We start from the raw sequence: 50,517 nt of genomic DNA, 5'->3' as shown, positions 1-50,517 counted from the left end.
AAAGTGAAACCGAAACAGAATTTGCTTGGCGACCATAGCATTTTGGACCCACCTGATTTCCATGCCGAACTCAGAAGTGAAACGAAATAGCGCCGATGGTAGTGTGGGGCTTCCCCATGTGAGAGTAGGACATCGCCAGGCTTTTAATTTAAGGTACTTGTTCTGAACGACAAGTATCGGATAAAACAAAAGTTTTATCTCCGTGTGGAGCGGTAGTTCAGTTGGTTAGAATACCGGCCTGTCACGCCGGGGGTCGCGGGTTCGAGTCCCGTCCGCTCCGCCATTTATTCAGACAAAGCCCTAGCAGTAATGCTAGGGCTTTTTCGTATGTGTAATATTTAACTAATACTAACCTGAGAAATTAACTGTTAAGGTTAATCTAGTTTCTCGTCTATCTTTTTGGTCACTCGGCTTTCTGAGCCAAATAAATACACGTATTTCAATAGTAGTTGTGTTACCCATTTTGGTTTTGCTCTTTGCTCAGTTCAGCGTTGAGTGGGGATATTTTGTTGAACAAAGTTTTCTTCATCTTAAAACCATACTCGAAGGCTCCAAATGGTAGTTCTAATTGGGGTGATAGTGCGCCACTACACGTCCAAGGCTAAGGCTAAATAAAATCATCACCTAGATTTAAATACGAAGTGGTTCTGTTGGTGTACTTTACAAAAGCCCTAAAATTTTGAATTTTAATGTTTTGGGGAGGGCTGGGAGGGGAGTTGATATAAATAAATTTATCGAGAGTTAAGATACTCGTTGTATTTTAAGGTTTGATGAATGTTGAATTTTCACATCGGGAATACCGTCATGGTGAAGTGTCACTTGATTACGGCCAGCATGTTTTGAATAGTACATAGCTTTGTCTGCACTGATCATTAATTTTTTTGTTGTTGGTACCTGTTTGTTATATTCAGCCACGCCAATACTAACCGTCGTATTGATTTCGATACCGTCTACACAGCAAGGAGCGCTTTCAATAGCTTGTCTGATGCGCTCTGCAACGTCGTAAGCTTGTATCGCACTGGTGTTTGATAGAATCACTGCAAACTCCTCTCCGCCAAGTCGACCAATAAAATCGCTACCACGAATTGCTGTTTGACAGATCTTTGCAACATGGCTGATCACGCGGTCACCAGAAAAGTGTCCAACCTGATCATTGATATCTTTAAAATGATCAATATCGATCATTAGACAGGATAGAGTATTGGCTTGGGTTAAATGCGCACTGAGCGCGTTTTCTAGATTGATTTGAAAAGCTCTTCTGTTCAGGACGCCTGTCAATTCATCTGTCTCAGAGAGGTATTTTAAGCGCTTTTCGAGTAGGTGGTTTTTGGTTACGTCACGAACAGACCAAATCACCCAGTTTGAATCATCTATGGCGTTATCGACTGGTTTGATAATTGCCTCAAACCAAGTCTCTTCTGGATTCTCAAGCGCTTCTAACTCTTCTATAGGCATAAGAAGATGATCTTGTAGGGCTATACTGTATTTAACGACTTTAGGCTCGTTAGAAGCAATGACGTCATCTATATAGCTTAAAAGCTCTGAAGCTTTGCTAGAGGAGAGGGCGTCACTGAGGTAGAGGTTGGTGTAACTCTCTGCATTGAAGTGTTTGGAATGGTAGGTGCCACCGAAGCTCTCGATATAGCGACCTTGTTTGTCTAGGATAAAGACATGATCAGGAAGAGAATTAAGGATGGCATGAAGCCAATCTTCCCTTTCTTTATAAATCATGTGTTTATTTCCTTATCTCGGTATAAGTCTTTGATTATATATATTTTATTTGTTATCTCAACCAGTACAGGTCACACTTCATTCTATCCGTATTGACTAATGTTTCGTTTAGACGCGCGAAATTTTAGCCTGCTCTATCTCTGTATTGGAGAAGTAATAAAAAAGGCTTAGTCATTATAAACTAAGCCTTTTTTACAAAATATGCGATGAACTTGAATTAGTTCATGCCATATTTTTTAAGTTTCTTGCGAAGAGTACCGCGGTTGATACCCATCATCGTTGCTGCGCGAGTTTGGTTGCCGCGAGTGTACTGCATGATAGTATCTAGTAGTGGCTGTTCAACTTCAGCTAGAACTAATTCGTATAGTTCTGTTACTTCCTGGCCGTTTAGCTGAGCTAGGTAGTTTTTAAGAGATGCTTTAACAGAGTCACGTAAAGGCTTTTGAGTAATCTGGTCTTGTGACGTTACTGTAGTTACTGTTAATGCTTCTGAAGTCAGATTTTGTTCGAACATATTCGGTCTAGCTCTTCTCTTAATTATGATGCAACGTTATCAAAATAACCTTCTAGCGCTTCAAGCTGCAGCGAAGCCGCGTCGATAGCGTTGAAGGTACGGCGAAACTCACTTGCCTGTTCATGCTCCTTTAGGTACCAGCCAACGTGCTTACGCGCGATACGTGGTCCTAAGAACTCACCATAGAATTCATGTAGAGCGTTAACATGACCAAGCATAATGGCTTTCACTTCCTCATTTGGAAGCTCATCCATTGTGGTGCCGTTTTCCAAATAGTGATGGATTTCTTGGAAAATCCAAGGGCGACCTTGGGCAGGGCGTCCTATCATTAAAGCGTCTGCACCGGTGTACTCCAGTACAAACTTAGCTTTCTCCGGGCTATCGATATCACCGTTTGCGATAACCGGAATGGATATAGCCTGTTTAACCGCTTTAATGCTGTCGTATTCGGCCTCACCTTTGTACATACATGCTTTCGTTCTGCCATGCAAAGCAAGAGCCTGTATGCCGCAGTCTTCGGCTAATTTAGCGATTTGGACACAGTTCTTGTTTTCTGTATCCCAGCCTGTTCGAGTCTTTAACGTTACTGGAACGTCCACTGCATCCACTACTGCAGTCAAAATCTGTTGGATGATGTCTGGGTACTGAAGCAGTGCAGAGCCCGCCAGCTTCTTGTTCACTTTCTTTGCTGGGCAGCCCATGTTGATGTCGATGATTTGTGCACCGTTTTCAACACTGAATTGAGCAGCATCAGCCATAAGCTGTGGATCGGAACCCGCAATTTGTACAGAGCGAATGCCCGATTCGCCCTCGTGTACCATGCGTTGTTTCGACTTCGACGTTCCCCATAGCTTAGGGTTAGCAGACATCATTTCACTGACGGCCATTCCCGCACCATAGCGAAGACACAACTCGCGAAACGGTCTATCCGTTACACCAGCCATAGGGGCTACGATTAGATTGTTCTTAAGTTGATAGTTTCCGATTTTCAAAACGTCATCACAGTTCTGTACCAGCAAGGGCGCGCATTTTACGCATTTTTTTACTGCGTGAAAAGACTAATATTTGAGCATTTACAAATTGTTTTTACAATTTGCATAAAATTCAGTCAATTAGCGTTAAAAACCATATCTAGCCTTGTTTTCGACCAGAGATGCGACACCATTCGCTTTGCTCTGCGATTGGGTCAATGTGAAGCTCGTCACGGTAATGGTTCGCTACGTCTTCTGCTTGAGTGTTTAAAACACCCGACATCGCAAGCTCACCATTTGGCTTCACTAGGCTTTTAATGATTGGAGCTAGTTCTCGCAGTGGACCAGCAAGAATGTTGGCAACAACCACGTCTGCAATTAGACCTTCTGGCTGGTTTTGAGGTAGGTACACTTCAAGTTGATCTGCTACACCATTACGTTCTGCGTTGTCGCGAGATGCTTGTAGCGCCTGAGGATCAATATCGATCCCGATGACTTTTTCTGCGCCTAGCTTGATCGCAGCGATCGCCAGGATGCCTGAGCCACAGCCGAAGTCGATAACTGTCTTACCAGACAGATCCAGACCTTCTAGCCATTCAAGACATAGCGCTGTCGTTGGATGAGTACCTGTACCGAATGCAAGGCCAGGATCTAACATTACGTTGACGGCGTCTGGTTCTGGGATTTCACGCCAGCTTGGGCAAATCCATAGACGTTCACCGAACTTCATTGGGTGGAAGTTATCCATCCACTCGCGTTCCCAGTCTTTGTCTTCTAGCTGTTCAACTTTGTAAGCAAAACCTTCTACCAACATGTCGCTTGCTTTGATTTGGTTGATGATGAAGTTGGTGTCAGCTTCTGCATCATACAGTGCCAGAATATCAGTATCGCCCCACAAGCGAGTTTCGCCTGGTAGAGGTTCGAATACAGGCGTATCCTGCGCGTCTAGGAAAGTTACAGACAGCGCACCAGTCTCTTCCATTAGCATGTCGCCGATTTGCTCAGCGTTTTCATTGGTCGCATTGAGTTTGATTTGAATCCAAGGCATTTGTTTTTGCTCTTAAAGTGAATGAAGTGGCGCAGAGTTTACCAGAACTCTACGGTTTGTTTGAGTATAGTCTTTATACAAAACAAAAATGCCCACAGATGTGGGCATTTATTATGAGGTTAGCAAAGGCTTATTGTAGGCCTAGCTTCTTCTCTAGGTAGTGAATGTTCGCACCACCGTGCTGGAAGTTCTCATCATTCATGATGGACTGCTGCAGAGAAATGTTAGTCTTGATGCCTTCAATGATCATCTCACCTAGAGCGTTCTTCATACGTGCAATTGCTACATCGCGGTTTTCACCGTAAGTGATCAATTTACCAATCATTGAGTCGTAATGAGGTGGCACGGTATAGCCAGTATAAATGTGAGATTCCCAACGCACACCCATGCCGCCTGGCGGGTGGAAGCGTTCAATCTTACCTGGAGAAGGTAGGAAGCGCTCTGGGTCTTCTGCATTGATACGACACTCAATTGCATGGCCGCGGATCTTGATGTCATCCTGAGTGAATGACAGAGGCTGACCCGCTGCTACGCGTAGCTGCTCTTTGATTAGGTCTACGCCCGTTACCATTTCAGTTACTGGGTGCTCAACTTGAATACGAGTATTCATTTCGATGAAGTAGAACTCACCGTTCTCGTATAGAAATTCGAACGTACCTGCGCCGCGGTAACCGATTTCTAGGCATGCGCGCGTACAACGTTCACCGATGTATTTACGCATTTCTTCGGTGATACCTGGAGCAGGTGCTTCTTCTACTACCTTCTGATGACGACGCTGCATAGAACAGTCACGTTCACCCAGGTGGATAGCGCCGCCTTGACCGTCAGCAATAACCTGTACTTCAACGTGACGTGGGTTCTCTAGGAATTTTTCCATGTAAACCATGTCGTTGTTGAATGCGGCTTTTGCTTCTGCACGCGTCATAGCGATAGCTTGAACAAGCTCAGTTTCAGAACGTACAACACGCATACCACGCCCACCGCCGCCACCAGATGCTTTGATGATGACTGGGTAGCCGATACGCTTAGCGTGAGCTTTGTTTTTGTCTTCATCGTTATCTAGTGGACCGTCAGAGCCTGGTACACAAGGAACGCCTGCTTTTTTCATTGCGTTGATAGCTGACACTTTGTCACCCATCATGCGGATGGTATCTGCTTTAGGGCCAACGAAGATGAAACCGCTACGCTCTACTTGCTCAGCAAAGTCTGCGTTCTCAGATAGGAAACCGTAACCTGGGTGAATCGCAATCGCACCTGTTACTTCTGCTGCAGAAATGATGCGAGGGATATTCAGGTAGCTGTCGATACCACGAGCAGGACCGATACATACTGTTTCGTCCGCAAGTAGTACGTGCTTAAGATCGCGATCAGCCGTTGAGTGTACTGCTACCGTCTTAATACCCAATTCTTTACAAGCGCGAAGAATACGAAGTGCTATTTCACCTCGGTTCGCGATGACTACTTTATCTAGCATAAGGCGAGCCCCGCTTATTCGATTACAACGAGTGGTTGGTCGAATTCAACTGGCTGGCCGTCTTCAACTAGGATTGCAGTAACAACACCTGATTTGTCCGCTTCGATTTGGTTCATCATCTTCATTGCTTCAACGATACATAGTGTATCGCCAGCCTTCACGCTCTGACCAATCTCAATGAATGATTTTGAATCTGGGCTTGGAGAGCGGTAGAAAGTACCAACCATTGGAGAAAGAACTTGGTGACCTGCAGGAACTGCCGCCGGTGCTTCTGCTGCCATTGCTGGAGCTTCTGCTACAGGCGCAGCTGCTGGAGCCTGCATTGCTACAGGAGCTGCTGCGTAATGAACTGGTGCTGGAGCTGCGACTGTGCCGTGACGACTGATTCGTACCGACTCTTCACCTTCAGAAATCTCTAGCTCTGCAATGCCAGACTCTTCAACTAATTCAATTAGTTTTTTGATTTTACGAATATCCATCTTTTCTTTCTCTTTTATCTTGTGATTAAGACAACCCTTAGGGCTGCAGAGTGTTTGGTCTACTTTGCCTGCAATTTTGCAATTGCTGCAGACAGAGCAAATTCATAACCTAGTGCACCTAAACCGCAAATTACCCCTTCTGCTTTATCAGATAGGTAAGAATGGTGACGGAACGGCTCACGTGCGTGAACGTTCGATAGATGCACTTCGATAAATGGGATGGCTACGCCAAGTAGTGCATCTCGCAGCGCGACACTGGTATGAGTGAAGGCCGCTGGATTGATAATGATGAAGTCCACTTTGCCGTATGCAGCATGAATGGCTTCTATCAGTTCGTACTCACGATTAGATTGCAGGTGCTCAAGTTCCACCCCAGAGTTGTGAGCCTGTTCAGTTAAAGCGTCAACAATCTGCGCTAGGGTGTTGTTACCATAGTGTGTCGGTTCACGCAGACCTAATAGGTTAAGATTTGGTCCGTTTAGAATGAGAATCCGTGACTTTGCTGGCATTATGTAGCTATCTTCCTTTATCGTGAGCAGAACGTTTATATTCCCAAATATACGATAATTCAGCACGATTTTTTTGTTAAAACCGAGCAAATTTTAAAAAATCGACCAAGATTATAGCTAATTCACAGCAATTAGCAGCAATTTACTGGTCTAATCTCCTAATCGCCCCCGCCGTTTCTGTTGCCGAGTTAACAAAAACAACATCATTGCCACGTGGTTTTTGTGGTTTATTTTGCGCCCACGCACAAAAAAGCCGCCATAGGTAATAGCGGCTTTTAGGTCTAGCGTTTAAAACAGTGGTTAGGTGTTATGCCAGTTCTGCTTTCTCTGCAATGAGTTTGTCTACTACGCTTGGGTCGGCCAGCGTAGAAGTATCGCCAAGATTGCTGGTATCACCCGTTGCAATCTTACGCAGAATACGACGCATGATCTTACCAGAGCGGGTTTTCGGTAGAGAGTCTGTCCAGTGCAGTACATCTGGCGTCGCGATTGGACCAATCTCTTTGCGTACCCAGTTTTTCACTTCTTTGTGTAGTTCTGCAGAAGGGAACTCGCCATCATTCAGTGTCACATAGGCATAGATAGCTTGACCTTTGATATCGTGAGGAATACCGACAATCGCCGCTTCTGCAATCTTGTCATGTGCAACCAGTGCCGATTCAATCTCAGCCGTACCCATACGGTGACCCGATACGTTCAGTACGTCATCAACACGACCTGTGATCCAGTAGTAACCGTCTTCGTCACGACGCGCACCATCACTAGTGAAGTACATGCCTTTGAAGGTAGAGAAGTACGTTTGTTCAAAGCGCTCATGGTCGCCGTAAACTGTACGCATCTGACCTGGCCATGAATCGAGGATCACTAAGTTACCTTCTGCCGCAGTCTCTTCGATGATGTTACCCATGTTATCCACTAGCGCAGGCTGTACGCCAAAGAATGGACGAGTTGCTGAGCCTGGTTTTAGATCTGTTGCGCCCGGTAGCGGTGCGATCAAGATACCGCCTGTCTCTGTTTGCCACCAAGTATCAACGATAGGCGAACTCTCGTTACCAATGGTCTTGTAATACCACTCCCATGCTTCAGGGTTGATTGGTTCACCTACTGAGCCCATCACACGCAAGCTTGAACGTGATGTGCCAGCGACCGCTTCGTTACCTTTTGCCATTAGGGCACGAATAGCCGTTGGTGCGGTATAGAGAATATTCACTTGGTGCTTATCAACCACTTCACTCATGCGAGCCGTGCTTGGGTAGTTTGGCACACCTTCGAACAGAATGGTTTTCGCACCGTTCGCCAGTGGACCATAAATTAGGTAAGTGTGACCAGTAATCCAACCCACATCCGCAGTACACCAGAACGTTTCGCCTTTTTGGTAATCGAATACGTATTTGAAGGTCATGGTTGCGTACACCAGGTAGCCGCCTGTCGTGTGCAGTACGCCTTTGGGCTTACCTGTTGAGCCTGAAGTGTAAAGGATGAACAGTGGATCTTCCGCTTTCATCTCTTCTGGTGGACAGTCGTCAGAAACGACGGCTGTTGCTTCGTGCCACCAAACGTCACGGTGCTCATGCCAATCAATATCGCCGCCAGTGCGTTTTAGCACGACAACCTTGTCGATGGTCTTCACTTCTGGGTTGGTTAGTGCTTCATCGACGTTCTTTTTGAGTGGGACTGCGCGACCACCACGAACGCCTTCATCTGCGGTGATAACGATTTTTGCGTCTGAGTCGATGATACGACCGGATAATGCTTCTGGTGAGAAACCACCAAATACTACGGTATGAACCGCACCAATTCGCGTACATGCCAACATCGCAATAGCGGCTTCTGGCACCATAGGCATGTAAAGGCAAACCACATCGCCTTTGTGTACGCCTTGCTCTTTTAGTGCGTTAGAGAACTTACACACTTCTTTATGCAGTTCATTGAATGTGAGGGTTTTGTCGTCGGCAGGATCGTCGCCTTCCCAGATGATCGCGACTTCATCGCCATGCTGGGCAAGGTGACGATCAATACAGTTTGCAGATACGTTCAGTGTGCCGTCTTCAAACCAACGAATGTCCACGTGGCCCGTATCGAAAGAAGTATTCTTTACTTGGGTGAACGGTTTAATCCAATCCACTACTTTGCCGTGTTCGTTCCAGAAGCCCTCAGGATCGGTGACCGACTGCTGATACATGGCTAGGTAAGTATCATTATCCGCATGCGTATGGTTCTTAATATTTTCTTTTACCGGATAAACGTGGGCTTCGCTCATGGCTGCTCTCCTTGTGCCTATATTTCTCGGCCTTAGATATTTATAAGGCTGTTTTTCGTTCTTAACGATGAGTCGTGGCTAGAACGAGGTTGTACATATAACTGTCAATCACAGCGCTTATTTCCACAATTAGACTTTAGGATGAGAGTGAAATATGTGTCATAAAATTCCGGACATAAATGCGAATTTGGGATGCGGATCGAAAGCTGATTATGGCGCTATTGCGTATAGGGAACGGTTAGGCTGGGCAAGTCGCCTTTGGTTAGCCTGACAAAAACTAATGCCGCGGCAATGGCGTCTTGCAGCGCGTCGTGTTTGTCTTGAATCGGCAGATCCAGATGTTTACAGATGGCATCAAGACTTAAGTCGAAATAGGCATTGGGCAAATGTCGTTCGAGTTTGTCATGGTAGATTTGGCTCACTTCAATTAGGGGGTTAGGGAGAGGAAAACCAAGGTGTCGCAGGCATGCAAGATCGAGAATTTTCTTATCATAGCGAATGTGATAGCCCACTAACGGCCGATTACCAATGAACGTCAGTAGCTTTAATAGGGCTTCATTCTCACTGATGCCATCGGCTAAGTCCTGATGACGGATTTGATGGATTTTCACCGAACCAGAATCGAGCGATTGTGGTGCTCTTAATCGTACTTCAAACGGTCTACTGGTGATAATACGGTTGTCGATAATTTTTGTTGCGGCGATGGTGACCAGTTCGGCACGCTTGGGGTCTAGGCTGGTGGTTTCACAGTCGAGAGAGACGAATTCGCCTTTACTTGGAGGACAAAACAGCGATCGATAAGGTGAGCCTTTTAATCGATAATACCAATATTTACGTTGCAGCCAATTCATCTCTGTTACCTCTCATGTGACTGGGTTCGAAGACTTTAGTCACGGATTTGATAGTGGAAGCCCAAAAATTGCTTAAACTTTTTCACTACATGCAGGCTGTGGCGTAGTAGATCACGCTCAGTTCGGTCCAACTGCTGGATGTCGATATTGTTGAGCGTCTCTTGCTTAGTCAATTGTTGGCTAAGTCGGAGTTTAAAAAACAGTTTGAGTGCTTCATTCAGGTTATCGGCCGTTTCAGGCTCCAAAATACGTTGGTTCCGCAATGCTTTAATTCGCTCAAAGGTGTTCTTCTCTTCAATCGCATATTCCAATGACAAGGTGCGAATGCCATGCACGATCGGGAAGATGCCACCACGCTTAATATCCAACCCGTCCTTAGCACTTTTTACGTTACCAAATAGAGTAAGAGGAACAGAAAATTGCAAAGCTGGGCGAGTGAAATCAGACAGAATCAACATGTGATCTTCCATGCTGTCTCTGAGGTGTACTGCAACGGGAGTGAGTAATTCTCGATTACCTGCAACGGCATGAGCGTCACTGAATATCGCTAAGTCCATGATTTGTTCTGGTTGTGCTTTGGTAATCCAACCATCGAGGGTATTGATCCATTCTTGCTGCGTTTTGACCCACTTAGGATTGTTCACCATCACTTTGCCCGGACAGAGTGGATAACCAAGTTGTTGCAAGGTGTGGGTGAGAGATTGCATGACCAGTTCGCACTGTGGCCATTCCAAGCCATCTTCAAGAATGAGGGCATTATCTTGGTCGGTTTTTAGAATTTGCTCTCCACGCCCTTCTGAGCCCAAGACAATCAAACAACAGTGATCATGCAAAGCGGGTGGCACGATAAGCTCAAAGGCTTTCTCAATGATCTGTTCATTGACGGCTGAGATTAACTCCATGATAAAGCGGGTGCGGATACCGTTTTTTAGCAAGCTATCCACTAGCTGACGTTGTCGATTGGAAGCCAAAGCAAGTTCTTCCACACTGCTGGATCTGGCGATGCTTAAAGTGAGTACGTGTGAATGGGTGGAGAAGGCGCTGAGGATCTGAGTCATATCCAGCATCCCCACTGCTTTATTGCCATCACATACCATTAAGCGTTTCATGCGATTACGCGTCATGGTGATCATGGCATTAAACAGAAAATCGCCATCGTCAACGTGATAGACCGGAAACGAAGCGATGTCACTGACCGGTGTATCGAGAGGGTGTCCCTCTAGCATGACTGCGTGGAGCATGTTGGTGCGGGTGATAATGGCGTATGGATGTTCAGAGGGGTGGCGCGTCAGTCGTGGGTCGTCTACGTTTAGCCCCACCAAGGCGGCATCAAGCCCATTCTCTTTGAGAGTTCTGGTGACCTCGCAGATAGGAGTATCGGGTGCTAGCAACATCGGTGGATGGTAAATGCTGCTATCGACTTTAGTCAGAATGAACTCCGCTAAATTCTGTTGTTGCTGCGCGGCTTCAATTAGGGCCTGTCGCTTGGAAAGGTTGTTATCGAAGTAAGCAGCGAATTGGCCATTCTCGTTGTAGAGTTCGAGAAATACGTCTTTGGGCAACAAGTAAGAAAGGGTGTCCTCCAGAGCGACATATTGATGGCGAACGCTTTCTTCGAATAATGAACGGACGTCAAACATGTCATCATTGGCGTAGTGAGCAAATACTTCGCTTTGGTCTTTTGAACGCTCTTCTACCGCTCCTTTAATTATGATGTGCAGATGGTTATTAGTTTGCCCACAAGCCAAAATTACATCTCGAGTTCGGTAATATGCGACATCCAACGATGAACGCAGTCGTGTTTGCTGGGCCTCAGTCAGACGGTTGAACGGTGGAGATTGAATATTGAATTTGTCAGGCATAGAAGTTCCAACGTTAGTTAGGAATACCTTCTAAGTCTGACAAATTTCTCCTTGGAAGCCAGACGACTTTGGTCTAAATCAGCACAAATATAAATCTATTTTAAAGGCGTTATCTCTGATTCTGTGTCATAGGGGAAACGACGAGTTGCTGATTCTTCCCTTTTTCTCTTACCCATTGCGATCCATAATTCGTCGTCCCAAACGTTTTCGTTTGGCTTGTTTCGTTTTTCTAGGATGTCGTGATGTTGAAACCTTCTCCTTATGGCTGGATTTCTCAGTATTTTCTCGGGTTCTTTTTTGCTTATGGTGTCTACTTACCATTTTGGTCGTTGTGGTTTAAAGAGCAAGGTGTCTCTGCGACGGATATCGGCCTGTTGGTTGGTCTTGGTTTGGCGACTCGCTGCGTGGCAAACATAGTGATCACACCGCGCGTACACAAAGTTGAGCGCATAATGCCTGCGTTACGCTGGCTCAGTTTTGCGGCGCTTATTTTTGTTGGTTTCCACTTTTTCAGCGGGGGGAGTTTTTGGTTAATGGCGCTAGTCACGGTGTTGTTTAACCTCTGCTGTGGTCCGATCGTTCCGCTGTCGGATGCGATGGCGAACTACTACGCACGTTTGAAAATGCTCGACTATGGTCGCACACGTTTGTGGGGCTCGATTGCGTTTATTGCGGGATCAACGGTTGTTGGCTATTTAGTCGCGGAATATGGCACCGACATGATTCTGTATACCGCAATGGCAGGCGTGTTTGTTTCTCTACTGCTGGTGATGCGTAATACGAATCCAATGCCAGTGACGCTTGGCGACCAACATGGAGAACGTCCTAAGTTGACCGCACTGCTCACCGATAAACCGGTAATGAAATTTTTGCTGTTGGTGGCGTTAATTCAGGGTAGTCATGCAGCGTACTACGGCTTTAGTGCCATTCACTGGAAAGCCGCCGGACATTCAGAAGACGTGATTGGTTATTTGTGGAGCCTAGGTGTCGCAGCAGAGGTTGCCGTGTTTGCATTGAGCAAGCGACTGTTTACCGGCTGGTCTTTACGCACTCTGTTTTTGCTGGCGGCGGGCGGTGTCATGCTACGCTGGGGGATGACGGCAACGACAACATCATTGGTTGCGCTTGTTGTGGTGCAGTTGCTCCATGGTGTGACGTTTGCTACGGCACATATTGCTGCTATTCAATATATCCAGAACTCGGCCGAAAATAAGATGGTCGCGTTGCAAGCACTGTACAATGCCATCCCGTTAGGCGGCGTGATTGCAACGATGACGGTTATTAGTGGTTGGGGGTATGAACACTGGGGCGCGAATGTGTTCTGGGCCATGGCTGCAATGGGCTTTTGGGCGCTGTTCATCAAGCTTGAGCCTCAAGAGGCTGAGTTGCATGTGATTGACTTATCAGCGAAAGTGCAAGATACACAGAATTAAGCTTCTGTGACAGAGATTAAAAACTAACCTTTGTCTCTGTTGAGAAAGCAGTGTTAAATAAAACCTCTCTTTAGTGGAGAGGTTTTTTTATGACAGTAAGAAAGGATATCGGATGCAAGGATGGCTAGTGATTCCCGTTTCTTTGGCGTATTTAGGAGTCCTATTTTTAATCGCTTGGTACGGTGACAAACAGAAGAGGTGGTTAGCGCGTTGGCGACCTTGGATCTACAGTTTGTCGATTGCGGTCTACTGCACATCATGGACCTTTTATGGCACTGTCGGGCAGGCGAGCACGAACCCTTGGTCTTTTTTACCGATCTACATCGCACCGATTTTGGTTTTTACCATTGGTTGGCGTGTGCTGGCGCGGTTGATCTTGATTGCTAAGCGTGAGCACATTACTTCTATTGCTGATTTTATCGCGGCTCGTTACGGCAAGTCCCAAGGGGTAGCTGTCGCGGTCACCTTGATTGCTGTGGCGGGTATTTTGCCTTATATCGCTTTGCAGTTGCGTGGCATCACGATGGGGCTAGAAATCATAGCCCCTGGCTTCGCCGCTAACTTAGATCATCAGAATTTCAGTGTCTCTTGGTTTGTCGTTGGGGCATTAGCAATCTTTACCATGTTATTTGGTACTCGCCATATTGATAATACTGAGCATCATCGCGGCATGATGATGGCGATTGCGTTTGAGTCGGTAATTAAGCTGGTGGCATTTCTTACGGTGGGCGTGTTTATTGTTTGGCTCGCATTGGACACGGAGAGTGTGAGTCTGACAGACATCGCTGCTCAGACGTATCAATCTCCCAATATTCCGACGCTGCTTATTCATACCGTATTAACCATGCTGGCTATTGTCTGCCTACCTCGCCAATTTCATACCATGGTGGTGGAAAATGAGCGCGCTCAAGACCTCCACGTCGCTCGTTGGCTGTTTCCTTTATATCTCGTTTTGATGGGCGCTTTTGTGCTGCCAATAGCATGGGTGGGGCAAGGGTTATTAAGCGGCAGTCCTGCAGATACCTATGTGATTAGTGTTCCCATGGCGGTAGGGGCAAGCGATATTGCCTTACTGGCTTTCTTAGGGGGAACCTCTGCTGCAAGTGGGATGGTGATTGTCTCGACTATTGCATTAGCGATCATGGTATCGAATGATCTCGTGATGCCGCTGATCTTGCGTCGCATGCGGCTAGCGCAGCGCAGCCATCATCACTTTTCTGAGCTGTTATTGCGAATTCGTCGTGCGCTAATTTTGCTCCTGTTGATTGGTGCATGGGGGTTTTACCAGGCGTTAGATAGTATCCACTCACTTTCCGCAATCGGCTTCCTCTCTTTTGCGGCTATCACTCAATTTGCTCCGTCACTGATTGGTGGTATGTATTGGCGTCAGGGAAACAAAAAAGGCGTCTATGTCGGACTTTTAGTGGGCTTCACCATTTGGTTGATCACGTTGATGAGCCAAACCGACATGTTGGCTGGGGACGCCAGTAATAATTTGTTGATTTGGCTTATCACACCGCCAGAGCTGTTGGCTGATTTTGATATTGCTGTGTCGGACTGGGGCATGATTCTTAGCGTGGTTGCGAATGCGGTGTGTTTTGTTGCCGTTTCACTGGCGACGCGGCCAAGCATAAGTGAACGCTTACAATCGGCATCGTTTGTGGGTACCCCGTTGCCGGAAAGTGAAAACATCAGTTTATATCAAAGCCGAGTGACGGTCAGTGAATTGGAGATGCTGGCTTCCCGCTTTGTTGGCCGAAAGCGAGTGAAATTAGCGTTTAAAGCTTATTGGGATCAGCAGCGAGAAGAATTGCTACCAAACCAGCAAGCTCCATCTTCCCTGATTCGTCATACTGAGCGCGTGCTTGCGGGCGTGTTCGGAGCCTCTTCTGCTAAGTTAGTACTTACTTCCGCCTTACAAGGCAGGAATATGCAGCTAGAAGAAGTGGCGACTATCGTTGATGAAGCGTCTGAGTTGTACGATTTCAGTCGTGGATTACTGCAAGGTGCGATTGAACATATTGGCCAGGGCATTGCGGTGGTTGATAAGCAATTACGGCTAGTGGCGTGGAATCAACGTTATTTAGAGTTGTTTGAGTTCCCTCCTGGATTGATTCAGGTTGGGCGTCCTATTGCCGATGTGATTCGCCACAATGCTGAGCAGGGTTTGTGTGGCCCCGGAGACCCTGAAGGGCATGTTCGGCGGCGTGTATATCACCTTGAGCAAGGAACGCGACATACTTCTTCTCGTGTCCGCCCTGATGGTCGAGTCATTGAAGTGCAAGGTAACCCGATGCCGGGGGGCGGTTTTGTGATGAGTTTTACTGACATCACCGTGTTTCGCGATGCTGAGCAGGCACTCAAAGACGCCAATGAAACCCTTGAAGAACGCGTTCGCGTACGTACCCGTGAGTTAGAGCAGTTGAACAAACAACTGGTGGCTGCAACACAACGCTCGGAGCATGAATCACAATCTAAGTCGCGCTTTTTAGCCGCGGTAAGCCACGACTTGATGCAGCCATTGAATGCGGCGCGTCTGTTTGCTTCTTCACTGTCGGAAGTTGCCAAAGACAGTGAAACCCAACAACTGTCTACTCATATCGAGAGTGCGTTGGAAGCAGCAGAGGACTTAATTGGTGATTTGCTCGATATTTCGCGCTTAGAATCGGGCAAATTGGATGTGAATGTGTATGGTTTCGCGGTCAATGATGTCTTAGCAAACCTAAATGCCGAGTTCAGTGCCCTTGCTAAACAGCAAGGCATTGAGTTCACCATGATCCCATCTTCCATGATGGTGAAATCAGACCCGAAATTGCTGCGTCGGGTGGTACAGAATTTTCTCACCAATGCGTTTCGTTATAGCCCAAATGGCAAAGTAGCACTCGGTGTACGTCGTGTCCAAGGGCGAGTGCGTATTGAGGTGTGGGACAACGGAATGGGTATTGAAGAAGAGAAGCAGCAAGAGATTTTTGAGGAGTTCAACCGAGGCACTCAGGTACGCTCTGATCAAGGTCTAGGGTTGGGATTGGCTATCTCAAAAGGTATCGCGCAAGTGCTTGGACATGAGATCTCAATGCGGTCTTGGTTTGGAAAAGGCAGTGTATTCTCCATTACTTTAGACAAGGCGGAGAAGGCGCACATTCAACCGGTTAAAGCGGTGAAGAGTGCACAGTCTGACTTGATCCATATCCGGGTTCTGTGTGTCGACAATGAGCCCGATATCTTGGTTGGTATGGAAAATTTGCTCTCGCGCTGGGGCTGTGACATTCGTATTGCGACTGATATCGTCGAGAGTCTTAAAGCTTTGGAAGATAATTGGGTACCTGATGTCATTTTCTCTGATTACCGTCTTGATAATGGACGTACAGGCTTGGAAGTATTACAGCAGTGTCGTTTGCGACTCGGTAATGGCTTTGAAGGGGTGATCATCAGCGCAGACTGCACGGACGATATGCTTGATGGCATCAAAGCCAATGGTTTTAGCTTTATGGCCAAACCTGTTAAGCCTCTGAAGTTGCGCTCAGTCTTAAACAGAATTACCTAATAAAAGACCTCCGTTCGGAGGTCTTTTATTGGTGTGAAGTTAGTCAGAGTTATTCCGTAAATAGGGTTTCGTACTTCACGAATGCGGTCTGAGTCTCTCCGTAATAGAGTGAGCCGTTAGCCTGAATTGCAACCCTGAGCCAACTTTCTGCAGAGGCTGGTGTTGGTAAAGTGATGTACCAATTCTGGCCTGCATTATCAGCACGTGTCATATCAATAGGTTGAGCATTCTGCTCTTGGCTATCGACCAGAGAAACTTTTACCCCTTCAAGCGGGTAGGCAGCATTAAGCGACAGTTCTAAGCCGTCTTGAGTGAACTTTTCAGAGCGAAACTTAACCTTGAAATCACCATTCACCATTTCGCACAATCCACTGGTATAGCGACAATTGGATTTACCCACCAGCTTGTAGCTCTGACCTTCTTCAGCGGCATGAGGCTTTTCACTCAACGCCATATCAGTACCGAAATAGGCGATCAGGGAAAGAATTGGCGCAATCAACAGGGCGAGAATAAAGTGCTTGTTCTTAAACATTTTGGCTTCCTTGCTACAACGTTATACCTAAGCAACCTCTAGGAGCTGAATAAAATGTTCTAAAGTTGCTTGGGTATACTTGGTTACGTTAACCTAATTTTGCGAATAAAAAAGCCCCAAAAGGGGCTTTTGGGATTTGAGTTAAGCTTTAGTGATCAACCGCACTACCAGCACCGACTGGTACACGTACGTGCTCGACCAGGTCTTTCACTTCTTGCGGTGTTTCTGCCGTCACTCTCGACACAGCGAATGCCACGATGAAGTTAAACATAGCCCCGATGGCGCCAAATGCATTAGGCTCAATACCGAAGAACCAGTTGCTGCCCCAGCTTTGTAGGTATTTCCACTCAGGGATAAACAGAATACCTTTGTGCTGGAATACGTAGAATAGCGTGATACTGATACCCGCAACCATACCTGCGATCGCGCCTTCTTTGTTGATGCCTTTGCTAAAGATACCCATCATCAATGCTGGGAAGATAGAGGAACCAGCCAGACCAAATGCTAGCGCAACAGTACCCGCAGCAAAGCCCGGTGGATTGAGGCCGAGATAGCCTGCGAACGCAATGGCCACGGCCATAGAGATTCGACTTGCAAGCAGTTCTTTCTTCTCGGAAATTCTTGGGTTAATCACGCCTTTGATTAAGTCATGAGAGATGGCGGACGAGATAGCCAACAATAGACCCGCTGCAGTAGACAGTGCTGCTGCCAGACCGCCCGCGGCAACCAGTGCGATAACCCAGTTAGGTAACTTCGCAATCTCAGGGTTCGCCAATACCATGATGTCACGGTCAACTTTCAGCTCGTTGGTAGCCGGGTTCGAGGTGTACTCAATCAGACCGTCACCATTCTTATCATCAAAGCCTAGCAGACCAGTTTTTTCCCAGTTCTTGAACCAGTCTGGACGCTCGTCATAAGCAAGGTGCTGACCTGGTGCAGGGTTAACCGTGTCCATTAGGTTTAGGCGTGCCATCGCTGAAACAGCTGGTGCTGTAGTGTACAGAATTGCGATGAAAAAGAGTGCCCAACCTGCTGACGTACGCGCATCTCGAACCTTAGGTACCGTAAAGAAGCGGATAATTACGTGTGGTAGACCTGCAGTACCAATCATTAGAGACATGGTGTACACAAACATGTTTAGCGTGTCACCGCGAACGGATGTGGTGTATTCACTAAAGCCGAGTTCGGTCACCACTTGGTCAAGCCTATCGAGTAGATAGACATCGGTGCCGGAGATGGTACTACCTAAACCGATTTGTGGTAGAGGGTGGCCAGTTAACTGCAGAGAGATAAAGATTGCAGGGATAGTGTAAGCTAAAATGAGTACGCAATACTGAGCAATCTGCGTGTAGGTGATGCCTTTCATCCCGCCCATTACCGCGTAGATGAATACGATACACATACCGATACCAAGGCCTGTCGCGTAGTCGACTTCGAGGAAACGACCGAATGCGACACCAACGCCTTTCATCTGACCGATAACGTAAGTCACTGATGCGATGATCAGACATATTACTGCCACAATACGTGCTGCGTTTGAGTAAAAGCGCTCACCGATAAACTCTGGTACGGTAAATTTGCCAAATTTACGTAGGTAAGGCGCAAGTAGCATCGCCAGCAAAACGTAACCGCCAGTCCAGCCCATCAAGAAGACGCTGCCGCCATACCCCATAAAGGCTATCAAACCCGCCATAGAGATAAACGATGCCGCTGACATCCAGTCGGCTGCGGTTGCCATGCCGTTAGCGACAGGGTTTACACCGCCACCTGCAACATAGAATTCTTTCGTTGAGCCAGCGCGCGCCCAAATGGCAATCCCGATGTAAAGGATGAAGGTCGCACCAACCACTAGGTAGGTAATAGTTTTCAAATCCATCTGAGTTACTCCTTACTCATCATCTACGCCGAATTCACGGTCAAGTTGGCGCATTCTCCACGCGTAGTAGAAAATAATACCTAGGAAGGTGTAGATGGAGCCTTGTTGAGCAAACCAGAAACCTAGCTTGTATCCACCTAATTGAAATTGATTAAGTACGTCGACAAATAAAATGCCGCAGCCAAAAGACACGACGAACCAGATAACCATTAGGCTTATCATGATTTTTACGTTCTTGTCCCAATAGGCTTTGGCTCGTTCTTCGCTTTCAAATGCCATTGCCGTCTCCTTACGATTGGTATTGTTGTTAATAAAATGTTTCAACATGTACATTAGCAAGGTGTTGGCAAGAACTCTTTTCAACTTTAGTCGCGACGATAAAAAGAAAAAACGCCCATATTTAGGGCGTTTGAGCGTATAGGCGGATAAAAGTGTGCTGTTAATGCGCTGTTAAATTAGCCAAAGGTCTAAGAGTTTGGCTCATCAGGTATAAAAATCTTTAACCCCTAGCCATAAATTGTTTAGCGCAGCCGCTAAGAGGATCAGTCCCATAACACGGCTGATGATGGCGGCGCCGACATTGGCAATGACTTTTTGAATGGTATTCGCACCTAATAGCAGAAGCAGAGTCACTAATAGCACCACCACAATCATGACACCTGCCGTCATGGCTTGATCGATAATAGCGTTGCGATTGTTGTCGGTCAGCATGACGATCGCCATCATTGCGCCAGGAGAAGCGATCGATGGGATCGCGAGTGGGTAAACCGCAAGATCCGCGAGATCGGAGTGAATGACGTCTTGAGACAGTTTGGTTTCTTGATCCGGCTTAGACTCACCAAAAATCATAGTGAGAGCAAACAGGAGTAACACTAATCCTCCGCCGCTTGGAATGCGGGAAGCGGAATTTGCATGGCTTCTAGCAATAACTGACCAGCAATGAGCAAGAATAGCAACACACCAGTTGAAATGGCGATGGCTTTAAGAGCGACCAATCGGCGCTACTTCACCGTTAGATGCTGAGTTTGGGATAGGTAGACAGGCACAGAGCCAATAGGATCGATGACGGCCCAGAGAACAACAAATTGCGTAATGAGAATACTTAGCAAAGTATGGCCTCCCAGAGTTAGGTGATTAACTGAGGGATGAAAAAACGGCTTGGTGCAGCCTTTATATTTTCCATTTTATGGTCTGCTGTTCTTTGTGCGTCATATTCATGTGAATTGGGTCTATTTTTACTGCTCAGGTTCCATTTGCTGCAGCAGGATGACCGCTTGAGTACGGTTCTTGACGCCCAGTTTGCGGAAAATCGCCGTCATATGTGCTTTGATCGTAGCCTCTGAGACATTGAGTTCATAGGCAATTTGCTTGTTAAGCAAGCCATCTGACAGCATGCCAAGCACCTTGTATTGTTGAGGTGTCAGGGCGGCAATTTTCTCGGCTAAATCATTACATGCGGCGTTGTTAGTGATGAGTCCTTCGGGGAAAAATGGGTCGCCATTTAGAACTTGGTTGAGCGCACTTACCAGTTCACGCATGTCACTCGACTTGGGAATAAAACCAAAAGCGCCATGGCTTTTCACTTGGGTTACTATTGCGGGTTCTTCGCTGGCAGACACGACAACGATAGGAAGATCTGGGTATTCTGCACGTAAGTGGATCAGGCCAGACATACCATTTGCTCCCGGCATCTTTAGATCTAGCAATACCAAATCAGGTTCTTCTTCTTTTTCCAACAATGCGAGTAACGCACTCAACGAGTCTGCCTCGAGAAGATTGGCACCACTCACTGCCATGTGCACGGATTGGAACAAGGCATTGCGGAACAGTGGGTGATCATCAGCGATGATAATGGTGTAGGTCGAATCCATGACGTTAAACACTTTTGCTAGTTTAGTTAAAAGAATTATTGTCCACCTTTAAGAGGGTGGACAATATTTATCCATTAAAAGTCTGAACTAAATCGACTTTTATTAGAAAATTCGCATATAAACGCCAGTTTCCCAATTTTATTTGGGTAATAAAAAACGCCAGTGAAAAAGTGGCTGGCGTTTGATGTGTCACGAACCGATTTGGTTGATGTGTTCTAAGAAGGGCTGTGCAGCCATAAAACCAGTCAGGCGTGCGTTTGAAATGTGTTTTCCGCTGGCATCCCAGAATTCAATGGTCGGCAAACCAAGCACATTCATACGTTTAAGTAGCTCAATATCCTGAATCTGGTTTTTGGTGACATCAGCTTGCAACAGAACAAAGCTTTTCAACTTGGGTTCGACACTTGGGTCGTGGAACGTGTATTTCTCAAATTCCTTGCATGCCACACACCAGTCGGCGTAGAAGTCGAGCATCACAGGTTTGCCTGCCTGTTTCGCCAGAGCAAGTTGTTCTTCCAATTCTGCTACGGTTGCGACACGAGTAAAGCTCACTGTCGCTTGGTGTGTTTGTGTGGCGGAGCCACCAAACCAGTAGCTCAATGCGGGTTGTGCGGAAGCAAACAAACCTAGTACGGCGATGATGCCCACGGCACTTTGCTTCCAGCCGCCAAATTCCAAGCTGTTCTTGATGTGGTAAAGCCAGCCAAAAGCCGCAATGCCCAATGCTGACCATAATGCGGTTGCCCATATCTCTGGCAAGATACGTTCAAGCAAGAAGATAGGCGCCGCTAGTAGAATGAATCCAAATAGTGTCTTAACGCGATTCATCCAACCGCCTGTTTTGGGGAGCAGCTTGTTGCCGAATACGGCCACTAAAATCAGTGGAATGCCCATCCCCATCGCCAGTGCGTAAAGTGCAATACCACCGGTGAGTAAGTCGCTGCTTTGTGCCACGTAAAGGAGCGCGCCAGACAGTGGCGCCGTGGTACAAGGTGAACATACCAGGCCTGAAATCGCACCCATCGCGAACACGCCTGCGCTGCTACCACCTTGTTGCTTGTTGCTTAGGTTGTTTAACCAAGTCTGCACGCCGCTTGGTAGTTGCAGGTTATATACCCCAAACATGGACAGAGCGAGCACCACGAATAACACACTCAAACCAATCAACACATAAGGGTGCTGCATCGCCGCTTGGAACTGCATGCCCGCAGATGCTACCACAAGGCCAAGTAGGGTGTAAGTCAGCGCCATGCCTTGCACGTAAACAAACGATAGACCAAGCGCGCGACGTTGGCTTAGCTTGCCGCTACCTAACACGATACTGGTGAGGATCGGGTACATAGGCAGTACGCAAGGTGTGAATGCCAAACCTACCCCTAACGCTAAAAACAGCATCGGTGTCCACCAGTTGTCCGCGAGATGTGCGGCTAGGTTATCTTGTTCGGTTACTGGTGTCGTTGATATTGTGACAGAAGTTGGCTGCTCAATTGCTGGTGGTGTTGCTGTAGGTGCTTGTTCAGTCGTCGATGCATTTGGATCCGAGCCTGATCCCGTTGAAGTAAACGCACTGATAGGAATCACGCGCGTTTCTGGTGGGTAACAAAAGCCAGCTTTCGCACAACCTTGGTATTGAACCACCACACGTGCACCTTCTTGCCAGTTTTGTAGGGGCACATTGACAAACAGTGGGTCAGTATAAATGTGAACATCACCGAAGAACTCATCTTTATGTGGTGTGCCGTTTTCTATTTTTAGTTTACCAAGAGAAACGTTCTCGCCCGCAATGGACAAACGCTCTTGATACAGGTAATAACCCTCGCGAACTTGCCAATCTAACAATAGTTTGTCGTTTTGCTGATAGAAGTTAAAAGGAAAAGCCTGATCAACGGAGACAAAGCTGTCGTTGCTGTTGCCAAAGGTGCTGTTTTGGCTACTCCCAAACTGATCGTTACCAAATAAGGCCAGTGATGGTGTGGAAAAAGTAATAAGCCCTATGAGTAAAACGGAAAGTAATACGCGCATAAAAAGTTTAATTCATCTTAGATAATTGCCGTTAGTGTAACTCAATCAGACCTGCTGACTAGTCATTAAGTTTCACGGAAATGAAGATTTATTAAGCGATAAGTGTAAATTCAAGGAAATGAAAAAAGGGAGCCGAAGCTCCCTGAGTAAGACTCTGTTTCTATTAGAGCAGTAGGCCACCAAATGCGAAGCCAAGCGCTACCGCTGACGCGATGGTTGCAACACCTGGCACGAAGAATGGGTGGTTGAATACGTACTTACCGATGCGAGTCGAGCCCGTGTCGTCCATCTCAACCGCGGCAAGTAGCGTTGGGTAAGTCGGTAGTACGAATAGCGCACTTACGGCTGCAAAAGACGCAACTGCGGTTAATGGCGCGACACCGATGGCTAGTGCTGCTGGCATTAGTGCAACCGTCGTTGCACCTTGAGAGTAAAGTAGCATCGATGCGAAGAATAGAACAAGTGCTAGCATCCATGGGTAGTCAGCCAGTAGAGCACCGGCGACTTCTTTGATGTCATCAACGTGCGCGTTAACGAACGTCGAACCTAGCCATGCCACACCAAGAACACACACACATGCAGTCATACCAGAGCGGAATGTTGCTGCCGATGGAATTTTGTCGGCATCAATCTTACAGCTCAATACGATCGCAGCCGCTGCCGCAAGCATCACGGTCATGATTGCTTCGTTACGACCTAGAGCAGGGTTCTCGATTAGGCCAATAGAGCCAGAGATTACTGCCGCATAGCACACGACTAGTGCGATTGCGCCAAGGAAGATGAATGTCGCCTTTTTCGCCGTCGGTAGGATTTCACGCTTAGCTTCAGTACTCAGCTTGATTAGCCCGCTTTCTAGACGATGTTGGTACTCAGGATCATCTTTAAGTTCACAGCCCATGAAGTTCGCGACGAATGCACCGATCATACAAGCGATAAACGTTGTTGGGATACAGATAGCCAGTAGTGTTAGGTAGTCTACGCCAAACGGATGCAGCATTGCTGCAAACGCAACAACGGCCGCTGAAATTGGCGACGCTGTGATCGCGATTTGCGACGCGACTACCGCGATAGATAGTGGACGAGAAGGACGAACGCCTTGGCCTTTTGCTACTTCTGCAATGACAGGCAGAGTAGAGAATGCCGTATGACCTGTACCGGCCATAAGTGTCATTAGGAATGTCACGATAGGTGCGTAAAAAGTGATGCGTTCTGGATGTTTACGCAAAAAGTCTTCCGCAACCTGTACCATCCAATCTAAACCACCAGCGACCTGCATTGCCGCAATGGCGGTAATGACAGACATGATGATCAGAATTACATCGACAGGGATGTAAGACTGGCTTGTCGGAACACCTAGGATTATAGACAACGCAATGACCCCGGCACCACCAGCAAAACCAATGCCGATACCACCGATCCTTGCCCCCAAATAAATGAAGAGCAGAACCACGAAGAGTTCGACCATTACCATATTGATACCTCTTTTTAGTTTTTTATTGATCCTGATTTTGTGAACACTTGAGCTGATGTAAGTGTTTAGAAAATCAGAATCGCCGTGGCTCACAGTAATAAAGCTTAGAAAAAGTGTGGCTAACCGTTTAGAAGCCTAAAAAAGGGTCCCGTATGGGACCCATTATTCAATAATATTACTCGTAGCGTTTCGCTTTATAAGTCGGATGCATGAAGTTTTCAACCGATAAGATGTCATCTAGCTCTTCCGCCGTTAATAAACCGCGTTCTAGAACCACATCACGTACGCTCTTACCTGTTTCTGCACAGATCTTACCTACCATATCGCCTTCGTGGTGGCCGATGTATGGGTTTAGGTAAGTCACGATTCCGATAGAATTGTAGACGTAGTTCTCACAAACTTCTTTGTTCACCGTGATGCCATCGATACATTTGTCACGTAGGTTCACACACGCGTTATGTAGCAGAGAGATAGACTCAAACACACTTTGTGCGATCACTGGCTCCATGACGTTTAGCTGTAGCTGGCCGCCTTCTGCTGCGAAAGAAACCGTGTTGTCGTTACCGAGAACTTTGAAGCAAACTTGGTTTACTACTTCTGGGATCACTGGGTTTACTTTCGCTGGCATGATTGAAGAACCAGCTTGCATTTCTGGTAGGTTCAGCTCGTTTAAACCTGAACGTGGACCAGAAGAAAGTAGACGAAGGTCGTTGCAGATCTTCGATAGTTTTACGGCTAGACGTTTTAGTGCACCGTGCGTCATTACGTAAGCACCGCAGTCAGACGTTGCTTCGATTAAGTCTTCTGCTGCAACCACTTCTAGGCCCGTTACTTCAGCTAGGTGTTTCACCGCTAGTGCTTGGTAACCTGTTGGTGCGTTTAGACCGGTACCGATCGCCGTTGCACCTAGGTTGATTTCTAGTAGTAGCTTAGACGTGTAATCTAGTGCACGAATCTCTTCGTTTAGTGTGACTGCCCATGCGTGGAACTCTTGACCCACCGTCATAGGAACCGCATCTTGAAGCTGAGTACGGCCCATCTTCAAGATATTTTTGAATTCTTGAGCTTTAAGTTCGAACGCGCCTTTTAGGTATTCGATCGCTTCCATCAACTGGTGAACACTGTTGTACACCGCGATACGGAAACCCGTTGGGTACGCACAGTTAGTTGATTGGCTCTTGTTTACGTGATCGTTCGGGTTGATGAACTGGTACTGGCCTTTTTCCTTGCCCATCAGTTCAAGCGCAACGTTGGCGATAACTTCGTTCGTGTTCATGTTCACTGACGTGCCCGCACCACCTTGGAATACGTCTGATGGGAACTGATCCATGCACTTACCTGTTTCAAGGATCAAATCACACGCTTCAAGGATGTAGTTTGCTACGTCTTTTGGAATCGCACCTAGCTCTTTGTTTGCTAATGCCGCCGCTTTCTTGGTCATCACCATGCCGCGAACAAATTCAGGCACGTCAGAAATGGTGCTGCTAGAGATATTAAAGTTTTCGATCGCGCGAAGCGTGTGGATGCCGTAGTAAGCATCAGCAGGGACGTGACGTTGACCTAATAGATCTTCTTCGATACGAGTGGCTTGGTTTGCTGTTTTTGGAGCATCAGATAGGGTAGCCATAACAGGATCCTTAGATGATAATTCTGACAATGAAGTTATTTATTAGCCATTTCTGCAGTATAGAGTCCATTCATCAGAGTTTTTGGCTGGAAAATCCGTCCTGACTTATGTTGAACATGATACTGTACCTAGCGCATAAAAATAGTAACTAGATCACCTTTTTCGTTTTTGACACGTCAATAATTTGCAAAGTATGAATGGGATGTTAATAACCATTTGTAGGTAGAGGTTTTATCTCGATAAGCTTGGACTTCAATAGTGTTAAGTTTTTAATTTTCAATAGCTTACATTAACATGTGCGCATCCATTCTTTCTCTTTGTTGCTGTGCATCAGCGCCTAATTCGATAGGGCGTATCTTTCAATTCATTCCCTTGAACATGAACACGCTTTTTTACAACGATTTGTTTGAGCTTAGTACGGCTTTGCCATTACACTGAATTCAACAAAGGAGGGCATGTGTTTCCTATCTTATTATTGGCGTTTATTTTCGTCCCGATCATTGAGATTGGCTTATTTATTCAGGTGGGAGGCTTTTTAGGTCTCTGGCCTACGATTGCATTGGTGCTCATCACGGCGTTTGTCGGCGCGTCATTAGTACGCAGCCAAGGCATTCAGACGATGATGTCGGTACAAGGGCGTCTAGAGAAAGGTGAGCTACCTGCACAGCAAATTTTTGAAGGTGTAATGCTGGCAGTGGCAGGTGTACTGCTATTAACCCCAGGTTTTATGACTGACGCGTTAGGTATGATTGTGCTATTACCTGCGCCGCGCGTGGCGCTGGCTAAGTACTTAATGAGTAAGATGGTGGTGAAGACCATGAATGGTGGTGGCTTCCACGCGAATTACTCAAATCAAGATCCATTTGAGCAAGACCCATTTCGTCGTGACCCGTTTGATTCCAAGTCGGATAACGGCAATACCTTTGAAGGTGAGTACGAACGCAAAGACGACGATGACCGCAATAAGCTAAATTGATAACGGTACAGCTCGTAGAAAAGTAAAAGGGCGCATGATGCGCCCTTTTTTGTATCTTCAGTTTGTGTTGCTTTATAGTGCGCCTTCAAAGCCCATTTGACGCCATGCTTCAAACGCAATGATCGCCACCGCGTTCGATAAGTTTAGGCTACGTGCATCTGGCATCATCGGAATGCGGATTCGTTGTTCCATCGGCAGACTATCAATCACTTCAGCAGGCAAGCCGCGAGTCTCTGGACCAAACATGAGTACGTCACCAGTTTGGTATTGTGGATCTACGTGATGACCGGTCGTTTTTGTAGTACAAGCGAATAGGCGGTAGTTACCTTGTTTCTCTTTGTCTAGGTATGCCAAGAATGCTTGATAGCTCTTATGGCGGGTTACTCGCGCCAAATCGTGGTAATCCAACCCTGCGCGGCGAACTTTCTTCTCTTCCAGATCGAAACCAAGTGGCTCAATCAGGTGAAGATTCGCACCACAGTTAGCACACAGGCGAATGATGTTGCCGGTGTTCGGCGCGATTTCTGGTTCGTATAGAGCGATATCAAACATGGTAATGAATTCGATTGGTTAAAAGAGAAGGGCAGTATATACCTAACTGCTATTGGTATGCATTAGAGAGATGAGCGACGAACGTATTCAGTCGCTCAAATTGTTAGTTGAATAACGGGAGCTCGATCGTGACTCGCAGACCGCCTAACGGACTGCGACTGGCCACGATCGAGCCACTGTGCTGACGAATCGCACTCTCGGTGATGGTTAAGCCTAGTCCCGTTCCTCCTGAGTGACGATCACGAGCAGTAGAGACGCGATAAAACGGGCGGAATATTGCATCCAATTCATCTTCAGGCACTCCATCACCATTATCATCGACGGTAATTTTTAGTGTATCAACGTGGTCTTGAATATCGACGTTTACTTGGTCTTTTCCATAATAAACCGCATTACGGATGATGTTCTCAACGGCGCTCATAAGCAGCTTTGGATTACCAGAAATGGTGCGGTCAGGTAAATCTGAATAGCTGAGCGTCTTGTCCATTTGCTCGGCTTCAAATTGAGCATCCTTGATGATCTCTTCCCATAAGCTGGCAATCGGCTGAGTCTCACGGTTCATATGACTGTTCACTTGCATGCGAGAGAGCTCGAGCAGCTCTGCGATCATCTGTTCAAGGCGCTGTGCTTCGGTGTCAATTCGGATTAACTCAGGGCTTTCACCTTGCTTTCTTGTAGCCAGTGCACTTGCCATTCGTAGGCGAGTCAGTGGTGAGCGTAATTCATGGGAAATATCAGACAACAAACGTTGCTGACCGGAAATCATCTGATTTACCGCTTCAACCATTTGATTAAAGCTCGCTCCTGCTTGACGAAATTCGGTGGTGCCTTTTTCAAGGTTTGGGTCGATAACAAACTCCCCTTTTGCCACACGCTGGGCGGCCGTTTCCAATCGACGTGCGGGCTGGCTTAATGCCCATGCTAGCCACAACAATAGTGGTGTACTCGCCGCCATCACCGCCAATAGTAGCTGCAATGGATGATCAAACAGACGCAACATGATTGGCGGTGGCTGATTCCACTTAAACCCAACGTACATCAAGAGGTCGGAGCCTGCGAGTTGAATCGGCATTGGCCCTGCAATCATATAGTGACCATAAAGTTTTTGCTTTGGCTGTTTTTGATCGTCAATGCTGGTGACAAAGTTTTGCATCGCACGCATGCGAAAATCGCTACTCTCTGCTGAGGTCAGCACGTTTCCATCGTAATCAGAAAAGAACACTTGTGGGCGAGGATCATGCTTGCTAGGGCGATGGCCTTCGACGCTAAATAGGATTTTTCCGAGATTCTTTTCTTTTTGGTACTTCTTTTCAATGCGATCGCGGATTTCAATCATGCGCAGATAGTGATCTTGTGGGATATCGCGAGCTTTACGTGGATCCAAATGGGGCAATGACAGTACGGCCATTAAAACCAAAAACATGGTGAACCAAAAGATGGCAAAGATGCGTCCATACAAGCTATTTATCTTCGGCAGTTTGAAGCGTGACGAGCGCATTAATCCTCCTCAATCAACATGTAACCACGCCCACGTAGGGTTTTAATCCTTGGTTTACCATTGCTTTTATCTGGCAATTTCTTACGTAGGTTAGATACGTGCATATCAATAGCGCGGTCGAAAGCTGCCAAGCGCTTACCAAGCACATCGAGACTCAGTGTCTCTTTGGTCAGTATTTGCCCTGGGTTTTGCACAAAGTGGGTTAGTAGAGCGAATTCTGTGGTGGTTAAGTCCATTAGTGCGTTGTCGCAGTACGCTTCTTGTTTGCCTGGGTAGAGTTTGATTTCTTGGTACTCAATGCAGTCACTATTTTTAGCGCTTTTTTGTGTGCTGCTGGTACGGCGTAAAATCGCACGGATACGCGCCAGCAATTCACGATCACTAAAAGGCTTAGGTAGGTAATCGTCCGCGCCAAGCTCTAGGCCGATCACACGATCAATTTCTTCGCCTTTCGCCGTTAACATCAATACCGGCGTTTCCCAGCTTTCACGTAAGCGTTTTAGGGTTTCCATTCCATTGAGTTTCGGCATCATGACGTCGAGTAAGATAAGATCGATCTCGCTACTCATGGCCATTAAACCTGCTTCGCCATCATTGGCTTCAGTGACGTCAAAACCTTCAAAGCTTAGCACTTCTTTTAGCAAGCTAGTTAGCTCGGTATCGTCATCAATCAAAAGAATGTTTGCCATTTAAGTACCTACTAATCATTCATAGTTGTTCTAATATTACATTGTTATGAGAGTCTGCGAAGCGCCTGAAAATGACTCTTTACGATTATTTACTCTGTTTATGTCTCTTTACTGCATGTACTCAAGATTATTGAGCATGTGGAGAGTTCATCAGTGAATAAAATAAGGAATGTACTTATGAAACGTCTTAAAAGCCGTACTATTGAGATGCTGATACTTCCCTTAGTATTTGCATCGACTAGTGCCATAGCCGATAGCCATGAGCAAGAGTATGATGAAAAATTCCATGACAAATGTGGTATTTCGATGAATTTGGATCGCGGAATGGTGCATCAACTCGATTTAACGGATGAACAAAAAGCGAAGCTAAAATCGATACGAGAAGCGCATAAGCAGGAGAAGAAGCAGACTAATGTTAATCGAAAGGTGGAGCAAAAGGAGCGACATCAGAGAATGCAAGCGATCGTATTAGAGAGTGAGTTTAACCACGCAAAAGCAAACGGGTTTGCTCAAGAGGTGGCCGCGATACAAGCTGAACGAAGTGTTCAAATGATGAAGAATAAACATGAGATGCTGAGCGTATTAACGACGGAACAAAAAGCGAAATTTGTGCAGCTTCAAGATGACCGCCAAAAAGAGTGCAGTAATAAAAGACACCAACGCAATGATTCGAATATGGCTGAATAATGCGTCAAAGCCTCTTTTATATTCTTAATGTACTGATGAGTGTCTGTCACTTACTTCTGGTTTGAACAGGTAACTGGAGCGACCAGGTATTTTCCTTTTATGACGAGAGAGGAAAAATTAATAAAATAGGCCTTTACGCTTATTTACGCTCCTTATACGTTGCTTTACCTGGCAGGTCGTATTCTACACTTAAGTGCTGTGAGAGCAGCTCAATAGAATGACTAACCTGTGTAAGGAATCAAATTATGAAATCTGCAAAAAAATTAGTACTAGCTGCTGTTATCCTACCACTTACTCTAGGTGCAGCGAGCGCATTTGCATTCGGTGGTAAAGATCATCACAAAGGCCCTCGCGGTGAGTGTGGCCAGGGTATGGATCGCGACTTTATGCGTCAACTAGACCTAACGGATGCACAAAAAGATAAGCTAAAAGAAATGCGTAAAGCAAACAAAGCGGACATGAAAGCCAACTATGCAGAGCATCACCAAGCTCGCACGGCAGAACGTCAAGCCCATCACGCGAAAATGCAAGCATTGCTGTTGGCTGATAACTTTGACGAGGCAGCTGCAAACGACCTAGCAAAAGAGATGGTTGAGAAGCAAACTGAGCGCCGCGTGAAGATGATGGAGAAAAAGCACCAGATGCTGAGCGTTCTGACACCTGAGCAAAAAGTGAAATTTGTTGAACTTCAAAAAGAGCGTCAACAAGAGTGTGGTGAAAAAATGCAAAAGCGCATGCAAAAACACCATAGCAGCTAATTGTGAGCTGAATGAATCCTAAGGGGCAGTCACCGTACTGCCCCTTTTTGATCCTGTAATGTCATACTCATTAATACCGTAACGAGGTATAATCAACACACGGCTTGAGTTAACTCCTTGATTATGAAATACCAATATGCACGACTCGTCACAACTGCGGCATGGGCTGCAACCATTGTGGCGACACTTCTTCTCATTATGAAAGTCATCACCTGGTGGGTGACCGGTTCTGTCAGTCTGTTGGCATCGTTAATTGACTCGATGCTGGACATTGCAGCTTCGGTAGTGAACCTCATCGTGGTTCGCTTCGCCTTACAACCTGCTGACCGAGAGCACACCTTTGGGCATGGTAAAGCGGAGTCGTTAGCGGCGTTAGCGCAAGCGATGTTTATTTCTGGTTCGGCGGTTTTCCTCATCTTAAATGGTATCGAGCGTTTCTTCCGTCCTCAGGATTTGCATGCCCCTGAATTGGGGGTTTACGTATCACTATTCGCCATTGTTGTGACCTTGGGGTTAGTGATGTTCCAAAAGCACGTCGTGCGCGTCACTGGCAGTCAGGCAATTGCGGCAGATTCTCTGCATTACCAAACTGACCTATATATGAATGCGGCCATTATGGTGGCATTGGGTCTTAGCTACTTTGGTGTGACGCAAGCCGATGCGGCGTTTGCGGTGGGAATCGGCATCTTTATTCTTTACAGCGCATTTAAGATGGTCACTGAGGCGATTCAAACCTTACTTGACCGACAGTTACCGGAAGAAGAGCTTGAGCAAATTCGTGCGGAATGTTTTGAAGTAGAGGGGGTGTTAGGTGTGCACCAACTGCGTACACGCATGTCCGGACCAACGCGTTTTATCCAGCTGCATTTGGAATTGGATGATAATTTACGCCTGATTGAAGCGCACCTTATTGCAGATAAGGTGGAAGATAAGTTATTGGCGCGATTCCCAGAGGCCGATGTTTTGATCCATCAAGACCCGATATCGGTGGTGTTTGGACCAGAGAAAGAGCAAAAAGCACAAGATTGGTAGTAATCCAAAAATCGGTAGCACTAACGACAAATAGGCGCTTATTGACTATCTTTCCATCAATACTTATTAAGAATCTTGATCCTGATGTGAATCAACAAAGTCACCAAGATAAACTGTAATACTCTTACATAAGTAGAAAAGTTACATAAAAATGTGTGTTTTCATTGGTATTCCTATTGAGGAAATGTAACATAACGCACAGTTCTGGATTATGCGGCTTGCTTGGTAACAAGAAGCCAAAAAGAAAATTAAATAATTGATTGCCAAAGTTCGAGGGTGAGCATGATTAAGAAGATCGGTGTTTTAACAAGTGGCGGTGACGCACCTGGTATGAACGCTGCAGTTCGCGGCGTAGTACGTACCGCACTATCTGAGGGATTGGAAGTTTTCGGTGTGTACGATGGCTACCTAGGTCTTTACGAAGGCCGCATCGAGCCACTAGATCGTTCTAGTGTTTCTGATGTGATCAACAAAGGTGGTACGTTCCTAGGTTCAGCTCGTTTCCCTGAGTTCAAGGAAGTGGCAGTACGCGAAAAAGCGATTGAGAACCTAAAAAAACACGGTATCGATGCACTGGTTGTGATCGGTGGTGACGGTTCTTACATGGGGGCGAAGAAACTGACAGAAATGGGTTACCCATGTATCGGTCTGCCAGGCACAATCGATAATGACATCGCAGGTACGGATTACACGATCGGTTACCTAACGGCACTAAACACCGTTATCGATGCAATTGACCGCCTGCGCGACACGTCTTCTTCCCACCAGCGTATTTCTATCGTAGAAATCATGGGTCGTCACTGTGGTGACTTGACTCTGATGTCTGCTATCGCAGGTGGCTGTGAGTACATCATTACTCCAGAAACGGGCCTAGATAAAGAGAAGCTGATCGGTAACATCCAAGACGGTATCGCAAAAGGCAAAAAACACGCCATCATTGCGCTTACTGAGCTGATGATGGATGCAAACGAATTGGCGAAAGAGATTGAAGCGGCAACGGGTCGTGAAACTCGTGCAACCGTTCTTGGTCACATCCAGCGTGGTGGTCGTCCAACAGCATTCGACCGTGTTCTTGCATCTCGCATGGGTAATTATGCGGTTCACCTACTAATAGAAGGCCACGGCGGCCGTTGTGTTGGTATCGTGAAAGAGCAGCTAGTTCACCACGACATCATCGATGCAATCGAGAACATGAAGCGTCCAGTACGCAGCGACCTTTACCAAGTTGCTGAAGAGTTATTCTAAGTTAGCTTGAATAAGTCAAAATATAAAAACCGCGATGATCCGCGGTTTTTTTTATCTGAGTTTTGTTACTCAGAAGCCACTTGATGTGTTGCCAAAGTGACGCGTCGTTCGCGCAGAGCAAACAAATAACCCAAGACCCCACCTAGCGTGTTACCAAGTGCAATGCCGATAAACAACCCTTCAATGCTGTACACCTGACTGCCAATCCATGCCGCTGGTAAGGTAAACACAAACAAACGCATAAAACTCCATTGGAAGGCGCGTAGGGGCTTGTGCATCGCGTTAAAACCGCTCACCAACATCATTACAATACCTTGGAATCCGTAACTGAACGGTACGACTAGAAGGTAATGCCACAATTGGTTTTCTACAGCTGCTTCCTGAGAGAACAGTGCGGCAAGAGGGATGCTCAGTGGAACCATCGCTAAGAATATAAAGCCTTGGAATATCACGGCAAATCGCATGCTGAGAAACCAGCCAGCAAAAGCACGAGCGGGATTTTTCGCGCCAAAGTTCTGTGCCATGAAGGGGGTTAGGGCAGAGGTGAGAGACATCAATACGAGAATCAAAATTGACTCAATACGTTGGGCTGCACCATAGGCCGCGACCGCAGCGGTACCGTGGCTTGATAGCATCATCATCAGAATCGCACCAGACAGAGGGGTCATCGCATTCGACAGTGCAGCAGGAGTGCCGATTTTGAGGGTTTGTTGCCAATCTTGCTTGATGAACGACCATTTAATGGAAGCCAGCAATTTTTCTCGTTTCACCAACACATAAAAAGAGCCCAATAAAGCCCCAAGCCAGCTTAACGCACTGGCAATCGCAGCACCTTGAATGCCTAATTTAGGAAATGGACCGTAGCCGAAAATAAGCAACGGATCGAGTAAGCCATTAATTAATCCTGCAAGCATCATGATTTTTGCGGGCGTTTTGGTATCTCCTGACGCACGGATGGCACTGTTACCTGCCATTGGAATCACCAACAAGGGTATGGTCAGATACCAAACCTGCATGTACTGTTCGATGAGAGGGATGGAGTCCTCTTTCGCACCCAATAGACGAAACAAGGGGTCAATGGTGAAGAAGCCCAGAGTTGAAGCTATCGTTACCAGCAATACGGCTAACAACAAACCGTGACTCGTGAAACGTGCCGCTTGTGGCGCATGCCCCTGCCCGAGTAAGTGGCCAATGTTAGTTGAAAGCCCCATTCCGATGCCCATGGTGATGCAGTTCACCGCAAAAGTGACAGGAAAGGTATAGCTGATGGCTGCCAGTGCTTGCGTACCCAGCAGAGAGATAAAGAAAGTGTCGACCAGGTTAAACATCAAAATGGCGATCATGCCCATGGTCATGGGAACAGTCATCTTGCGTAAGGTGTCGGGAATGGGCGCGGTCAACAAACCATGTTTATCGTCGGCCTGATTGTCCGGCTTATTCTTTTCCAGCATTTTTGACATCTAATCTGGTGAGGGAGCTGCAAGGATACAAGAAAGCAGGAAAGCGGGCGAGTGGGCATTTCGAACGCAAACCGTTGCTTAACTGTTCGATCTTTTAACTAAGTCACAAAAAACTCTCTTTCACCCCTTGGGATTCATAGTGTTGTCCCTAATATACTTAACGTGCCCTCTTCGCGGGCAATTATCAAATACACATGGAAATTTTCAGGAGAGACGACCAATGAACATTCGTCCATTACATGACCGAGTTATTGTTGAACGTAAAGAAGTTGAATCTAAGTCAGCTGGTGGCATTGTTTTAACTGGCTCTGCTGCGGAAAAATCGACTCGCGGTGTAGTTCTTGCTGTAGGCAAGGGCCGTATTCTAGAAAACGGCACAGTGCTACCACTGGACGTCAAAGTTGGTGATACTGTTATCTTCGCTGAAGGTTACGGCACTAAGACTGAAAAAATCGACGGTAAAGAAGTGCTTGTGATGTCTGAAAACGACATTATGGCGATCGTTGAGTAATAGCAATCGTTGAGTAATTTTTTGCTCTGATTTAAAAACGAACTCGAACTTAAAGAATTTAGAAAGGAAATCAAAGATGGCTGCTAAAGACGTTAAATTTGGTAATGATGCAAGAGTTAAAATGCTAGAAGGCGTAAACGTTCTAGCGGACGCAGTAAAAGTAACACTGGGTCCTAAAGGCCGTAATGTAGTTCTAGACAAATCTTTTGGTGCACCAACCATCACTAAAGATGGCGTATCAGTAGCGCGTGAAATTGAACTGGAAGACAAATTCCAGAACATGGGCGCACAAATGGTTAAAGAAGTGGCATCTAAAGCAAACGACGCAGCGGGTGACGGTACAACAACAGCAACAGTACTAGCGCAAGCAATCGTAAACGAAGGTCTAAAAGCAGTTGCGGCGGGTATGAACCCAATGGACCTTAAGCGTGGTATCGACAAGGCGGTTATCGCAGCGGTTGAGCAACTAAAAGAGCTGTCTGTTGAGTGTAACGACACCAAAGCTATTGCACAGGTTGGTACTATCTCTGCGAACTCTGACGTAAGCGTTGGTAACATCATTGCAGAAGCGATGGAAAAAGTAGGCCGCGACGGTGTTATCACGGTTGAAGAAGGTCAAGCGCTACAAGATGAACTAGACGTGGTTGAAGGTATGCAGTTTGACCGCGGTTACTTATCTCCTTACTTCATCAACAACCAAGAAGCGGGCTCTGTTGATCTAGAAAACCCATTCATCCTTCTAGTAGACAAGAAAATCTCGAACATTCGTGAACTTCTTCCTGCTCTAGAAGCGGTTGCTAAAGCGTCTCGTCCACTGCTTATCATCGCTGAAGATGTAGAAGGCGAAGCATTAGCAACGCTAGTTGTGAACAACATGCGTGGCATCGTGAAAGTAGCAGCGGTTAAAGCACCTGGTTTCGGTGACCGTCGTAAAGCAATGCTGCAAGACATCGCCATCCTAACTGGTGGTATCGTGATTTCTGAAGAAGTGGGTCTAGAGCTAGAAAAAGTAGCACTAGAAGACCTAGGCCAAGCGAAACGCGTTGCAATCACGAAAGAAAACACCACCATCATCGATGGCGCGGGTGAAGAAGCAATGATCCAAGGTCGTGTTGCTCAAATCCGTCAGCAAATTGAAGATGCAACTTCAGACTACGACAAAGAGAAACTACAAGAGCGTGTTGCTAAGTTAGCAGGCGGTGTTGCAGTCATCAAAGTTGGTGCAGCAACTGAAGTTGAAATGAAAGAGAAGAAAGACCGCGTAGAAGATGCACTACACGCGACTCGCGCAGCGGTTGAAGAAGGTGTGGTTGCTGGTGGTGGTGTTGCACTAATCCGTGCGGCATCTAAGATTGTTGACCTACAAGGCGACAACGAAGAGCAAAACGTTGGTATCCGCGTTGCACTACGAGCAATGGAAGCGCCACTTCGTCAAATCACGAAGAACGCAGGTGACGAAGAGTCAGTCGTTGCGAATAACGTGAAAGCGGGTGAGGGTTCTTATGGTTACAACGCAGCAACAGGCGAATACGGCGATATGCTTGAGATGGGTATCCTAGATCCAACTAAAGTAACTCGTTCAGCTCTACAATTCGCGGCATCAGTTGCCGGTCTAATGATCACAACAGAAGCGATGGTGACTGACCTACCACAAAAAGATGGCGGTATGCCTGATATGGGTGGTATGGGCGGTATGGGTGGTATGGGCGGCATGATGTAATAGCCAGCCTATCTCTTTGCTCTAAGGCTTAATTACCGTGTCGAGCATGCACATTTACTAGCGTAAACTGCGCGTGCTCTCCTTGTTCTAAAGTCATAGAGCGGTGAGCTAGACTACCGATAAAGTTCGATAAGCCGAGGTTTATGCCTCGGTTTTTTCGTTGCTGTCATGCGGAATCGTTCGGCTTTAGAGGGCGTCGCGCATTTTACTTAATGGGTCTTCATTCCAAATCTGAGGGCTACATGAAAAAACGAGAGCTTGCTGTCTAAACAAAACTTGCGGTAAAACGGCACTATTGTGCGGGATTGTGTGCTTAATGTCAGTAAATGTGTTTAAAATCAACACCGTAAATTAATTTTAAGGGTGGTAAGGCTTTTAAATATGACTTCCTGTTACCAAAAAACCAGTTAAAATAGCGCAAGTTCTGAACACTACACTGTGTTGTAAATGAAATACTTCCTCTGGAGATAAAAATGAAAAAGCTTATGACGTCATTGGCTGTTGCAGCCGTTATTGCCTCACCTGTTGCCCTTGCTGACAGTACGCCAGTTATGTTCTCTACGATTGATGACACTAACGTACCATCTAACTCTTCTGTTGGCGGTGTTCGTTTATCAGTTCTTCACGGTCAAGTGAACGAAGTGAAAGGTGTCGACTTCTCCCTACTTGGTATGTCTGAAACAGACCGCACAACAGGTGTTAACTTTGGTCTTTTCTTTGGTGCGTCTAAAGTAAACCAAGAAATGAAAGGTGTATCGCTAGGTTTATTCAACTGGAACCAAGGCCAAACAACCGGTCTTAACCTAGGTGCGGTAAACGTAACGAATAACGTTGAAGGTCTTAACTGGAGTGCGGTGAACTACTCTGAAGGCTACACAATGGCGGATATCGGTCTGGCAAGTATCTCTAAAAAATCGAACTTCCAACTTGGTTTCTTTAACATGACAAACCAAATCGACGGCGTTCAGATTGGTCTTCTAAATTGTGCGGACAACGGTTTCTTCAAGTGTTTCCCAATCGTGAACTTTGCTAAATAAGTTCAGTGAACACAGATACAAAAAGGCCCCGATACTATATCGGGGCCTTTTTTATTTTACGATGCGAGTGGACGTTTTTCGCTGTTGCATCTTTTGGTGTACCCCGCGACGCAAGGCTTTGATGCGGTTTTCTGCTTTGTCTACACCAAGCAGTACCGTTAGTGCTAATAAGGTAATAATGATGGATTGTGTCAGATAGCCAAGTCCTATCATCAAGCCTAATCCAGCCAGCATCCAAATGACCGCGGCTGAGGTCACTCCGTGGATCTTTCCGTCTTGAGCCATCATCACCCCTGCACCTAAGAAGCCAACGCCTGTGATGATCTGGCCAAGTACGCGAGCTTGGTCGAGCGTGTTTGGCGACAAAGAAACCGCCATCGACATAAACAAGTAAGTGCCTGAGATCACGAGAATTGCGGTACGAATACCTACGGGCTTACCACGAGTTTGGCGCTCTATACCGATCATCAAGCCATTGATAGCACAGCAAAGTAATGCCGCCCAACTGAATGGACCAAGATCGACATAGTGTTCAAAAGTTGCTTGCATCTTAACCTCCAAATTTGCGGAGTATGCATAGATAAGACCGCCTGAGCGAACAAAAGCTTTTATTTGTTACGACAAAATCCTATACGAGTAACACGCTACTCTAAGTGCAGATCCAGTGGCGTTTTACTTGGGCGGCCGCCGATTTCTCGGGCTAGCTTAGGCACCAGATAACCAGAAACTCGCGTAATGACACCGCGCATGATTGCTTTGGCTTCTTCGTCTGATACAAAGTAGTGCGCCGCACCTTGGACTTTATCTAAGACATGCAAGTAGTAAGGTAGAATGCCAGCATCAAACAGCGCTTCGTTTAGTGCCACTTGTGCTTCAACGCTGTTGTTGACGTCTTTAAGTAATACGGCTTGGTTTAGCAAGGTCACTCCGGCTTGCTTCAGCTTCGCCATTTGAGCGGCAAATTCAGCGTTGATCTCGTTAGCGTGGTTAATGTGCGTCACCAACACGATTTGTAGGCGAGAAGCGCGAAGTAGCTGGCATAGCTCATCAGTGATACGAGCAGGAATCACCACAGGCAAACGACTGTGAATACGCAGGCGTTTGATGTGTGGGATTTGTGCGATGTGCTCCAATAGCCAGTGGATCTCATCGTCTTTGGCCATTAACGGGTCGCCACCAGAGAAGATCACTTCGTTCAACTCGGGTTGCTTCGTCATGTATTCCAGACATTGAGCCCACACTTGTTTGCCGCTCTTATTCTCTTGATAAGGGAAGTGACGACGGAAACAGTAACGGCAGTTCACCGCACAGCCACCTTTTACGATCATCAACGCGCGGTTGCGATACTTGTGCAGTAACCCTGGGATCTCATTATCTTGCTCTTCGAGAGGATCGTCGGAATAGCCTGCATGCACTTCAAACTCTTCGCTCAAAGGCAATACTTGACGTAAAAGTGGATCGTAAGGATTGCCTTTTTCCATCCTTTCGACAAAACTTTGCGGTACACGCTGTACAAACAGCTTGCGCGCAGCAAACCCGTCTTGCCACGGAGAAGGATCTATTTCCAATATTTCCAGCAATTTTGCAGGATCTGAGATCCCATTCGCTAACTGTTTGAGCCAGTTTTGCTCAACAGATTCGACTTTTCGGGTTATTATGTGCGGCATTGAATTTAGCTCTAAGAATGTAAGAGGAAAAAATGGCTACAGTTAGCACCAATGAATTTAAAGGCGGCCTTAAGTTAATGCTTGATAACGAGCCTTGTGTAATTCTGGAAAACGAATATGTTAAACCAGGTAAAGGCCAAGCATTCAACCGCGTTAAAATTCGTAAACTTCTTTCTGGTAAAGTGCTAGAGAAAACATTCAAGTCTGGTGACACTTGTGAAGTGGCAGACGTAATGGATATCGACCTAGATTATCTATATTCAGACGGCGAATTCTACCACTTTATGAACAACGAAACTTTCGAGCAGATCGCTGCAGACGCGAAAGCGGTTGGCGATAACGCTAAGTGGTTGGTAGAAAACAACACTTGTATGATCACACTTTGGAACGGTAACCCAATTACTGTGACTCCACCAAACTTCGTTGAGCTAGAAGTGACGGATACCGATCCAGGTCTGAAAGGTGATACTCAAGGTACTGGTGGTAAACCAGCTACGCTATCAACTGGCGCTGTTGTACGTGTTCCACTATTCATCGCAATCGGTGAAGTGATCAAAGTTGACACTCGTACTGCTGAATACGTAGGTCGTGTGAAGTAATTCACGTTTCCCTGAAAAAGGTCGCTTTGGCGGCCTTTTTTGTTACTTGCGTGTCAATAAGCCAAAAGATCACGAGTGATCCAAAGCAATAAAAAAAGCTGGCTTAGAGCCAGCTTCTTTATTTTTATGCCATCTTTTAAATCATAAAGACAAAGATAACGGCGAGTGCAGAGATAAGACCAGCAAACGCGTAACATGCGATTTTACCTACCACACCGGTGTGGAATTTAAGGTCGTGCATGCCGTGGTGTAGACGGTGCATTGCATGCCACATTGGCAGTGCTAGCGTACCGATGATGAACAGTGCGCCAATGATGCTGGTTGCGAACTCAGACACGCGATCAAAGCTCATAGCTTCTGCATCAATGATGCCTAGTGGAACTAGGATACCCAGTACCAGTACCGTGATTGGTGTGATCATCGCAAACCAAGTACCACCGGCACCAAATAGACCCCACCAGATTGGCTCATCAGAACGTTTCGGCGCTGTATTAACACTATAATTCGGTTTCATTACTCAAGCTCCTTACACCACGATGAGAACGATCAGTGAGATGAACGCCACTGCTGCCCACTGAGTCAGAACGATGATTTTCTTATCCACTGGTTTGCCTTTCAAACGAATAGGCATTACCTGTGGCATCATGCTGAAGAACGTTTGTGCGTGGAATAGGCTACCTAATAGTGCAACGATGTTGATCGCGATTACGATAGGGTTTGCCATGAACGCCAACCAAGCTTGCCAAGCTTCAGGGCCTTTCACTAGTGAACCTAGACCGAAAGTCAGGAAAATAGTGAATAGGATCAAAGGAAGCACTGTCGCTTCACGTAGCATGTAGAAGCGGTAGAAAGGATGATCTTTCCACCAAGTGCGTTTTACTTCACGAACGTAAGGTTTACGGTTGCTCATCCTTATGCCTCCACTTTTTTCGGTGAACCATCAGGTTTCAACATCGCAATCACGAAGTCCATAGAAGACTCCACTTTGCCTTGGTTTACTGCCGCTGCAGGATCCACGTTCTTCGGACAAACTTCAGAACAGTAACCTACAAACGTACAACCCCAAGCGCCGTTTTCACCGTTGATCAGCTTCATACGCTCATCTTTACCGTTGTCACGGCTGTCTAGGTTGTAACGGTGTGCCAGAGTCAGTGCTGCAGGGCCGATGAACTCTGGGTTCAAGCCGAACTGAGGACATGCCGCGTAGCACAGACCACAGTTGATACAGCCAGCAAACTGCTTATACTTCGCCATTTGCTCAGGCGTTTGCAAGTTCGTGCCGTCTTCTGGTTTGCGGTCGTTACCAATGATGTATGGTTTTATGGCTTCTAGGCGCTCGATGAATGGCGTCATGTCGACAATCAAATCTTTCTCGATTGGGAAGTTCGCAAGTGGCTCGATAGTCACGCCATTTGGGTAGTCACGTAGGAAGCTCTTACAAGCAAGCTTAGGTACGTTGTTTACCATGATGCCGCAAGAACCACAGATCGCCATACGACAAGACCAACGGTAAGACAGGTTTTTATCTAAGTGGTCTTTGATGTAGCCAAGCGCATCAAGCACAGACAGGGTTTCATCAAATGGCACTTCGTAGGTTTGAGTGTATGGTTCTGCGTCTTTTTCTGGGTCGTAACGCAGAACGTTCACTTTTTGAATGCGGTTTGCTGACATTATGCTTGCTCCTCTGCGTTCTTCGCTTCTGCTTCAGCGGCTTTTTCAGCTGCTGCCGCTTTCTCTGCCGCTTCACCGTATAGACGTGCTTTTGGTTGAGACTTAGTGATCTTCACGCCGCTGTAGTCGATAGTTGGTGCTGCGTCTGCTCGGAAGAAAGCAAGCGAGTGCTTCAAGAAGTTCTCATCGTCACGCTCTGTGCAACCGTCATCTAGACGCTGGTGTGCTCCGCGAGATTCTTTACGTAGGATTGCAGAGTGGACCATCGCTTCAGCAACCTCTAGGCCGTAGCCTACTTCAATTGCGTATAGAAGGTCAGTGTTGAATACTTTGCCTTTATCTTTGATGCTGATTTTCTTGTAACGCTCTTTCAGCTCGGTGATTTTCTCGATGGTTGCTTGCATCAAATCTTCTTGACGGTAGATACCACAGCCCGCTTCCATGGTGTGACCCATTTCAGTGCGGATATCCGCCCAGTTTTCATCGCCATCTTGGTTCATCAGTGCTTCGATGCGAGCTTCAACCGCTTTCACTTGAACCGTGATTGACTCTTCGTTCCAGCCTTTGAATTCCGCTGCGCGTTTCACCGCTTGTTCACCAGCAACGCGGCCAAATACCACGAATTCAGCCAGTGAGTTAGAACCTAGACGGTTTGCTCCGTGAAGACCAACAGACGCACATTCACCAACCGCGAACAGACCTTTGATGCGAGTTTCACATTCGCCGTTCGTTTCAATACCACCCATGGTGTAGTGAACCGTTGGACGAATTGGAATTGGCTCTTTTGCAGGATCAACGTTCACGTAAGCTTTCGCTAGCTCGCAGATGAACGGTAGACGCTCTTGTAGGTACTCTTCACCGAGGTGGCGAAGATCTAGATGCACCACGTCACCAAGAGGGTGTTTGATGGTGTTGCCTTTCTGTTGCTCGTGCCAGAAAGCTTGAGAAACTTTGTCACGTGGACCCAGTTCCATGTATTTGTTTTTCGGCTCGCCCACTGGAGTCTCTGGGCCCATACCGTAATCTTGCAGGTAACGGTAGCCATTTTTGTTGACGATGATACCGCCTTCACCACGACAACCTTCGGTCATTAGAATACCTGTGCCTGGAAGACCGGTTGGGTGGTACTGAACGAATTCCATATCACGTAGAGGAACGCCGTGACGGTAAGCCATTGCCATGCCGTCGCCCGTTACGATGCCACCGTTGGTGTTACAGTGGTAAACGCGTCCGGCGCCACCTGTTGCTAGCACGACAGATTTCGCCTTGATGGTAACCAATTCACCTTCAGACATGTGGATGGCAATCAGACCTTGGGCTTCACCTTCATCAACAAGCAAGTCGACAACAAAGTATTCATCGAAACGTTTGATGTTGTCGTACTTCATCGACGTCTGGAATAGTGTGTGAAGCATGTGGAAGCCAGTTTTATCTGCAGCGAACCAAGTACGTTCAACCTTCATACCACCAAAGCGGCGTACGTTGACTTCACCGTTCTCTTTACGACTCCATGGGCAACCCCATTGCTCCATCTGGATCATTTCGCGAGTCGCGTTCTCTACAAAGTATTCAACAACGTCCTGTTCACATAGCCAGTCACCACCACCAACCGTATCGTTGAAGTGGTTGTCTAAGCTATCTTCATCCTTGATAACTGCGGCTGAACCACCTTCTGCTGCAACCGTGTGGGAGCGCATTGGGTAAACTTTAGAAATAAGTGCTACTTCTAAGTCTGGGTTTGCTTCAGCTGCTGCAATAGCAGTACGAAGACCAGCGCCGCCTGCGCCGATGACTGCGATATCTGTGGTGATAATTTGCACAGTTATCCTCCAGTGTGTGATTGCGGAAATCCGCTTGTTATTGTGAGTGAGAGGGGGCCTGATTTGGGCTATCCCTCAAAAGTATTATGGTTAGTGTAGGGGAGGCCTTTGGCAGAAAAATTGATGTATTTGGTTTTTTTCTCCGGTAATGCACATGAGAGCATAGAAATTTAAGGTTATGTGACTGCTATCACGACCTGAATCCCATGGTATATAAAGGTCAATCTCACCAATGTTACCTGACTGTTGCGTAACATAACCCTCGTTGATAATAGGATTACTAACGGTGTTTTTTTGCGCTGTAATACGAATAACTCTGGCTTCAGAATAAATTGCCTGTTATTTGGTTTTTTCAGGGATGAGAACAAGCGTAATCCCTCTTCTCTGGACTAGGAAAAACATGCAAAAATTGCTACTTTCCTCTATTCCCCAATATTTAAGAATCTTGTAATGCAAACGACCTGGCAACCTACCGCTTCTATAGAGCAACTCCGTCAACGTGCGGCGTTGATTATGGCTATTCGTCAATTTTTTGCCGAGCGAGAGGTGATGGAAGTCGACACGCCAGCCATGAGCCATGCGACCGTGACCGACATTCATTTGCATACCTTTCAGACCGAGTTTGTTGGGCCTGGCTATGCGGATGGTAGTAAACTGTTCTTTATGACCAGTCCAGAGTTCCATATGAAGCGTTTGCTCGCAGCGGGCAGTGGCTGTATCTACCAAATCAACAAAGCTTTTCGTAACGAAGAGAATGGCCGTTACCATAACCCTGAGTTCACCATGCTAGAGTGGTACCGCATTGGTTTTGACCACCATAAATTGATGGACGAGATAAACGATCTTCTGCAACGGGTACTGAAGTGTGGCGCAGCAGAGCGCATGACTTACCAACAAGCCTTTATTGATGTACTGGGTGTGTGCCCATTAGAAGGCTCGATGCAAGAGCTAAAAGCGGTTGCAGCTAAGCTGGGGCTGAGTGACATTGCAGAACCTGAAGAAGATCGCGATACTTTGTTGCAACTGCTGTTTAGTATTGGTGTCGAAGCGAAGATTGGTCAACAAGTGCCGGCTTTTGTTTATGACTTCCCGGCATCACAGGCGGCGCTGGCAAAAATCAATCTACAAGATCATCGTGTTGCCGATCGTTTTGAGGTCTACTTTAAAGGGATTGAGTTGGCGAATGGCTTTCATGAATTGGATAACCCAAAAGAGCAACTGGCGCGTTTTGAACAAGACAATGCCAAACGTCTTGAAATGGGGTTAAAACCACAGCCGATCGATTACCACCTGATTGGTGCATTAGAAGCGGGATTACCCGATTGTGCCGGTGTGGCGCTTGGTGTGGATCGTCTGATTATGCTTGCTCTCGGGTGTGACCATATTGACCAAGTCACCGCTTTTCCATTCCCAATCGCATAGGAACTACCATGAACCTGGCCGCAGCCCGTATTATTCTATTGAGTTTTGGCTCATTGATCGCTTACTTGTCCTTGAGCTCTGGCGATTTGCAAGATTGGGGCAATATTGCTTACTTAGATAAGGTGCAGCATGCCATGGCCTACAGTGGTTTTGCTTTCTTAGGCTGTTTTTGTGTATCACAGTGGCGTCTGCGTTGGGCCATTGCGATGGGCATATTACTATTTAGCGGTGTGATTGAAATCCTACAGGGGTATGTAGGCAGACAACCCTCTTGGTATGACTTAATTGCTAACGCCAGCGGCATTCTCACTGGTCTGCTATGTTACCGTATTGGGAGCCTCTATCGACCTAGATTGGTGAAGTCGCTATACTCGATTCGATAATCAAGAGGGAATACGATAACAATGAAAACGCGTGACAAGATCGTCTATGCGGCACTGGAGTTGTTCAATCAACACGGTGAGCGCAACATCACCACTAACCATATTGCTGATTATATTGAAATCAGCCCTGGCAATTTGTATTACCATTTCCGCAATAAGCAAGAAATTGTACGAGAGATCTTTGGGCTATACTCTGCAGAGTTGCTAGAGAGATTCACGCCAATTCAGGGCTCGCAGGAGAGTCTGGCCATGCTGAAAAGTTACCTCGACTCGATCTTCACTTTGATGTGGAAATACCGCTTTTTCTACGCGAATTTGCCAGAAATCCTATCGCGAGATGATAGGCTCCATGATCAATACATTGATGTTCAAGAAAAACTGCAAGCGAATTTGATTGCGATTATGCAAGAGTTTGTATCACTGAACTTGCTGAATGTCGATCAACAACAGCTAAAGTCATTGGTATGCTCGCTGCATTTGATTGCTTGCAGTTGGTTGGCTTACCAATCGGCGATGTCACCAAAGACTGAAATTACCGAGCAAATGGTGAAGCAAGGCATGCTACAAATGCTAAATGTTGTGAAACCAGTTGCCACAGAGCAAGGCATGGAGCAGTTACTGCTGCTTGAAGAAGCGCTAAGTACTCTCCATTGTTAATGCGTCTTCCCTCCTTGTTGAACGTAAAAAAGAGCCCGGACTTGCTCTCGATATTTTGAGCGCTGTTCTCATTTCTGAGTCCCCCTTGAGTTGACTTGCAGCGCACACTACGAACAATGATGTCTATTCAGCGTCATCAGTTTGGGCGTGACTTTTCGATAAAGGATCTATCGCATAATGAATTACGACATTTTTAATGGTGATGCGGACGGTATTATTGCTCTCCTACAATGGCGTTTCGCCGACCCTCTTGATGCGGTGTTGATCACTGGCGTAAAGCGCGATATCAAGCTGTTGGAAAAGGTTGAAGTGAAAGTAGGCGATGAGTTGGTGGTGTTGGACATTTCAATGGAAAAGAACATGGTAGGTTTAGAGCAAGCTTTGGCTCAAGGCGTGCATGTGTTTTACGCTGATCATCATAAAGCGGGTGAGATTCCTCAACACGGTAATTTAGACGCGCACATCGACCTTGATGCCAACATGTGTACCGCTTTGATTGTCGATCAGTTGCTGGAAGGGCGTTTCCACACTTGGGCGATCACTGCTGCTTATGGCGATAACTTGATTGCTAAAGCAGATGCGCTGGCAGATAAAGCGGGACTCAGTGAAGAGCAAAAAGCGCAGTTAAAAGAACTTGGTACATTGATTAACTACAACGGCTACGGTGCTAAAGTCGATGACCTTCATTTCCACCCCGCTGATTTGTACCAAGCGTTAAAGCAATACGTTTCACCATTCGATGCGATTGCAGATAAAGCCTCACCTTACTACCAATTGCAATCGGCTTATCAGCAAGACATGGATGCGACACTAGCCGTTCCTGCAACTCATGAAAGTGCTAAGCTCAAGCTGTTTGAACTGCCAAACAATGCGGCATCACGCCGAATCAGTGGTGTTTATGGCAACTGGCTTGCAAACCAAAATCCAGACTCTGCGCATGCGGTGTTAACTGAAAATGCCGATGGCACTTACACGGTTTCTCTTCGTGCCCCGCTGAATAACAAGCAAGGCGCAGTGGCTGTGTGCGGGCAATTCCCAACTGGTGGCGGTCGAGAAGCCGCCGCGGGCATCAATGCGTTAAGCAAAGACAATGTGAGCGCCTTTATTGATGCGGTCGAGGCCTACTACGCATAACATTTTCCAGAATATGAATACGACAAAGGAGCCGAATGGCTCCTTTGTTTTTTTGTTATGTTATGTAATGTAATGGCGCTGCTTAGAACTGCGATTATAAACGGCAGCTATAAACGCTTTAACCAAGACTTTGGGTTTTGCGCTTCGCTGTTACGGCGAATCTCGAAGTAGAGTGAGGCGCGCTCTTGACCACCGGTATCCCCCGCTAGGGCAATAACTTCACCTGCGGTTACCTTATCGCCTTCTTTCTTGGTCAAGGCTTGGTTGTAGCCGTAAAGTGTCATGTCGCCTTTACCGTGGTCGATCAGTACTACTAAGCCATAGCCGCGTAAGTATTCGGCAAATACCACGGTGCCCGGGTAAACCGCTTTAACTTGTTGGCCGTAGCTGGCGGACAATACCATACCTTTCCAGTTAACTTGACCGGTTTGTTTGGTGCCGAAGTTATGCAGCACGTGGCCTTTCAGTGGCCATGGCAGTTTGCCGCGTTGTTTCGCGATACCGTCCATAGGTACGGCATTACGTTTCGCGGCTTTGGCAATCTCAGCTTTTAGACGGGTTTCGTTGCGTTGTAATTCGGCTAGGTAACGCTTGTCATCTTTGATGCTCTTTTGAATCTTGTTCAGCGTCCCTTTACGTTGCGACTGTGTACTTGCCAAAGATGAACGCTTTTCCGATTGCTGTTTGAGCAAGGTTTCAATTTGTGCTTTTTCGAGCTCAAGTTGATTCTTGTTGTGCGCCAACTCTTGGGTAGTTTGGGTGATCGCTTCGATCACTTTTGCACGCGATTTAGCAAGGTGCTGGAAGTATTGGCTGATGCGGTCTTCCTCTACGCCTTCATTAAGAAGGTGTCCATTGGCCTTGGCTCGCTCGGTCACATAGTAGGTTTGCAGCAACTGCTTCAGCTCTTCTTCTTGCGTCTGACGCTGAGCTTCTTGCAGAGCAATCTTCTCTTCCAACTTATTGATGTATTGATCCGCTTGCGCCAAGTCAGTTTTGGTCTGCTTGATCTCGTGCTCTAATTTAGAGATACCGAGTTCTTGGTTTTTCAGCGATTTTTGCAGATCGTTAAGTTGTTTTTCTTGAGAAGTCAGCGATTTTTTCTGGCGATTGATTTCGCTAGATACGCCTTTGAGCTCTTGCTGACTGGCAGCCGAAGAGGTGAGGGGATATGTGGCAGATAAAGCACAAGTTAATAACATAGCCGAGCGTAGCACTGGGTGATTTTGTTTTCGCACTTGAGGGTTACCTACCACATTATTGCCAAAGGTTCAGATGACGATTAAATACCATCCCCGTGGATAAAGCTTTGCGATTTGCCATTAAAGCCTTGATCCATATCGAGAGAAGGTTTGTCCGTTTTCGGACGACCAACGATTTTTGCAGGCACACCAGCCACGGTTGTGTGCGGCGGCACTGCTTGCAATACCACGGAGCAAGAGCCAATTTTTGCGCCTTCGCCTACTTCGATGTTGCCAAGAATCTTTGCTCCTGCGCCGATCATTACGCCTTCACGAATTTTCGGGTGGCGGTCTCCGCATTCTTTACCGGTACCACCAAGTGTGACATCTTGCAGAATCGATACGTCGTTTTCGACAACGGCCGTTTCACCAATCACGATGCCGGTCGCATGATCTAGCATGATACCACTACCAATATGCGCTGCAGGGTGAATATCGACCTGACATGCAACAGAAATCTGGTTTTGTAGGTAAGTCGCAAGCGCGTGACGGCCTTGCTTCCACAACCAGTTAGCCACTCGGTAGCCTTGCAGGGCATGGTAGCCCTTTAGGTACAGTAACGGCATTGAGTACATTGACACCGCTGGGTCGCGATTAACCGTGGCACAAATGTCACAAGCGGCACTGTCCGTAATTGTTGGATCAGCGGCAAAGGCTTCCTCAACGACTTCACGCACTGCCATTGCGGGCATGGATGCAGTGTTCAATTTGTTGGCCAGAATGTAGCTCAGTGCAGCGCACAAACTTTCATGCTTGATGATGGTCGCATGATAAAAGCTCGCCAGCATCGGCTCCTGCTCTGACATCTCACGGGCTTCTGAAACAATTTTGTCCCAGACTTTTTGTTTTTCGCAGTGCTTCATTCTCAATATCCTGAGTGGTTCTTTCGTGACCCGACAACTTCTATTCTTCTCAGATGAGGTGCAAAGGCGTGTAGCGTGCTACTTTCCTTCGGCTTTTTTGTCACGAGCAAGTAAATCTTGCGCTGCCAGGCGTGCATCCTTTCCTTGATACAGAACTTGATATATTTGGTCAACAATTGGCATCTCAACGCCCATGCGCTGGGATAGCATCCAAACTTCCTTAGTGTTGCGGTAGCCTTCAACCACCTGACCGATTTCTTCTTGTGCTTTATCGACGTCTTTGCCTTGGCCTAACGCTAAACCGAAGCGGCGGTTACGAGATTGGTTATCAGTACAGGTTAGAACAAGATCACCCAAGCCAGCCATGCCCATAAAGGTTTCAGGTTGTGCACCAAGTGCGGCACCAAGGCGGCTCATTTCTGCCAGACCTCGAGTAATCAGTGCCGTACGTGCGTTGGCACCAAAGCCGATGCCATCTGACATGCCAGCGCCAATCGCGATAACGTTTTTCACCGCACCACCAAGTTGCATGCCGATGAAGTCATTATTGGCATAGACGCGGAAGGTTTTGCTGCAGTGAATCTTTTCTTGCAGATCAGCAACAAAATCCGCATCTGGAGAAGCTACCGAGATAGCCGTTGGCATGCCCATCGCCAGCTCTTTTGCAAACGTTGGGCCTGATAGTACAGCAAGCGAATAGCTTTCACCGATAATGTCGAACGCCACTTCTTTTAGCAGGCGACCCGTTTCAGGCTCAAGGCCTTTGGTTGCCCAACAGATACGAGAGTCTTCGCGCAAGAAAGGTTTGCAGCTATTTAAA

Annotated in this window: 45 protein-coding genes, 1 tRNA gene, 1 rRNA gene and 1 pseudogene (1 of these 48 cut by a window edge); 17 read left to right on the top strand and 31 right to left on the bottom strand. The window is 46.7% G+C overall.

Going from position 1 to position 50,517, the window contains the following annotated elements; all coding sequences use genetic code 11:
• Positions 1-24 precede the first annotated feature (24 nt).
• A 5S ribosomal RNA gene (rrf, locus tag AK965_RS13535) occupies positions 25-141 on the top strand.
• 65 nt (positions 142-206) lie between these two features.
• Positions 207-283, top strand: a tRNA-Asp gene (locus tag AK965_RS13530).
• A gap of 458 nt (positions 284-741) precedes the next feature.
• On the opposite strand, the gene AK965_RS13525 is transcribed toward AK965_RS13530, so the two are convergent.
• The 10 genes from AK965_RS13525 to AK965_RS13480 form a co-directional block, all read right to left on the bottom strand.
• The gene (locus AK965_RS13525) at positions 742-1,731 is read right to left on the bottom strand and encodes a sensor domain-containing diguanylate cyclase (protein ID WP_099080098.1); all 990 of its coding nucleotides are present in this window, start codon (positions 1,729-1,731) and stop codon (positions 742-744) included.
• A 217-nt stretch (positions 1,732-1,948) separates the two neighbouring features.
• On the bottom strand, positions 1,949-2,245 hold the full coding sequence (gene fis / locus AK965_RS13520; RefSeq protein ID WP_000462885.1) for a DNA-binding transcriptional regulator Fis: 297 nt from the start codon (positions 2,243-2,245) through the stop codon (positions 1,949-1,951).
• 23 nt (positions 2,246-2,268) lie between these two features.
• A complete protein-coding gene (gene dusB, locus AK965_RS13515) occupies positions 2,269-3,237 on the bottom strand; it encodes a tRNA dihydrouridine synthase DusB (RefSeq protein WP_172438148.1) in 969 nt (322 codons plus the stop codon).
• Positions 3,238-3,376: 139 nt separating this feature from the next.
• Positions 3,377-4,264 (bottom strand): 50S ribosomal protein L11 methyltransferase, encoded by an 888-nt coding sequence (gene prmA, locus AK965_RS13510; RefSeq protein ID WP_099080096.1) that lies wholly within the window; start codon positions 4,262-4,264, stop codon positions 3,377-3,379.
• A 130-nt stretch (positions 4,265-4,394) separates the two neighbouring features.
• A complete protein-coding gene (gene accC, locus AK965_RS13505) occupies positions 4,395-5,738 on the bottom strand; it encodes an acetyl-CoA carboxylase biotin carboxylase subunit (protein WP_099080095.1) in 1,344 nt (447 codons plus the stop codon).
• 14 nt (positions 5,739-5,752) lie between these two features.
• Positions 5,753-6,217, bottom strand: coding sequence for an acetyl-CoA carboxylase biotin carboxyl carrier protein (gene accB / locus AK965_RS13500; protein WP_099080094.1), 465 nt, complete (start codon positions 6,215-6,217; stop codon positions 5,753-5,755).
• 59 nt (positions 6,218-6,276) lie between these two features.
• On the bottom strand, positions 6,277-6,726 hold the full coding sequence (gene aroQ, locus AK965_RS13495) for a type II 3-dehydroquinate dehydratase (protein WP_099080093.1): 450 nt from the start codon (positions 6,724-6,726) through the stop codon (positions 6,277-6,279).
• Between the two features lie 307 nt (positions 6,727-7,033).
• Entirely contained in the window at positions 7,034-8,986 is a 1,953-nt protein-coding gene (gene acs / locus AK965_RS13490; protein ID WP_099080092.1) for an acetate--CoA ligase, read from the bottom strand.
• A gap of 218 nt (positions 8,987-9,204) precedes the next feature.
• Positions 9,205-9,837 carry a 3'-5' exonuclease gene (locus AK965_RS13485; protein WP_099080091.1) on the bottom strand — a complete coding sequence of 211 codons (633 nt, stop codon included), beginning with the start codon at positions 9,835-9,837 and terminating at the stop codon, positions 9,205-9,207.
• A 35-nt stretch (positions 9,838-9,872) separates the two neighbouring features.
• Positions 9,873-11,699, bottom strand: coding sequence for a DUF294 nucleotidyltransferase-like domain-containing protein (locus tag AK965_RS13480; protein WP_099080090.1), 1,827 nt, complete (start codon positions 11,697-11,699; stop codon positions 9,873-9,875).
• Positions 11,700-11,941: 242 nt separating this feature from the next.
• Between AK965_RS13480 and AK965_RS13475 the strand changes: the two genes are divergently transcribed.
• The gene (locus AK965_RS13475; RefSeq protein WP_099080089.1) at positions 11,942-13,132 is read left to right on the top strand and encodes a 3-phenylpropionate MFS transporter; all 1,191 of its coding nucleotides are present in this window, start codon (positions 11,942-11,944) and stop codon (positions 13,130-13,132) included.
• Between the two features lie 112 nt (positions 13,133-13,244).
• Positions 13,245-16,676, top strand: a complete 3,432-nt coding sequence (locus AK965_RS13470) for a PAS domain-containing hybrid sensor histidine kinase/response regulator (RefSeq protein ID WP_099080088.1) — start codon at positions 13,245-13,247, stop codon at positions 16,674-16,676.
• Positions 16,677-16,725: 49 nt separating this feature from the next.
• Here AK965_RS13470 and AK965_RS13465 read toward each other — a convergent pair whose 3' ends face one another.
• The 8 genes and pseudogenes from AK965_RS13465 to aspA form a co-directional block, all read right to left on the bottom strand.
• Positions 16,726-17,208, bottom strand: coding sequence for a hypothetical protein (locus tag AK965_RS13465; RefSeq protein ID WP_099080087.1), 483 nt, complete (start codon positions 17,206-17,208; stop codon positions 16,726-16,728).
• A 148-nt stretch (positions 17,209-17,356) separates the two neighbouring features.
• On the bottom strand, positions 17,357-19,084 hold the full coding sequence (locus AK965_RS13460; RefSeq protein ID WP_099080086.1) for a sodium:solute symporter family protein: 1,728 nt from the start codon (positions 19,082-19,084) through the stop codon (positions 17,357-17,359).
• A gap of 12 nt (positions 19,085-19,096) precedes the next feature.
• Positions 19,097-19,363: a DUF4212 domain-containing protein gene (locus tag AK965_RS13455; protein WP_099080085.1), complete on the bottom strand. Its 267-nt coding sequence runs from the start codon at positions 19,361-19,363 to the stop codon at positions 19,097-19,099.
• Positions 19,364-19,567: 204 nt separating this feature from the next.
• Positions 19,568-20,193 (bottom strand): annotated as a pseudogene (locus AK965_RS13450) (MarC family protein).
• Positions 20,194-20,319: 126 nt separating this feature from the next.
• On the bottom strand, positions 20,320-20,955 hold the full coding sequence (locus AK965_RS13445) for a response regulator transcription factor (protein WP_099080084.1): 636 nt from the start codon (positions 20,953-20,955) through the stop codon (positions 20,320-20,322).
• Between the two features lie 189 nt (positions 20,956-21,144).
• Positions 21,145-22,977 carry a protein-disulfide reductase DsbD gene (locus tag AK965_RS13440; RefSeq protein WP_099080083.1) on the bottom strand — a complete coding sequence of 611 codons (1,833 nt, stop codon included), beginning with the start codon at positions 22,975-22,977 and terminating at the stop codon, positions 21,145-21,147.
• A gap of 163 nt (positions 22,978-23,140) precedes the next feature.
• Complete coding sequence (locus tag AK965_RS13435) at positions 23,141-24,448, bottom strand: anaerobic C4-dicarboxylate transporter (RefSeq protein ID WP_099080082.1); 1,308 nt, start codon at positions 24,446-24,448, stop codon at positions 23,141-23,143.
• 175 nt (positions 24,449-24,623) lie between these two features.
• Positions 24,624-26,075: an aspartate ammonia-lyase gene (gene aspA / locus AK965_RS13430; RefSeq protein WP_099080081.1), complete on the bottom strand. Its 1,452-nt coding sequence runs from the start codon at positions 26,073-26,075 to the stop codon at positions 24,624-24,626.
• Between the two features lie 457 nt (positions 26,076-26,532).
• On the opposite strand from aspA, the gene AK965_RS13425 reads away from it, so the two are divergent.
• Positions 26,533-27,051, top strand: a complete 519-nt coding sequence (locus AK965_RS13425; RefSeq protein WP_099080080.1) for an FxsA family protein — start codon at positions 26,533-26,535, stop codon at positions 27,049-27,051.
• A 72-nt stretch (positions 27,052-27,123) separates the two neighbouring features.
• On the opposite strand, the gene trmL is transcribed toward AK965_RS13425, so the two are convergent.
• The 3 genes from trmL to AK965_RS13410 form a co-directional block, all read right to left on the bottom strand.
• On the bottom strand, positions 27,124-27,603 hold the full coding sequence (trmL, locus tag AK965_RS13420) for a tRNA (uridine(34)/cytosine(34)/5-carboxymethylaminomethyluridine(34)-2'-O)-methyltransferase TrmL (protein ID WP_099080079.1): 480 nt from the start codon (positions 27,601-27,603) through the stop codon (positions 27,124-27,126).
• 103 nt (positions 27,604-27,706) lie between these two features.
• A complete protein-coding gene (gene cpxA, locus AK965_RS13415) occupies positions 27,707-29,101 on the bottom strand; it encodes an envelope stress sensor histidine kinase CpxA (protein WP_099080078.1) in 1,395 nt (464 codons plus the stop codon).
• The gene (locus tag AK965_RS13410) at positions 29,101-29,790 is read right to left on the bottom strand and encodes a response regulator (protein ID WP_099080077.1); all 690 of its coding nucleotides are present in this window, start codon (positions 29,788-29,790) and stop codon (positions 29,101-29,103) included. The genes cpxA and AK965_RS13410 overlap by 1 nt, the downstream gene beginning before the upstream one ends.
• A 177-nt stretch (positions 29,791-29,967) precedes the next feature.
• Here AK965_RS13410 and AK965_RS13405 point away from each other — a divergent pair, with 177 nt between their 5' ends.
• The 4 genes from AK965_RS13405 to pfkA all read left to right on the top strand — a co-directional run bounded on the left by AK965_RS13405 (position 29,968) and on the right by pfkA (position 33,512).
• Complete coding sequence (locus AK965_RS13405) at positions 29,968-30,477, top strand: Spy/CpxP family protein refolding chaperone (protein ID WP_099080076.1); 510 nt, start codon at positions 29,968-29,970, stop codon at positions 30,475-30,477.
• A 245-nt stretch (positions 30,478-30,722) separates the two neighbouring features.
• Complete coding sequence (locus tag AK965_RS13400) at positions 30,723-31,235, top strand: CpxP family protein (RefSeq protein ID WP_099080075.1); 513 nt, start codon at positions 30,723-30,725, stop codon at positions 31,233-31,235.
• A 123-nt stretch (positions 31,236-31,358) separates the two neighbouring features.
• Positions 31,359-32,267, top strand: a complete 909-nt coding sequence (gene fieF, locus AK965_RS13395) for a CDF family cation-efflux transporter FieF (protein ID WP_099080074.1) — start codon at positions 31,359-31,361, stop codon at positions 32,265-32,267.
• Positions 32,268-32,549: 282 nt separating this feature from the next.
• The gene (gene pfkA / locus AK965_RS13390) at positions 32,550-33,512 is read left to right on the top strand and encodes a 6-phosphofructokinase (RefSeq protein WP_099080073.1); all 963 of its coding nucleotides are present in this window, start codon (positions 32,550-32,552) and stop codon (positions 33,510-33,512) included.
• A gap of 65 nt (positions 33,513-33,577) precedes the next feature.
• Here pfkA and AK965_RS13385 read toward each other — a convergent pair whose 3' ends face one another.
• On the bottom strand, positions 33,578-34,963 hold the full coding sequence (locus AK965_RS13385; RefSeq protein ID WP_099080072.1) for an MATE family efflux transporter: 1,386 nt from the start codon (positions 34,961-34,963) through the stop codon (positions 33,578-33,580).
• 229 nt (positions 34,964-35,192) lie between these two features.
• Between AK965_RS13385 and AK965_RS13380 the strand changes: the two genes are divergently transcribed.
• From AK965_RS13380 to AK965_RS13370, 3 genes are all read left to right on the top strand, one after another.
• Complete coding sequence (locus AK965_RS13380; RefSeq protein WP_005381516.1) at positions 35,193-35,483, top strand: co-chaperone GroES; 291 nt, start codon at positions 35,193-35,195, stop codon at positions 35,481-35,483.
• Between the two features lie 76 nt (positions 35,484-35,559).
• Positions 35,560-37,203 (top strand): chaperonin GroEL, encoded by a 1,644-nt coding sequence (gene groL / locus AK965_RS13375; RefSeq protein WP_099080071.1) that lies wholly within the window; start codon positions 35,560-35,562, stop codon positions 37,201-37,203.
• 473 nt (positions 37,204-37,676) lie between these two features.
• On the top strand, positions 37,677-38,240 hold the full coding sequence (locus AK965_RS13370) for a phaC PHA synthase (protein ID WP_172438147.1): 564 nt from the start codon (positions 37,677-37,679) through the stop codon (positions 38,238-38,240).
• A gap of 51 nt (positions 38,241-38,291) precedes the next feature.
• Here the strand turns inward: AK965_RS13370 and AK965_RS13365 are convergent, their stop codons facing one another.
• Together AK965_RS13365 and epmB are read right to left on the bottom strand one after the other, a co-directional pair.
• On the bottom strand, positions 38,292-38,789 hold the full coding sequence (locus AK965_RS13365) for an MgtC/SapB family protein (RefSeq protein ID WP_099080069.1): 498 nt from the start codon (positions 38,787-38,789) through the stop codon (positions 38,292-38,294).
• Positions 38,790-38,884: 95 nt separating this feature from the next.
• Positions 38,885-39,907, bottom strand: a complete 1,023-nt coding sequence (gene epmB / locus AK965_RS13360) for an EF-P beta-lysylation protein EpmB (protein WP_099080068.1) — start codon at positions 39,905-39,907, stop codon at positions 38,885-38,887.
• A gap of 32 nt (positions 39,908-39,939) precedes the next feature.
• Between epmB and efp the strand changes: the two genes are divergently transcribed.
• Entirely contained in the window at positions 39,940-40,506 is a 567-nt protein-coding gene (gene efp, locus AK965_RS13355) for an elongation factor P (RefSeq protein WP_005425036.1), read from the top strand.
• A gap of 136 nt (positions 40,507-40,642) precedes the next feature.
• On the opposite strand, the gene frdD is transcribed toward efp, so the two are convergent.
• The 4 genes from frdD to frdA are packed head-to-tail and all read right to left on the bottom strand — an operon-like array spanning position 40,643 to position 43,997.
• Positions 40,643-41,020 carry a fumarate reductase subunit FrdD gene (gene frdD, locus AK965_RS13350; RefSeq protein ID WP_099080067.1) on the bottom strand — a complete coding sequence of 126 codons (378 nt, stop codon included), beginning with the start codon at positions 41,018-41,020 and terminating at the stop codon, positions 40,643-40,645.
• A gap of 12 nt (positions 41,021-41,032) precedes the next feature.
• On the bottom strand, positions 41,033-41,416 hold the full coding sequence (gene frdC / locus AK965_RS13345; RefSeq protein WP_099080066.1) for a fumarate reductase subunit FrdC: 384 nt from the start codon (positions 41,414-41,416) through the stop codon (positions 41,033-41,035).
• A 2-nt stretch (positions 41,417-41,418) separates the two neighbouring features.
• Positions 41,419-42,177 (bottom strand): succinate dehydrogenase/fumarate reductase iron-sulfur subunit, encoded by a 759-nt coding sequence (locus AK965_RS13340; RefSeq protein WP_099080065.1) that lies wholly within the window; start codon positions 42,175-42,177, stop codon positions 41,419-41,421.
• Positions 42,177-43,997, bottom strand: coding sequence for a fumarate reductase (quinol) flavoprotein subunit (gene frdA / locus AK965_RS13335; RefSeq protein ID WP_099080064.1), 1,821 nt, complete (start codon positions 43,995-43,997; stop codon positions 42,177-42,179). The genes AK965_RS13340 and frdA overlap by 1 nt, the downstream gene beginning before the upstream one ends.
• A gap of 450 nt (positions 43,998-44,447) precedes the next feature.
• On the opposite strand from frdA, the gene epmA reads away from it, so the two are divergent.
• From epmA to AK965_RS13315, 4 genes are all read left to right on the top strand, one after another.
• Entirely contained in the window at positions 44,448-45,419 is a 972-nt protein-coding gene (gene epmA / locus AK965_RS13330; protein ID WP_099080063.1) for an elongation factor P--(R)-beta-lysine ligase, read from the top strand.
• An 8-nt stretch (positions 45,420-45,427) separates the two neighbouring features.
• A complete protein-coding gene (locus AK965_RS13325) occupies positions 45,428-45,802 on the top strand; it encodes a VanZ family protein (protein ID WP_099080062.1) in 375 nt (124 codons plus the stop codon).
• A 21-nt stretch (positions 45,803-45,823) separates the two neighbouring features.
• Positions 45,824-46,459 (top strand): TetR/AcrR family transcriptional regulator, encoded by a 636-nt coding sequence (locus AK965_RS13320; RefSeq protein WP_099080061.1) that lies wholly within the window; start codon positions 45,824-45,826, stop codon positions 46,457-46,459.
• Positions 46,460-46,636: 177 nt separating this feature from the next.
• On the top strand, positions 46,637-47,593 hold the full coding sequence (locus AK965_RS13315; RefSeq protein WP_099080060.1) for an acetyltransferase: 957 nt from the start codon (positions 46,637-46,639) through the stop codon (positions 47,591-47,593).
• Positions 47,594-47,700: 107 nt separating this feature from the next.
• Here the strand turns inward: AK965_RS13315 and AK965_RS13310 are convergent, their stop codons facing one another.
• The 3 genes from AK965_RS13310 to gpsA all read right to left on the bottom strand — a co-directional run.
• A complete protein-coding gene (locus tag AK965_RS13310; RefSeq protein ID WP_172438146.1) occupies positions 47,701-48,849 on the bottom strand; it encodes a murein hydrolase activator EnvC in 1,149 nt (382 codons plus the stop codon).
• A 26-nt stretch (positions 48,850-48,875) separates the two neighbouring features.
• Complete coding sequence (gene cysE / locus AK965_RS13305; protein WP_099080059.1) at positions 48,876-49,697, bottom strand: serine O-acetyltransferase; 822 nt, start codon at positions 49,695-49,697, stop codon at positions 48,876-48,878.
• A gap of 78 nt (positions 49,698-49,775) precedes the next feature.
• Positions 49,776-50,517 carry the 3' portion of an NAD(P)H-dependent glycerol-3-phosphate dehydrogenase gene (gene gpsA / locus AK965_RS13300; protein WP_099080058.1) on the bottom strand. The gene runs 296 nt beyond the window's last position, so only the last 742 of its 1,038 coding nucleotides appear in the window; the start codon falls outside the window, past its right edge — the gene reads right to left on this strand; it ends in the stop codon at positions 49,776-49,778.

The organism is Vibrio sp. PID17_43 (assembly GCF_002608565.1).
In the GTDB taxonomy this organism is placed as follows: Bacteria; Pseudomonadota; Gammaproteobacteria; order Enterobacterales; family Vibrionaceae; genus Vibrio.
Note: the sequence above shows the minus strand (reverse complement) of the source record. Positions and strands in the feature narration are given on the sequence as shown.

Bases quoted from the DNA above. Each gene is read 5' to 3' on its own strand.
- AK965_RS13525 (WP_099080098.1), bottom strand. From the start codon at position 1,731: ATGATTTATAAAGAAAGGGAAGATTGGCTTCATGCCATCCTTAATTCT.
- fis (WP_000462885.1), bottom strand. From the start codon at position 2,245: ATGTTCGAACAAAATCTGACTTCAGAAGCATTAACAGTAACTACAGTA.
- prmA (WP_099080096.1), bottom strand. From the start codon at position 4,264: ATGCCTTGGATTCAAATCAAACTCAATGCGACCAATGAAAACGCTGAG.
- accC (WP_099080095.1), bottom strand. From the start codon at position 5,738: ATGCTAGATAAAGTAGTCATCGCGAACCGAGGTGAAATAGCACTTCGT.
- accB (WP_099080094.1), bottom strand. From the start codon at position 6,217: ATGGATATTCGTAAAATCAAAAAACTAATTGAATTAGTTGAAGAGTCT.
- aroQ (WP_099080093.1), bottom strand. From the start codon at position 6,726: ATGCCAGCAAAGTCACGGATTCTCATTCTAAACGGACCAAATCTTAAC.
- acs (WP_099080092.1), bottom strand. From the start codon at position 8,986: ATGAGCGAAGCCCACGTTTATCCGGTAAAAGAAAATATTAAGAACCAT.
- AK965_RS13485 (WP_099080091.1), bottom strand. From the start codon at position 9,837: ATGAATTGGCTGCAACGTAAATATTGGTATTATCGATTAAAAGGCTCA.
- AK965_RS13480 (WP_099080090.1), bottom strand. From the start codon at position 11,699: ATGCCTGACAAATTCAATATTCAATCTCCACCGTTCAACCGTCTGACT.
- AK965_RS13475 (WP_099080089.1), top strand. From the start codon at position 11,942: ATGTTGAAACCTTCTCCTTATGGCTGGATTTCTCAGTATTTTCTCGGG.
- AK965_RS13470 (WP_099080088.1), top strand. From the start codon at position 13,245: ATGCAAGGATGGCTAGTGATTCCCGTTTCTTTGGCGTATTTAGGAGTC.
- AK965_RS13465 (WP_099080087.1), bottom strand. From the start codon at position 17,208: ATGTTTAAGAACAAGCACTTTATTCTCGCCCTGTTGATTGCGCCAATT.
- AK965_RS13460 (WP_099080086.1), bottom strand. From the start codon at position 19,084: ATGGATTTGAAAACTATTACCTACCTAGTGGTTGGTGCGACCTTCATC.
- AK965_RS13455 (WP_099080085.1), bottom strand. From the start codon at position 19,363: ATGGCATTTGAAAGCGAAGAACGAGCCAAAGCCTATTGGGACAAGAAC.
- AK965_RS13445 (WP_099080084.1), bottom strand. From the start codon at position 20,955: ATGGATTCGACCTACACCATTATCATCGCTGATGATCACCCACTGTTC.
- AK965_RS13440 (WP_099080083.1), bottom strand. From the start codon at position 22,977: ATGCGCGTATTACTTTCCGTTTTACTCATAGGGCTTATTACTTTTTCC.
- AK965_RS13435 (WP_099080082.1), bottom strand. From the start codon at position 24,448: ATGGTAATGGTCGAACTCTTCGTGGTTCTGCTCTTCATTTATTTGGGG.
- aspA (WP_099080081.1), bottom strand. From the start codon at position 26,075: ATGGCTACCCTATCTGATGCTCCAAAAACAGCAAACCAAGCCACTCGT.
- trmL (WP_099080079.1), bottom strand. From the start codon at position 27,603: ATGTTTGATATCGCTCTATACGAACCAGAAATCGCGCCGAACACCGGC.
- cpxA (WP_099080078.1), bottom strand. From the start codon at position 29,101: ATGCGCTCGTCACGCTTCAAACTGCCGAAGATAAATAGCTTGTATGGA.
- AK965_RS13410 (WP_099080077.1), bottom strand. From the start codon at position 29,790: ATGGCAAACATTCTTTTGATTGATGACGATACCGAGCTAACTAGCTTG.
- AK965_RS13405 (WP_099080076.1), top strand. From the start codon at position 29,968: ATGAAACGTCTTAAAAGCCGTACTATTGAGATGCTGATACTTCCCTTA.
- AK965_RS13400 (WP_099080075.1), top strand. From the start codon at position 30,723: ATGAAATCTGCAAAAAAATTAGTACTAGCTGCTGTTATCCTACCACTT.
- fieF (WP_099080074.1), top strand. From the start codon at position 31,359: ATGAAATACCAATATGCACGACTCGTCACAACTGCGGCATGGGCTGCA.
- pfkA (WP_099080073.1), top strand. From the start codon at position 32,550: ATGATTAAGAAGATCGGTGTTTTAACAAGTGGCGGTGACGCACCTGGT.
- AK965_RS13385 (WP_099080072.1), bottom strand. From the start codon at position 34,963: ATGCTGGAAAAGAATAAGCCGGACAATCAGGCCGACGATAAACATGGT.
- AK965_RS13380 (WP_005381516.1), top strand. From the start codon at position 35,193: ATGAACATTCGTCCATTACATGACCGAGTTATTGTTGAACGTAAAGAA.
- groL (WP_099080071.1), top strand. From the start codon at position 35,560: ATGGCTGCTAAAGACGTTAAATTTGGTAATGATGCAAGAGTTAAAATG.
- AK965_RS13370 (WP_172438147.1), top strand. From the start codon at position 37,677: ATGAAAAAGCTTATGACGTCATTGGCTGTTGCAGCCGTTATTGCCTCA.
- AK965_RS13365 (WP_099080069.1), bottom strand. From the start codon at position 38,789: ATGCAAGCAACTTTTGAACACTATGTCGATCTTGGTCCATTCAGTTGG.
- epmB (WP_099080068.1), bottom strand. From the start codon at position 39,907: ATGCCGCACATAATAACCCGAAAAGTCGAATCTGTTGAGCAAAACTGG.
- efp (WP_005425036.1), top strand. From the start codon at position 39,940: ATGGCTACAGTTAGCACCAATGAATTTAAAGGCGGCCTTAAGTTAATG.
- frdD (WP_099080067.1), bottom strand. From the start codon at position 41,020: ATGAAACCGAATTATAGTGTTAATACAGCGCCGAAACGTTCTGATGAG.
- frdC (WP_099080066.1), bottom strand. From the start codon at position 41,416: ATGAGCAACCGTAAACCTTACGTTCGTGAAGTAAAACGCACTTGGTGG.
- AK965_RS13340 (WP_099080065.1), bottom strand. From the start codon at position 42,177: ATGTCAGCAAACCGCATTCAAAAAGTGAACGTTCTGCGTTACGACCCA.
- epmA (WP_099080063.1), top strand. From the start codon at position 44,448: ATGCAAACGACCTGGCAACCTACCGCTTCTATAGAGCAACTCCGTCAA.
- AK965_RS13325 (WP_099080062.1), top strand. From the start codon at position 45,428: ATGAACCTGGCCGCAGCCCGTATTATTCTATTGAGTTTTGGCTCATTG.
- AK965_RS13320 (WP_099080061.1), top strand. From the start codon at position 45,824: ATGAAAACGCGTGACAAGATCGTCTATGCGGCACTGGAGTTGTTCAAT.
- AK965_RS13315 (WP_099080060.1), top strand. From the start codon at position 46,637: ATGAATTACGACATTTTTAATGGTGATGCGGACGGTATTATTGCTCTC.
- cysE (WP_099080059.1), bottom strand. From the start codon at position 49,697: ATGAAGCACTGCGAAAAACAAAAAGTCTGGGACAAAATTGTTTCAGAA.